55 protein-coding genes, 1 tRNA gene and 2 pseudogenes (1 of these 58 only partly in view) are annotated in these 55,833 nt (G+C 73.1%); 19 read left to right on the top strand and 39 right to left on the bottom strand.

Going from position 1 to position 55,833, the window contains the following annotated elements:
- Window positions 1–553: 553 nt before the first annotated feature.
- A pseudogene (locus CYJ76_RS08555) lies at window positions 554–679 on the top strand (VOC family protein); the annotation flags it as partial.
- Between the two features lie 81 nt (window positions 680–760).
- On the opposite strand, the gene CYJ76_RS08560 reads toward CYJ76_RS08555, so the two are convergent.
- Entirely contained in the window at window positions 761–2,242 is a 1,482-nt protein-coding gene (locus tag CYJ76_RS08560) for an aldehyde dehydrogenase family protein (protein WP_101849852.1), read from the bottom strand.
- Between the two features lie 174 nt (window positions 2,243–2,416).
- Here CYJ76_RS08560 and CYJ76_RS08565 point away from each other — a divergent pair, with 174 nt between their 5' ends.
- Window positions 2,417–3,604, top strand: a complete 1,188-nt coding sequence (locus CYJ76_RS08565) for a CaiB/BaiF CoA transferase family protein (RefSeq protein WP_101849853.1) — start codon at window positions 2,417–2,419, stop codon at window positions 3,602–3,604.
- A 3-nt stretch (window positions 3,605–3,607) separates the two neighbouring features.
- Here the strand turns inward: CYJ76_RS08565 and CYJ76_RS08570 are convergent, their stop codons facing one another.
- The gene (locus CYJ76_RS08570) at window positions 3,608–3,997 is read right to left on the bottom strand and encodes a type II toxin-antitoxin system VapC family toxin (protein ID WP_101849854.1); all 390 of its coding nucleotides are present in this window, start codon (window positions 3,995–3,997) and stop codon (window positions 3,608–3,610) included.
- A complete protein-coding gene (locus CYJ76_RS08575; protein WP_070703230.1) occupies window positions 3,985–4,251 on the bottom strand; it encodes a hypothetical protein in 267 nt (88 codons plus the stop codon). Before CYJ76_RS08575 ends, CYJ76_RS08570 begins: the two co-directional genes overlap by 13 nt.
- A 137-nt stretch (window positions 4,252–4,388) precedes the next feature.
- Between CYJ76_RS08575 and tdh the strand changes: the two genes are divergently transcribed.
- Window positions 4,389–5,435 carry an L-threonine 3-dehydrogenase gene (gene tdh, locus CYJ76_RS08580; RefSeq protein ID WP_070703231.1) on the top strand — a complete coding sequence of 349 codons (1,047 nt, stop codon included), beginning with the start codon at window positions 4,389–4,391 and terminating at the stop codon, window positions 5,433–5,435.
- A gap of 9 nt (window positions 5,436–5,444) precedes the next feature.
- Window positions 5,445–6,368: an exodeoxyribonuclease III gene (locus CYJ76_RS08585; RefSeq protein WP_070703238.1), complete on the top strand. Its 924-nt coding sequence runs from the start codon at window positions 5,445–5,447 to the stop codon at window positions 6,366–6,368.
- Window positions 6,369–6,468: 100 nt separating this feature from the next.
- On the opposite strand, the gene CYJ76_RS08590 is transcribed toward CYJ76_RS08585, so the two are convergent.
- Window positions 6,469–7,896, bottom strand: a complete 1,428-nt coding sequence (locus CYJ76_RS08590) for a glyceraldehyde-3-phosphate dehydrogenase (RefSeq protein WP_070703232.1) — start codon at window positions 7,894–7,896, stop codon at window positions 6,469–6,471.
- Between the two features lie 138 nt (window positions 7,897–8,034).
- On the opposite strand from CYJ76_RS08590, the gene CYJ76_RS08595 reads away from it, so the two are divergent.
- From CYJ76_RS08595 to CYJ76_RS08620, 6 genes are all read left to right on the top strand, one after another.
- A complete protein-coding gene (locus tag CYJ76_RS08595) occupies window positions 8,035–8,355 on the top strand; it encodes a putative quinol monooxygenase (protein WP_070703233.1) in 321 nt (106 codons plus the stop codon).
- 151 nt (window positions 8,356–8,506) lie between these two features.
- Entirely contained in the window at window positions 8,507–9,436 is a 930-nt protein-coding gene (gene argF, locus CYJ76_RS08600) for an ornithine carbamoyltransferase (RefSeq protein ID WP_070703234.1), read from the top strand.
- Window positions 9,437–9,496: 60 nt separating this feature from the next.
- Complete coding sequence (gene argG / locus CYJ76_RS08605) at window positions 9,497–10,930, top strand: argininosuccinate synthase (RefSeq protein ID WP_070703235.1); 1,434 nt, start codon at window positions 9,497–9,499, stop codon at window positions 10,928–10,930.
- A gap of 44 nt (window positions 10,931–10,974) precedes the next feature.
- The gene (locus tag CYJ76_RS08610) at window positions 10,975–11,316 is read left to right on the top strand and encodes a nucleotidyltransferase family protein (protein ID WP_070703236.1); all 342 of its coding nucleotides are present in this window, start codon (window positions 10,975–10,977) and stop codon (window positions 11,314–11,316) included.
- Between the two features lie 89 nt (window positions 11,317–11,405).
- Complete coding sequence (locus CYJ76_RS08615; protein WP_070703237.1) at window positions 11,406–12,602, top strand: glycine C-acetyltransferase; 1,197 nt, start codon at window positions 11,406–11,408, stop codon at window positions 12,600–12,602.
- Window positions 12,602–13,471 carry a protein phosphatase 2C domain-containing protein gene (locus tag CYJ76_RS08620; protein ID WP_101849855.1) on the top strand — a complete coding sequence of 290 codons (870 nt, stop codon included), beginning with the start codon at window positions 12,602–12,604 and terminating at the stop codon, window positions 13,469–13,471. Before CYJ76_RS08615 ends, CYJ76_RS08620 begins: the two co-directional genes overlap by 1 nt.
- Window positions 13,472–13,545: 74 nt before the next feature.
- Here CYJ76_RS08620 and CYJ76_RS08625 read toward each other — a convergent pair whose 3' ends face one another.
- Window positions 13,546–13,827, bottom strand: a complete 282-nt coding sequence (locus tag CYJ76_RS08625) for a DUF3618 domain-containing protein (protein WP_070703872.1) — start codon at window positions 13,825–13,827, stop codon at window positions 13,546–13,548.
- 66 nt (window positions 13,828–13,893) lie between these two features.
- On the opposite strand from CYJ76_RS08625, the gene CYJ76_RS08630 reads away from it, so the two are divergent.
- On the top strand, window positions 13,894–14,379 hold the full coding sequence (locus CYJ76_RS08630) for a peroxiredoxin (RefSeq protein ID WP_070703870.1): 486 nt from the start codon (window positions 13,894–13,896) through the stop codon (window positions 14,377–14,379).
- A 20-nt stretch (window positions 14,380–14,399) separates the two neighbouring features.
- Window positions 14,400–14,482 (top strand) — tRNA-Leu (locus tag CYJ76_RS08635).
- A gap of 7 nt (window positions 14,483–14,489) precedes the next feature.
- Here the strand turns inward: CYJ76_RS08635 and CYJ76_RS08640 are convergent.
- Window positions 14,490–15,590, bottom strand: coding sequence for an endonuclease/exonuclease/phosphatase family protein (locus tag CYJ76_RS08640; RefSeq protein WP_180802263.1), 1,101 nt, complete (start codon window positions 15,588–15,590; stop codon window positions 14,490–14,492).
- Between the two features lie 247 nt (window positions 15,591–15,837).
- Between CYJ76_RS08640 and CYJ76_RS08645 the strand changes: the two genes are divergently transcribed.
- Complete coding sequence (locus CYJ76_RS08645; protein WP_070703866.1) at window positions 15,838–17,346, top strand: alanine/glycine:cation symporter family protein; 1,509 nt, start codon at window positions 15,838–15,840, stop codon at window positions 17,344–17,346.
- A gap of 72 nt (window positions 17,347–17,418) precedes the next feature.
- Here the strand turns inward: CYJ76_RS08645 and CYJ76_RS08650 are convergent, their stop codons facing one another.
- Window positions 17,419–18,585, bottom strand: a complete 1,167-nt coding sequence (locus CYJ76_RS08650; protein ID WP_070704715.1) for an aminotransferase class I/II-fold pyridoxal phosphate-dependent enzyme — start codon at window positions 18,583–18,585, stop codon at window positions 17,419–17,421.
- Window positions 18,586–18,754: 169 nt separating this feature from the next.
- Here CYJ76_RS08650 and CYJ76_RS08655 point away from each other — a divergent pair, with 169 nt between their 5' ends.
- Entirely contained in the window at window positions 18,755–20,044 is a 1,290-nt protein-coding gene (locus tag CYJ76_RS08655) for a DUF3238 domain-containing protein (RefSeq protein WP_070704718.1), read from the top strand.
- Window positions 20,044–20,460 (top strand): hypothetical protein, encoded by a 417-nt coding sequence (locus CYJ76_RS08660; RefSeq protein ID WP_101849857.1) that lies wholly within the window; start codon window positions 20,044–20,046, stop codon window positions 20,458–20,460. Before CYJ76_RS08655 ends, CYJ76_RS08660 begins: the two co-directional genes overlap by 1 nt.
- Before the next feature lie 55 nt (window positions 20,461–20,515).
- Here CYJ76_RS08660 and CYJ76_RS12885 read toward each other — a convergent pair whose 3' ends face one another.
- Both CYJ76_RS12885 and CYJ76_RS13170 read right to left on the bottom strand, forming a co-directional pair.
- Window positions 20,516–20,779 (bottom strand): non-canonical purine NTP pyrophosphatase, encoded by a 264-nt coding sequence (locus CYJ76_RS12885; protein WP_237769743.1) that lies wholly within the window; start codon window positions 20,777–20,779, stop codon window positions 20,516–20,518.
- Between the two features lie 76 nt (window positions 20,780–20,855).
- Window positions 20,856–21,287 (bottom strand): annotated as a pseudogene (locus tag CYJ76_RS13170) (aminotransferase class I/II-fold pyridoxal phosphate-dependent enzyme); the annotation flags it as partial.
- 62 nt (window positions 21,288–21,349) lie between these two features.
- On the opposite strand from CYJ76_RS13170, the gene CYJ76_RS08670 reads away from it, so the two are divergent.
- Window positions 21,350–21,769 (top strand): hypothetical protein, encoded by a 420-nt coding sequence (locus CYJ76_RS08670; RefSeq protein WP_101849858.1) that lies wholly within the window; start codon window positions 21,350–21,352, stop codon window positions 21,767–21,769.
- A gap of 90 nt (window positions 21,770–21,859) precedes the next feature.
- Here the strand turns inward: CYJ76_RS08670 and CYJ76_RS08675 are convergent, their stop codons facing one another.
- The 7 genes from CYJ76_RS08675 to CYJ76_RS08705 form a co-directional block, all read right to left on the bottom strand.
- Window positions 21,860–22,537, bottom strand: a complete 678-nt coding sequence (locus tag CYJ76_RS08675) for a non-canonical purine NTP pyrophosphatase (protein ID WP_070704728.1) — start codon at window positions 22,535–22,537, stop codon at window positions 21,860–21,862.
- Window positions 22,537–23,379, bottom strand: a complete 843-nt coding sequence (gene rph, locus CYJ76_RS08680) for a ribonuclease PH (protein WP_070704730.1) — start codon at window positions 23,377–23,379, stop codon at window positions 22,537–22,539. Before rph ends, CYJ76_RS08675 begins: the two co-directional genes overlap by 1 nt.
- Window positions 23,380–23,450: 71 nt before the next feature.
- On the bottom strand, window positions 23,451–24,476 hold the full coding sequence (locus CYJ76_RS08685; protein ID WP_237769744.1) for a YeiH family protein: 1,026 nt from the start codon (window positions 24,474–24,476) through the stop codon (window positions 23,451–23,453).
- 58 nt (window positions 24,477–24,534) lie between these two features.
- Entirely contained in the window at window positions 24,535–25,332 is a 798-nt protein-coding gene (locus tag CYJ76_RS08690) for an MBL fold metallo-hydrolase (RefSeq protein WP_070704736.1), read from the bottom strand.
- A complete protein-coding gene (murI, locus tag CYJ76_RS08695) occupies window positions 25,329–26,192 on the bottom strand; it encodes a glutamate racemase (RefSeq protein WP_101849881.1) in 864 nt (287 codons plus the stop codon). The genes CYJ76_RS08690 and murI overlap by 4 nt, the downstream gene beginning before the upstream one ends.
- Before the next feature lie 155 nt (window positions 26,193–26,347).
- Window positions 26,348–27,127: a fumarylacetoacetate hydrolase family protein gene (locus CYJ76_RS08700; RefSeq protein WP_101849859.1), complete on the bottom strand. Its 780-nt coding sequence runs from the start codon at window positions 27,125–27,127 to the stop codon at window positions 26,348–26,350.
- Between the two features lie 50 nt (window positions 27,128–27,177).
- Window positions 27,178–27,846 (bottom strand): slipin family protein, encoded by a 669-nt coding sequence (locus CYJ76_RS08705; protein ID WP_101849860.1) that lies wholly within the window; start codon window positions 27,844–27,846, stop codon window positions 27,178–27,180.
- Between the two features lie 472 nt (window positions 27,847–28,318).
- Between CYJ76_RS08705 and CYJ76_RS08710 the strand changes: the two genes are divergently transcribed.
- Complete coding sequence (locus tag CYJ76_RS08710; protein ID WP_101849861.1) at window positions 28,319–28,645, top strand: hypothetical protein; 327 nt, start codon at window positions 28,319–28,321, stop codon at window positions 28,643–28,645.
- On the opposite strand, the gene CYJ76_RS08715 is transcribed toward CYJ76_RS08710, so the two are convergent.
- Both CYJ76_RS08715 and CYJ76_RS12500 read right to left on the bottom strand, forming a co-directional pair.
- Window positions 28,635–28,940, bottom strand: coding sequence for a hypothetical protein (locus CYJ76_RS08715; RefSeq protein ID WP_101849862.1), 306 nt, complete (start codon window positions 28,938–28,940; stop codon window positions 28,635–28,637). The genes CYJ76_RS08710 and CYJ76_RS08715 overlap by 11 nt on opposite strands.
- Window positions 28,941–29,003: 63 nt before the next feature.
- A complete protein-coding gene (locus CYJ76_RS12500) occupies window positions 29,004–29,141 on the bottom strand; it encodes a hypothetical protein (protein WP_180802264.1) in 138 nt (45 codons plus the stop codon).
- 444 nt (window positions 29,142–29,585) lie between these two features.
- Here CYJ76_RS12500 and CYJ76_RS08720 point away from each other — a divergent pair, with 444 nt between their 5' ends.
- Entirely contained in the window at window positions 29,586–30,503 is a 918-nt protein-coding gene (locus CYJ76_RS08720) for a 3-methyladenine DNA glycosylase (protein ID WP_238138205.1), read from the top strand.
- Between the two features lie 15 nt (window positions 30,504–30,518).
- Here CYJ76_RS08720 and CYJ76_RS08725 read toward each other — a convergent pair whose 3' ends face one another.
- The 15 genes from CYJ76_RS08725 to CYJ76_RS08795 all read right to left on the bottom strand — a co-directional run bounded on the left by CYJ76_RS08725 (window position 30,519) and on the right by CYJ76_RS08795 (window position 47,974).
- Window positions 30,519–31,640, bottom strand: a complete 1,122-nt coding sequence (locus CYJ76_RS08725; RefSeq protein WP_070704745.1) for a branched-chain amino acid aminotransferase — start codon at window positions 31,638–31,640, stop codon at window positions 30,519–30,521.
- A 106-nt stretch (window positions 31,641–31,746) separates the two neighbouring features.
- Window positions 31,747–32,751, bottom strand: coding sequence for a ketol-acid reductoisomerase (locus tag CYJ76_RS08730; RefSeq protein ID WP_101849863.1), 1,005 nt, complete (start codon window positions 32,749–32,751; stop codon window positions 31,747–31,749).
- Window positions 32,748–33,791 (bottom strand): 2-hydroxyacid dehydrogenase, encoded by a 1,044-nt coding sequence (locus CYJ76_RS08735; protein ID WP_144043063.1) that lies wholly within the window; start codon window positions 33,789–33,791, stop codon window positions 32,748–32,750. The genes CYJ76_RS08730 and CYJ76_RS08735 overlap by 4 nt, the downstream gene beginning before the upstream one ends.
- A 48-nt stretch (window positions 33,792–33,839) precedes the next feature.
- Window positions 33,840–34,334 (bottom strand): SixA phosphatase family protein, encoded by a 495-nt coding sequence (locus CYJ76_RS08740; protein ID WP_070704754.1) that lies wholly within the window; start codon window positions 34,332–34,334, stop codon window positions 33,840–33,842.
- On the bottom strand, window positions 34,331–35,416 hold the full coding sequence (locus tag CYJ76_RS08745) for a class F sortase (RefSeq protein WP_101849866.1): 1,086 nt from the start codon (window positions 35,414–35,416) through the stop codon (window positions 34,331–34,333). The genes CYJ76_RS08740 and CYJ76_RS08745 overlap by 4 nt, the downstream gene beginning before the upstream one ends.
- A 241-nt stretch (window positions 35,417–35,657) precedes the next feature.
- The gene (gatB, locus tag CYJ76_RS08750) at window positions 35,658–37,220 is read right to left on the bottom strand and encodes an Asp-tRNA(Asn)/Glu-tRNA(Gln) amidotransferase subunit GatB (protein WP_070704977.1); all 1,563 of its coding nucleotides are present in this window, start codon (window positions 37,218–37,220) and stop codon (window positions 35,658–35,660) included.
- A gap of 2 nt (window positions 37,221–37,222) precedes the next feature.
- Window positions 37,223–38,905 carry an Asp-tRNA(Asn)/Glu-tRNA(Gln) amidotransferase subunit GatA gene (gene gatA, locus CYJ76_RS08755; RefSeq protein ID WP_101849867.1) on the bottom strand — a complete coding sequence of 561 codons (1,683 nt, stop codon included), beginning with the start codon at window positions 38,903–38,905 and terminating at the stop codon, window positions 37,223–37,225.
- Between the two features lie 8 nt (window positions 38,906–38,913).
- Window positions 38,914–39,210, bottom strand: coding sequence for an Asp-tRNA(Asn)/Glu-tRNA(Gln) amidotransferase subunit GatC (gatC, locus tag CYJ76_RS08760; protein ID WP_101849868.1), 297 nt, complete (start codon window positions 39,208–39,210; stop codon window positions 38,914–38,916).
- An 89-nt stretch (window positions 39,211–39,299) separates the two neighbouring features.
- Window positions 39,300–39,686, bottom strand: a complete 387-nt coding sequence (locus CYJ76_RS08765) for a DUF488 domain-containing protein (RefSeq protein ID WP_070704971.1) — start codon at window positions 39,684–39,686, stop codon at window positions 39,300–39,302.
- Window positions 39,683–40,060: a glutaredoxin domain-containing protein gene (locus tag CYJ76_RS08770; protein WP_070704968.1), complete on the bottom strand. Its 378-nt coding sequence runs from the start codon at window positions 40,058–40,060 to the stop codon at window positions 39,683–39,685. The genes CYJ76_RS08765 and CYJ76_RS08770 overlap by 4 nt, the downstream gene beginning before the upstream one ends.
- A 1-nt stretch (window position 40,061) precedes the next feature.
- On the bottom strand, window positions 40,062–42,377 hold the full coding sequence (gene ligA, locus CYJ76_RS08775; protein WP_202820474.1) for an NAD-dependent DNA ligase LigA: 2,316 nt from the start codon (window positions 42,375–42,377) through the stop codon (window positions 40,062–40,064).
- A gap of 80 nt (window positions 42,378–42,457) precedes the next feature.
- The gene (locus tag CYJ76_RS08780; RefSeq protein WP_414467285.1) at window positions 42,458–43,840 is read right to left on the bottom strand and encodes an NAD-dependent succinate-semialdehyde dehydrogenase; all 1,383 of its coding nucleotides are present in this window, start codon (window positions 43,838–43,840) and stop codon (window positions 42,458–42,460) included.
- Window positions 43,841–43,971: 131 nt separating this feature from the next.
- A complete protein-coding gene (gene mnmA, locus CYJ76_RS08785) occupies window positions 43,972–45,144 on the bottom strand; it encodes a tRNA 2-thiouridine(34) synthase MnmA (protein ID WP_070704980.1) in 1,173 nt (390 codons plus the stop codon).
- A gap of 76 nt (window positions 45,145–45,220) precedes the next feature.
- Window positions 45,221–46,597 carry an HNH endonuclease signature motif containing protein gene (locus CYJ76_RS08790; protein WP_238138206.1) on the bottom strand — a complete coding sequence of 459 codons (1,377 nt, stop codon included), beginning with the start codon at window positions 46,595–46,597 and terminating at the stop codon, window positions 45,221–45,223.
- Between the two features lie 180 nt (window positions 46,598–46,777).
- Window positions 46,778–47,974, bottom strand: a complete 1,197-nt coding sequence (locus tag CYJ76_RS08795) for a cysteine desulfurase family protein (RefSeq protein ID WP_141494524.1) — start codon at window positions 47,972–47,974, stop codon at window positions 46,778–46,780.
- Between the two features lie 109 nt (window positions 47,975–48,083).
- Between CYJ76_RS08795 and CYJ76_RS08800 the strand changes: the two genes are divergently transcribed.
- Window positions 48,084–49,691 carry a catalase gene (locus CYJ76_RS08800; RefSeq protein ID WP_101849873.1) on the top strand — a complete coding sequence of 536 codons (1,608 nt, stop codon included), beginning with the start codon at window positions 48,084–48,086 and terminating at the stop codon, window positions 49,689–49,691.
- A gap of 75 nt (window positions 49,692–49,766) precedes the next feature.
- Here the strand turns inward: CYJ76_RS08800 and hisIE are convergent, their stop codons facing one another.
- The 6 genes in view from hisIE to hisD are tightly spaced (each overlapping or abutting the next) and all read right to left on the bottom strand, a layout consistent with a single transcriptional unit that may run on beyond the window.
- The gene (gene hisIE / locus CYJ76_RS08805) at window positions 49,767–50,381 is read right to left on the bottom strand and encodes a bifunctional phosphoribosyl-AMP cyclohydrolase/phosphoribosyl-ATP diphosphatase HisIE (protein WP_070703894.1); all 615 of its coding nucleotides are present in this window, start codon (window positions 50,379–50,381) and stop codon (window positions 49,767–49,769) included.
- Window positions 50,378–52,003: an imidazole glycerol phosphate synthase subunit HisF gene (hisF, locus tag CYJ76_RS13290; RefSeq protein ID WP_462345204.1), complete on the bottom strand. Its 1,626-nt coding sequence runs from the start codon at window positions 52,001–52,003 to the stop codon at window positions 50,378–50,380. The genes hisIE and hisF overlap by 4 nt, the downstream gene beginning before the upstream one ends.
- Window positions 52,000–52,683, bottom strand: coding sequence for an imidazole glycerol phosphate synthase subunit HisH (hisH, locus tag CYJ76_RS08815; RefSeq protein ID WP_238138207.1), 684 nt, complete (start codon window positions 52,681–52,683; stop codon window positions 52,000–52,002). Before hisH ends, hisF begins: the two co-directional genes overlap by 4 nt.
- Window positions 52,680–53,759, bottom strand: a complete 1,080-nt coding sequence (hisB, locus tag CYJ76_RS08820; protein WP_101849874.1) for a bifunctional histidinol-phosphatase/imidazoleglycerol-phosphate dehydratase HisB — start codon at window positions 53,757–53,759, stop codon at window positions 52,680–52,682. Before hisB ends, hisH begins: the two co-directional genes overlap by 4 nt.
- Window positions 53,756–55,054, bottom strand: a complete 1,299-nt coding sequence (locus tag CYJ76_RS08825; protein ID WP_101849875.1) for an aminotransferase class I/II-fold pyridoxal phosphate-dependent enzyme — start codon at window positions 55,052–55,054, stop codon at window positions 53,756–53,758. The genes hisB and CYJ76_RS08825 overlap by 4 nt, the downstream gene beginning before the upstream one ends.
- Window positions 55,051–55,833: the 3' portion of a histidinol dehydrogenase gene (hisD, locus tag CYJ76_RS08830; RefSeq protein ID WP_101849876.1), read on the bottom strand. 537 nt of this gene lie beyond the right edge of the window; only the last 783 of its 1,320 coding nucleotides appear in the window; its start codon lies off the right edge, out of view; its stop codon occupies window positions 55,051–55,053. Before hisD ends, CYJ76_RS08825 begins: the two co-directional genes overlap by 4 nt.

Here is a 55,833-nt window from a genome sequence, read left to right on the forward strand (position 1 = left end):
CTTCTGGTCGGGTCGGTGTAGGAACCCCCATCATCAGGGGACCTCGACCCCTACCTCGACCCGGTCACACCACCACTGCTACACCCTCAGATCGGAAGAGCCACTTGTCATCAGAGGGACAGGCCGTTCAGCCGGAGCCGTGACCGAGGGCGGTGCCTCCGCGTGACGTGGCTCGACCATTGGCGCACATGCGGCATGGGCGCCGACAGGGGCCGCCGCCCATGCCGCTACTACAGCCAGCGCAGCAAACAACTTTGTTCTCATGAGTGATCATCCTTCTCATTCCGTTGTGTGCAGAGGGGGACCCCTCCCTCACGAGTCTAGCCACGAGCAAGCCCTGACGCGTAACGATCTGATAACGACGAGGATTGTGATGGGTCACCCTAGGGGTGGCCCGCACCGGAGACTTCTTTGCGACCGGCGCTAAAAGAGTCCTCACGAATCACGTTCTCTCATCTTGGTCTTGGCAGCATCGTCCTGACGGCGCCCCATGAACAGGCGATGATCGTCAGGTCACGTTGGACCACGACCAAGATCCGACGTGAAGCGGGGATGGTTCGACGCCCTGGCCGCCGACGGGAGCGACATCGACCCACTGCAGCAACGCCCCTGGGGCGACCACGACGGTCAGGTCACCGACCGGTACGGGGTGCGCTGGCTCATCGGGTTCCAGGGCTGACGACCGCTCCGCCCACGCCCGGTGCATGGTGAGGCCCCACGGAGTGCGACTCCGCGAGGCCTCACCATGCATCCACAGGGCTCAGCCCAGCTTCACGTTGACCTGCTTGATCTGGGTGAAGCCCTCGAGCATGCCCTCCAGGGAGGCCTCACGGCCCACACCGGACTCCTTCATGCCGCCGTAGGACTGGCCGGGGATCTGCCCGCCGCCCTGGTTGACTTGCACCCAGCCGGAGTCGATGCGGTGCGCGGTGGTGAGCGCGTCGTCGAGGTTCTTGCTGAACACGTACGCGGCCAGACCGTAGTGCGAGTCGTTGGCCATGGCCACCACCTCGTCCACGTCCTTCCACGTGATGACGCTGAGCAGCGGGCCGAAGACCTCCTCGCGGGCCACGCGCCAGGACGGGTCCACCTGGCTGATGATGATGGGCGCGTGGAAGAAGCCCGGCTCGCCGACCTGCAGGTCCTCCCGGCCGTCGTACTCCACCTTGACGCCGTCCTCGGCCAGGGCCTCGTCGATGAAGCCCTGCACGCGGTCGTACTGCTTGGCGTTGATGATGCAGCCGATGTCGGACGCCTCGTCGCGCGGGTCGCCCACCGTCATCGCGCGGGTGCGCTCCACCATCTTGGCGAGGAACTCCTCGGCGATGTCCTCGTGCAGGAACACCCGCGAACCCGTGGTGCAGGACTGGCTCTGGCGCGCGAAGCGGGTGGCCAGCATCACCTGGTCCACGACCTCGTCGGTGCAGGAGTCCGGGAACACGATGCACGGCGACTTGCCGCCCAGCTCCAGCGAGAGGTGCGCCATGCGGTTGGCCGCCTTGCCGCCCACCATCTTGCCCACCAGCGAGGAGCCGGTGAACGAGACCTTGTCGACGCCCGGGTGGGTGACCAGGGCCTCGCCGATCTCCGCGCCGTAGCCGGTGACCACGTTGAGCACACCCGCGGGCAGGAACTCGGCGCACACCTCGGCCATCTTGAGGATGGTCAGCGGGGCGTCCTCGGCCGCCTTGAGCACGATGGTGTTGCCCGCCGCCAGAGCGGCCGGGGTCTTGAACGCGGCGATGAGCAGCGGCGAGTTCCACGGCAGGATGCCGGCCACCACACCCAGCGGCACGCGCTGGGTGTACTGGAGGGAGCCGTCGCCGCCGGGCAGCGTGACGCCCTTGACCTCCCCGGCCACACCGGCGAAGTAGCGGAAGAGCGCCACCAGCGTGGCGGCCTCCGGGCGGGCCTGGGTGCGGATGGCGTTACCAGTGTCCAGGGCGGTCAGCTGGGCCAGATCCTCACTGGCGGCCTCGAGCGCGTCGGCGCACTTCAGCAGGGCCTTCTGGCGCTCGGCGGAGGGCAGGGCCGCCCACGCGGGGAAGGCCGCACGGGCCGCCTCGACCGCGCGGTCGGCATCGGCCTGCTGGGCACGCGGCGTGGTGGCGATGGTGACAGTGCGGTCGATGGGGGTGATGACGTCCACCGTGGCGCCGTCCACGGCATCGACCCACTCGCCGCCGATGAACATCTTGTACGGGGTGACCTCGAGGGTGGAGAGGTCCTGCAGCTCGGCCATGGGAGCTCCTTCCGCGGGCTCGGCCCGCCGGTCGCCGGGGTGTGACGTGCGTCGCAGGGAAGTGTGGCAGAGGCACCCACGGCGCCTGTCGCGGGGCCGGGCGGCCGGCGTGGGAGCGCGCCACGTAGCGTGACCCGCGACACAGACCGTCCCCCAGCACCCAGGAGGCACTCCGTGACCGGCTCACTGCAGGGCATCACCGTCATCGACCTGACCCGGGCCCTGGCCGGCCCGCACGCCGCGCAGATGCTCGGCGACCAGGGTGCGCGGGTCATCAAGGTGGAGACCCCCGGCACCGGCGACGACACGCGCTCGTGGGGCCCGCCGTTCGTGGGCGGCGAGGAGCACATCAGCACGTACTACCTCTCGTGCAACCGCAACAAGCAGTCCGTGGCGCTGAACCTCAAGGACGAGGCCGACAAGGCCGTGCTGGAGGGCATGGTGCGCAAGGCCGACGTGCTCATGGAGAACTTCCGCACCGGGGTGATGGACCGCCTGGGCTTCTCGATGGAGCGGCTACTGGAGCTCAACCCACGGCTGGTGGTGCTGAGCATCAGCGGGTTCGGCCACGACGGCCCCGAGGGCGGGCGGCCGGGCTACGACCAGATCGCGCAGGGCGAGGCCGGGCTCATGAGCCTCACCGGGTCCGGGCCGGACGACCCGCAGCGCGTCGGTACCCCCATCGGCGACCTGCTGGCCGGCATCCACGGCGCCTACGGCGTGATGACGGCACTGTTCGAGCGGGAGCGGACCGGCCGCGGGCAGGTGGTGCGCACCTCGCTGCTGGCCAGCATCGTGGGGGTGCACGCCTTCCAGGGCACGCGCTGGACCGTCGGTCGCGAGGTGCCCGCGGCGCAGGGCAACCACCACCCGAGCATCACCCCGTACGGCCTGTTCCGCTGCAAGGACGGTGCGGTGCAGATCAGCTGCGGCAACGAGAACCTGTGGCAGAAGCTGTGCGCCGAGTTCGGGCTCGACCCGGCCGCCGAGGGCATGGCCACCAACGCCGAGCGCAACGCGCACCGCCCGGCCGTCATCGAGGCGGTGGAGGCAGCGTTCGCCGAGCACACCGGCGAGGAGCTGCTGACCCGCCTGGGCGCGGCGGGCGTGCCCAGCGGCAAGGTGCGCACGCTGGACGAGGTGTACGCCTGGGAGCAGACCCGCTCGCAGGGCCTGGTGGCCACCGTGGACCACCCGGTGCTGGGCGAGGTGGAGCTGCCCGGCCCGCCGCTGCGCTTCTTCGACGTCACCGGCGAGGGCGAGGCGCGTCGCGAGGTGGAGACCACGTGGACCACGCACACCGCACCCCCGGCCCTGGACGCCGACGCCGAGGCCGTGCGCGCCTGGGCCCTGGAGTGCTGAGCGTCAGGCAGGCAGGACCCGCACACCGCGCTCCACGGCCACCTGGGCGAGCCGTCGGTCGAAGGTGACCAGTGGCTCGCCCTGCCGTTCGGCGCACTGGAGCACCACACAGTCCGGCATCCGCAGGCCCGACTCGGCGCGCAGCCGCGCGAGCGCCATCGGGTCGCCCGCCGCAGGCGCCATCTCGACCCCCAGCTCGTCGAGGACGGCCGCCGCGCGGGCCGCGGTGCCGGCCCGAGCGTGGGCCACGAACGCCTCGGCGAGGGTCAGCTCCGGCATCCGCAGCGGCTCACCAGCCGCCTCGGCCAGGACGTCCACGGCGTCGGCGTGGTGGGCGCCCTCCGCATTGAGGGCAGCGATGACCACGTTGGCGTCGAGGATCACTCCGGCCACTCCGCATCGCGCTGGGTCCTGAGCCGGCTGCTGTCCCCCACCCCGGCCAGGTGACCGCCGGCGACCTCCAGCAGGCGTCGCCGCCGCTCGGCCTCCACCCCCTCGTCCACCGCGAGGCGGCGCCCGCCCTCCACCGCCAGACGCGCCACGAGCTGCCCGCGGGACAGGTCCGGCCAGCGGCGGGCGGCGTGGTCGAGGGCCTGACCGAGCTCGTCGGACTCGGTGACGAGGTGGCGCGGACGTGTGGTGGGCATGCCCTCAGGGTATCCCCAGGGACGTCGGTGTAACACCCAGCATCCACAGGTTCCCCGGCTGAGCAGGCGGGGCTCCGGGGCAGGCCGGTCGGCGTGATGGGATGGGGAGCACACCCCCTCGATCCCAAGGAGTCGCCATGCGTGCACTGGCCAAGACCGAGCCCGGACCCGGGCTGCAGCTCATCGACGCCCCGGAGCCCACCACCGGCCCCGGTCAGGTGAAGATCCGGGTGGAGCGCGCCGGCCTGTGCGGCACGGACCTGCACCTGGAGGGCTGGGACGAGTGGGCCGAGGGCGCCATGAACCTGCCCCAGGTGATCGGTCACGAGTTCTACGGCGAGATCGTGGAGTTGGGCGACGGCGTGGAGGCCCGCGGCGACCTGAAGGTCGGCGACAAGGTCTCCGGCGAGGGCCACATCGTCTGCGGCGTGTGCCGCAACTGCCGGGCCGGCGCGCGCCACCTGTGCCGCAACACCATCGGCGTGGGGGTGAACCGCGACGGCGCGTTCGCCGACTACGTGGTGATCCCCGCCGACAACGCGTGGGTGCAGCCCGAGTGGGTGGACGCCGACCTGGGTGCCCTGTTCGACCCGCTGGGCAACGCCGTGCACACCGCCCTGAAGTTCCCGCTGGCCGCCGAGGACGTGCTCGTGACCGGCTCCGGCCCCATCGGCGTGATGGCGGTGGCCGTGGCCCAGGCCGTGGGCGCCCGCTACGTGGTGGCCACCGACATCAGCGACGAGCGCCTGGAGCTGGCCAAGGCGGCCGGTGCCGACCGCGTGGTGAACGTGTCGCACGAGCGCATCGCCGACGCGATGAAGCCGCTGGGCATGAAGGAGGGCTTCGACGTCTGTCTGGAGATGTCCGGCTTCGGCTCGGCCGTGCAGGAGGCCATCGACACGATGAACCACGGCGGCCGCATCGCGATGCTGGGCCTGCCGGGTACCGGCTACGAGGTGGACTGGGGCAAGGTCATCACCCACATGCTCACCCTGCAGGGCATCTACGGCCGCGAGATGTTCGAGACCTGGTACAAGATGACCCAGCTGCTGCAGGACAACGAGCAGCTGGTGACCGCCGTGCGCAGCGTGGTGACCCACAAGTTCGCCGCCGAGGACTGGCAGGAGGCCTTCGCCACCGCCCGCTCGGGCAAGTGCGGCAAGGTCCTGCTGGACTGGAGCTGAGCCGTGGCGCTGCGCATCGCGAGCTTCAACGTCAACGGCATCCGGGCCTGCCAGAAGCGCGGCTTCGAGGGGTGGCTGGAACGCCGCGACCCCGACGTGGTGGCGCTGCAGGAGGTGCGCTGCCCGGTCGCCCAGCTGCCGTTGGAGGTGTTCGGCGACCGGTACCTGACCTACGACGCCGGCACCGCCGCCGGCCGCAACGGCGTGGCCCTGCTGACGCGGGTGCGTCCGGCCGCCGTGCGCACCTTCGGCGAGCCCGTGCTGCAGCGCGCCCCGGGTGAGGACCACGTGGACCTCGTGCCGGCCGATGCCGGGCCCACCCTGCCGCGGGAGCTCAAGGAGTTCGCCGGCGAGGGCCGGTACGTGGAAGTGGACCTGGCCGACGCGCCGCTGACGGTGGCCTCGCTCTACCTGCCCAAGGGCGGCCTGCCGGCGGACCTGCAGGAGAAGATGGCCGGCCGCATGCGCGAGGAGCCCGACGGCGGTGCCAAGTACGAGCGCAAGATGCGCTTCCTGGCCGGGTTCGCCAAGCAGCTGGACCGCTCCCGGAGGGCCGCGAAGGCCGCCGGGCGCGAGTTCCTGGTGATGGGCGACTTCAACGTGGCCCACGAGAAGCTCGACGTGAGGAACTGGCGGGGCAACAAGAACTCCGAGGGCTTCCTGCCCGAGGAGCGCGAGTGGTTCGGCTCGATCCTCTCGCCGCGCACCCTCGTGGACGTGGTGCGCTCGAAGCACCCGGACACCGAGGGCCCGTACGCGTGGTGGTCGTGGATGGGGCAGGCCTTCGAGCGCGACACCGGGTGGCGCATCGACTACCACCTGGCCTCCCCCGCCCTGGCCCGTGCCGCCGTGACCGCGGGTGTGGACAAGGAGCCCAGCCGCGCGGAGCGGCTCAGCGACCACGCGCCGGTGGTCGTGGACTACGAGCTCTGAGGGGCACCCACCGGGCGCGCGACCGCAGGGGCACCCCACCGGGCACGACGAAGGGGGCCGGCCACCACCAGGTGACTGGCCCCCTCTCGCGTGCGCTGCGTCAGGCCTTGGGGAAGGCGGGCAGCTCGACGCCGGTCATGCGCTCGACCATGCGCACCACCTGGCAGGAGTAGCCGTACTCGTTGTCGTACCAGACGTAGACCACGACGCGCTCGTCGCCGCCGGCGATGGTGGCGCGGCCGTCCACGGTGCCGGCGTGGGTGTCGCCCACGAGGTCGGTGGAGACGACCTCGGGGTGGTCCACGTAGCCGATGGCGTCGGCCAGCGGGCCGGAGGCGGCGGCGTCCTGCAGGACCTTGTTGAGGGTCTCGCGGTCCACGGCCTTGCCGAGGGTCAGGTTGAGCACGGCCATGGACACGTCCGGGGTGGGGACGCGGATGGCGTTGCCGGACAGCTTGCCCTTGAGCTCCGGCAGGGCCTTGGCCACGGCCTTGGCGGCACCGGTCTCGGTGAGCACCATGTTCATGGCGGCGGCGCGGCCACGGCGGTCGGCCTTGTGGTAGTTGTCCATGAGGTTCTGGTCGTTGGTGTAGCTGTGGATGGTCTCCACGTGGCCACCGACGATGCCGTACTCGTCGGCCAGGACCTTGAGCACCGGGGTGATGGCGTTGGTGGTGCAGGAGGCGGCGGACACGATCTCGGCGTCGCCGATCATCTCGTCGTTCACGCCGGTCACGACGTTCACCATGTCGCCCTTGCCCGGGGCGGTCAGCACGACGCGCTTGACGCCCTTGGACTGCAGGTGCTGCGAGAGGCCCTCGGCGTCGCGCCACACACCGGTGTTGTCGATGACGACGGCGTCGGTGATGCCGTGGGCGGTGTAGTCCACCTCGGCCGGGGAGTTGGAGTAGATGACCTTGACGGCGGTGCCGTTGAGGTGCAGCGTCTCGGCAGCCTCGTCGACCTCGACGGTGCCGTCGAAGGGGCCGTGCACGGAGTCGACGCGGAAGTTGTCGGCGCGCTTGACCAGGTCGTTCGCGGCCTTGCCCTTGCGCACGACGACGGCGCGCAGCTGCAGGCCGGTGCCGTGGTCCTGGCCCACGAGGATGCGGGCCAGCAGGCGGCCGATGCGGCCGAAGCCGTAGAGCACGACGTCCTGGGTCTTCTTCTCGCCACCGGCCTGGCCGGCGACCTCGGACAGCTGCTCACGCAGGAAGCCCTCGAGGTCGGAGGAGCCGGAGTCCTTGTACGCCTTCTGCAGGGCCACGACGTCGAGCACGGAGGCGCCGGCCTCGATGCCCTCGACGGCCTGGAGCAGGGCGAGGGTCTCGGTGACGTCGGCACCCTCACCGGCCTCGGCGTGGGCGCCGAGGATGCCGGTGGCGCTCTGACGGGCCAGGGAACGGCCGTTCACGCGGGCGTCCACACCGTTCGTGCGGGCCAGGCGCCCGGCGACGGGGACCAGGTCCTCCGCCGCGCCCTCCTGGGCGGCCCACTTCTGCTGGTGCTCGGATGCGCTGTTGGTCACGTCGTGTCCCGTCCTTCGTGGTGCGAGTGTGGTCAACCGGCCGCGCCCGTGTGGTGGCGGCCACCGGCGATCCTACCGACCCCCGTACCGGCTCCCCCGGCCCGACACAGCCCGCAGTGCGGGGCCAGAATGGGGCGCATGATCCTCATCAACGTGAAGTTCCCCGTCAAGCCCGAGCACGCCGACGACTGGCCGGAGATCAGCCGCCCGTTCACCGAGGCCACGCGTGCCGAGCCGGGCAACAAGTGGTTCGAGTGGTCGCGCAGCGTGGAGGACCCGAACACCTACGTGCTCATCGAGGCGTTCACCGACGAGGGCGCCGAGCCGCACGTGAACTCCGAGCACTTCAAGCAGATGCAGGCCGAGTTCCCGCAGTACCTCGCCGCGACCCCGCAGATCGTCAGCGAGCAGGTGGAGTCCGAGGGCTGGGGCCCCATGGGCGAGATCCAGGTGGACTGAGCGCCACCCCCATCGCCAAGGAGCGGCACGCCGGCACTCGGTGTGCCGCTCCTTGCGCACGAGCCCCGCCGCCCGGTGGACGCGAGCGCGTGACCGAGGACGCGCACCCGGATTGTGAATGTTCATGCCATGCCATGTAAGGTCATGCGTCATGACCCGCCACTTCCTCCGCGACGACGACCTCACCCCGGCCGAGCAGGCCGAGGTGCTGGCCCTCGCCGCGACCCTGAAGGCAGACCCCTTCGGACCCAAGCCGCTCGCGGGCCCGGTGACCGTCGCGACCATCTACGACCGACCCACCCTCCGTACGCAGCTGTCCTTCGCAGCCGGCGTCGCGGAGCTGGGCGGCCACGAGTTCGCCATCGACGCCGGACTGGCCGCCGCCGGAACCCGCGAGTCCATCGCGGACGTGGCCCGCGTCATCGGACGTCAGGCCGGCGCGATGGTGTGGCGCACGCCAATGCAGGCCGACGTGGAGGAGATGGCCCGGTACGCCGGCGTGCCGGTGGTCAACGCCCTGACCGACGACTTCCACCCCTGCCAGCTGCTGGCCGACCTGCAGACCATCGCCGAGCACCAGGACGGGTTGCACGGGCAGACGGTGGCCTTCCTCGGCGACGCGGCCTGCAACATGGGCAACTCGTGGGTGCTCGCCGGCGCCACCGCCGGGCTCCACGTGCGCCTCTCCGGCCCCGAGGGCTACCTGCCGGACCCCGACGTGGTGGCCCGTGGGCAGGAGATCGCCGCCACCACCGGCGGCTCGGTCACCCTCGTGGACGACCCCGTCGAGGCCGTGACCGGTGCCGACGTGGTGGTCACCGACACCTGGGTGAGCATGGGCAAGGAGGACGAGAAGGCCGAGCGCGTGGCAACCTTCGGCCCGTGGGCGCTCACCCCCGAGCTGCTCGCCCACGCGGCCGACCACGCCATCGTCATGCACTGCCTGCCCGCCTACCGTGGGGTGGAGATCGCCGCCGAGGTGATCGACGGCCCACAGAGCGCGGTCTGGGACGAGGCCGAGAACCGCCGCCACGCCCAGAAGGCGATCCTGACCTGGCTGTGGGAGCACCGCGCCGACTGACCCGGCGCCGCTCCCCCACCACCCGAGACCCCCTGACCGCAGAACCCCGAGGAGACCCCCATGAGCAAGGTCCTGACCTCCCTCCCCTCCGGCCAGCGCGTCGGCATCGCCTTCTCCGGCGGCCTGGACACGTCCGTGGCCGTGGCCTGGATGCGCGAGAAGGGCGCCGTGCCCTGCACGTACACCGCCGACCTGGGCCAGTACGACGAGGACGACATCGCCGGCGTGCCCGCCCGCGCCATGGAGTACGGCGCCGAGCTGGCCCGCCACGTGGACTGCCGCCGCGCCCTCGTGGAGGAGGGCTTCGCCGCCATCGCCTGCGGTGCCTTCCACATCCGCTCCGGCGGCCGCACCTACTTCAACACCACCCCCATCGGCCGTGCGGTGACCGGCACCCTGCTGGTGCGCGCCATGCAGGAGGACGGGGTGGACATCTGGGGCGACGGCTCCACCTTCAAGGGCAACGACATCGAGCGGTTCTACCGCTACGGCCTCATGACCAACCCCAACCTGCTCATCTACAAGCCGTGGCTCGACGCCGACTTCGTGGGCGAGCTGGGCGGCCGCACCGAGATGAGCCAGTGGCTCACCGAGCGGGGCCTGCCCTACCGCGACAGCCAGGAGAAGGCGTACTCGACCGACGCCAACATCTGGGGCGCCACCCACGAGGCCAAGACGCTGGAGCACCTGGACGTCAGCCTGGAGACGGTGGAGCCGATCATGGGCGTGAAGTTCTGGGACCCCGAGGTGGCCATCGAGACCGAGGACGTCACGGTGCGCTTCGAGGGCGGGCGCCCCGTGGCCATCAACGGCGAGCGGCTGGACCCGGTGGAGCTGGTGCTGCTGGCCAACAAGATCGGCGGGCGCCACGGCCTGGGCATGAGCGACCAGATCGAGAACCGCATCATCGAGGCGAAGTCGCGCGGCATCTACGAGGCGCCGGGCATGGCGTTGCTGCACCTGACCTACGAGCGGCTGCTCAACGCGGTGCACAACGAGGACACCATCGCGCAGTACCACGCCGACGGCCGCCGCCTGGGCCGCCTCATGTACGAGGGCCGCTGGCTCGACCCGCAGGCGCTCATGATGCGCGAGGCGCTGCAGCGCTGGGTGGCCTCGCTGGTGACCGGCGAGGTGACCGTGCGCCTGCGGCGTGGTGAGGACTACACGATCCTTGCGACCGAGGGCGAGAACTTCTCGTACCACCCGGACAAGCTCTCCATGGAGCGCACGGAGAACGCCGCGTTCGGGCCCACCGACCGCATCGGGCAGCTGACCATGCGCAACCTGGACATCGCCGACTCGCGCTCGATGCTGGAGATGTACGCCAAGCAGCCGCACGACGAGGGCCACGTGGTGGTGCAGGAGGGCAACCTGCTGGGCACCCTGGAGCCCGGCGGCGCGCAGCAGATCGCCAGCAACCCGCAGTGGAAGGACCTGGACGCCCAGGACGACGCCCTGGACGCCGCGGCGATGGAGTACGGCGCGGACTGAGCGACGACCCCGTCAGGAGGGGTGAGGGAGCGGCCACCGAGGGGGTGGCCGCTCCCGCGCGGTGGGGGGAGGCCACGGCATCGAGCGACATCGACCTGCTCGTGGAGCTCGTTCCGGGTGGCGGGAACGAACTGATGCGACTCGCCGCCATCGGGGAGGAACTGAGCATGGCTCTGGGGCGGCGGGTCGACGTGGTGGCGTCCAGCCTGCTGCGTGACGAGGTCTCCGGCACCGCCCTCGACGACGCCGTGGACCCCGTGAGCCGTTCGACCGACCAGCGGGGCGTCGTGGCCATGCGCGACGACGTGCACGCCCTCGATGCGGCGACGTCCCTGCCGACCCGCTACCGCAAGAGCCACGTCGGCCGCGTGTTCGACATCGCCTGAGCTCCCACTCCTCGCGGCGCGGAGGCCGTCCCCGCGCGCCCGGCAGGACTGGGTCACGCGGCACCCCCGCCCCCTGAGACACTGCCGGCATGTACGCGTTCAAGGACCAGCTGACCTCCGAGCTCACCGAGATCAAGGACGCCGGCCTGTGGAAGGACGAGCGCGAGCTCACCTCCCCGCAGTCCGCCCACGTCACCACCAAGAAGGCCGAAGCGCTGAACTTCTGCGCCAACAACTACCTCGGGCTGGCCGACCACCCGGAGGTCGAGGCCGCCGCCAAGTCCGCCCTCGACGAGTGGGGCTTCGGCATGGCCTCGGTGCGCTTCATCTGCGGCACCCAGACCCTGCACACCGAGCTGGAGCAGAGGATCGCCGCCTTCGTGGGCTGCGAGGACGCGATCCTGTACGCCTCCTGCTTCGACGCCAACGGCGGCTTCTTCGAGGTGCTCTTCGGCAAGGAGGACGCCATCGTGTCCGACGCGCTGAACCACGCGAGCATCATCGACGGCGTGCGCCTGAGCAAGGCCATGCGCTACCGCTACGCCAACCGCGACATGGACGACCTGCGCACCCAGCTGCAGGCCGCGAAGGACGCCGGCGCGCGCCGCACCGTCATCGTCACCGACGGCGTGTTCTCCATGGACGGCTACTACGCCCCGCTGGAGGAGATCTGCGACCTGGCCGAGGAGTTCGGCGCCATGGTGGTGGTGGACGACTCCCACGCCACCGGCTTCACCGGCGAGAAGGGCCGCGGCACCGCGGAGAAGTTCGATGTCATCGACCGCGTGGACGTGGTGACCGGCACCTTCGGCAAGGCCCTGGGTGGCGCCTCCGGTGGTTTCGTGGCCGGCCCCAAGGAGGTGGTGGCCCTGCTCAAGCAGCGCTCCCGCCCGTACCTGTTCAGCAACGCCGTGGCGCCCAGCACCGCCGCCGGCTCGCTCAAGGCCCTGGAGCTGGTGGAGTCCTCCGACGAGCTGCGCGCCCAGCTGGAGCGCAACGCGAAGCTCTTCCGCGAGCTCATGACCGAGGCCGGCTTCGAGTTGCTCGAGGGCAGCCACCCGATCATCCCGGTGATGTTCCCCGGCGAGGACGGCGCCCGCCAGGCCGGCCAGGTGGCCGAGGCGATGCTGGAGCGCGGCGTGTACGTCATCCCGTTCAGCTACCCGGTGGTGCCCAAGGGCGAGGCGCGCATCCGCGTGCAGCTCTCGGCGGCCCACTCCGAGGAGGACGTGCGCGCCTGCGTGCAGGCCTTCGTCGACTCCCGCGAGGCCGTCGCGGGCGCCTGATGGGCATCGACCGCCGCATGCTGGGTCCTGTCTCCCCCGAGGTGGGGCCCAGCCACGGGGCGCCCCTGGAGCCCGGCGGGCGGGTCCGCTGGGCGGCGCACACCGCCATCGACTGCCAGGACGCCGCCGCGTGGCGCGCGCTGCCCGCCGCGGGCGGGCGCGCGGCCGTGGGTGTGGTGGCCGACGGCGCCGGGGTGGGCCCCGAGCTGCGCCCCGGCTGCGAGCACCCCGTGGACTGGTTCAGCACCCGCCTGGTCGATGCCGTGCTCGCACGCCTGTCGCCGGCGGACGCCCTGGGCCCCGTGGTGGGTGAGCCGCCCGCCCTGGCCGATGCGGTGGCCGGCGCCCTGGAGTGCGTGCGCGGCGCCCACCCCGACTGCGACGCCGACACCGGACCGTGGGCGACCCTCGCCGTGGCCCGCGCCGTGGGCGACCGGCTGGAGTACTTCGTGCTGTGCGACTCCTCGCTGGTGGTGCGCTTCACCGACGGTCAGGTGCTGCAGGTCATCGACGGGCGGCTCGACGCGCTGGTGGGCGGCTGGGCCGGCACCGGGCCCTCCCCCGCATCGGTCATGAACACCCCCGGCGGGTGGTGGAGCGCCCGCGCCGACGTGCGCGCCGCCGACGAGGGACTCACCGGGTCGTTCGCGCTGGAGGAGGTGGAGGCCGCCTGGCTCGCCACCGACGGGGCGACGCGGCCGATCGAGATGTTCCGCACCCTGGACGCACCCGCCTGGGCCGAGGCCGTGGCGCGCGACCCGTGGGCGCTGGCGCACGGCATCCGGGCGCACGAGACCGAGCACGCCGAGCGGCTGCGGGCCGGCGGACACAAGGTGCACGACGACATCGCGATCCTGCGCGTGGTCTGAGCGGACGCGTCGGCCCCGGGAACGGCCGAGCCCCCACGACCGACCGGTCGTGAGGGCTCTCGGTGTGGCGCGCGTCAGCCCTTGTGGAACAGGCGGCGCAGCAGGCCGAGGGTGAAGACGGTGGCACCGGCGCCGCCGAGGCCCATGGCCACGCGGTCACCGCGGAGCTGGCCGCCCTCGTCGTACATGGTCTGGTTGAACTTGATCTGCGCGTCCTCCTGGGCGCGGCGTGCCACCTCCTTGGGGTGCACGCGGTACACGAGCTCGTCGACGTCGCCCGCAAGGCGAAGGCGGGAGGCGTCGATGTCGCGCGTGATCTGCTCGACGGAACGGGTGTCCTTGGGCTGCTTGGCCACGAGATTGCCTTTCCTTGGGAAACTCCCTGAAACTCTAACCCAGAAGCGACCCGAAGGAGACCCGTCATGACCCGCCTCGAGCCCGGCGACGCCGCCCCCGACTTCACCCTGGCCAGCACCGAGGGAGGCACCGTCTCGCTGTCTGACCTGCGCGGACGCAAGGTGGTGCTGTTCGTCTACCCCGCGGCCTCCACGCCGGGCTGCACCACGGAGGCCTGTGACTTCCGTGACAACGCCGCCGCCCTGGCCGATGCCGGGTACGCCGTCTACGGCCTGAGCAAGGACACGGTGGAGAAGAACACGAAGTTCGCGGAGAAGTACGAGCTGGGCTACCCGCTGCTCTGCGACCCGGAGCTGGAGACGCTGAAGGCCTACGGCGCGTACGGCGAGAAGAAGAACTACGGCAAGGTGGTGCAGGGCGTCATCCGCAGCACGTTCGTCATCGACGAGCAGGGGCGCATCGAGCACGCGCGGTACAACGTGCGGGCCAAGGGGCACGTGGCGTCGCTGGGCAAGAACGAGCTGGGGCTGCCGCTCACCAGCGCCGTCTGACGGGGCACAATGGCCGCCGCGCGCGAGTGGTGGAACTGGCAGACACGCACGGTTTAGGTCCGTGTGCTCCGGCGTGCGGGTTCGAGTCCCGCCTCGCGCACCAGGGCCCGTCACGCAGGTGGCAGGTGCACCGTGGTCGCGTAGGCCAGGTGGTCCGAGACGCCCAGTTCCAGCACCTCGCAGGAGTCGACGGTCGCCGTGTGGCTCACGATGACGTGGTCGATGGCGCTGCGCCCCCAGGCGGGCCACCCGACCGGCCACGTGCCCTGCGGCGTACCGCACCGCCGGGCCGTGTCGGCGAGGCCCTCCATCCCCGCGAGCCCACCGTGGCGGACCGTGGCGTTGAGGTCGCCCACCAGAAGCACCGGCCCCTCCTCTGCTGCCGTCTCGGCCTCGGTCACCAGCCCGTCCAGGTCGCGGCGCCACTCGTCCATCCAGCCGGGCACGGGCGCCGCCGGGTGGACCGCCAGCAGCAGCGGGTGCGCGGGGTCGGTGGGCTCCAGGCGCACGCTCCCCTGCATCGAGGGGGTGACGGAGCGCGGGGTGTACTCCGGCAGCCCCTCGCGCAGCAGCACCGACGTGGCCTCGATGCCGGAGTCCTCCGGCGCCCAGCGGCCTGAGGCGTCACTGGTGTGCAGGGTGCCGCGCCAGCCGGCGGCGCGCATGGCCCGCTGCGCCCGGGCGTGGGAGGTCTCCGGCAGCACCACCACGTCGGGGTGGAAGCGGGTCTCCAGGGCCGTGAGGTCCGCGGCGGTGAACGCGCCGAGGCTGTTGAAGGTCACCACCGTGAGAGTGGTGCCGTCAGCCGATGCACTGCCCGTGTCCGGCGCGGGCGCGGCCCACGGCGGACCGGCCGGCGCGAGGACCAGACCCAACGCGGCAGCGAGGCCGGGCACGGACGCCGCGAGCCACCACCACCAGGCCCGGTGCCGGCGGCGCCACGCCCACACCCCCACGGCCAGGAGCACCAGGCCCGCCAGCCCCAGGGCCACCCCGGCAGGGACCGGGAAGGACAGCGCGTGCGCCACCAGAGTGCGGGTGCTCAACCACCGGGAGAAGCCCACGGACGGCCACCACACGAGGACCGCGGCGGCCACGAGGGCCAGCCCCACGAGCGCGGCCAGGACGGCAGCTGCTCCCCGGCGCCAGCCCCGGCGGCGGTGTCCCGGCACGGCCTCCCCCGCATCGGGCTCCTGCACCGTCGACTCCACCCCGTCGCCCCTCTCCCTCGGTCTACCGCGATCGTACGCACACGCCCGGGCGTCCCCGGGGCCCCGGTGCAGGACCTCCCGCAACCGGCCGGGCTCCCGGAGTCCGTCCGGCCGGATCGCGAGGGGCCGCAGAACCTCCCGTGCCACAGCCGCATCCGCCGCCGGAACCGGCATCACCCCGGCCGAACCCCCGGACATCGGCGCCCCTCGTGGCTAGGGTCGTTCGGTACCTGACGAAAGGCACACCATGGAGTCCTTCCTCACCACGGCCAACGAGTGGCTGTGGTCCCAGTACATGATCTTCCTGATCCTCGCGCTCGGCGCGGGGTTCAGTCTGCTGCTGCTCTTCCCGCAGCTCCGACGCCTCCCGGACATGATCACCGCCCTCAAGGAGGGTGGTGACTCCAAGCGCGGCCTCTCCCCGTTCCAGTCGTTCGCCATCGCCCTGGGTGGGCGCGTGGGCGTCGGCAACATCGTGGGTGTGGCCACGGCCATCCACTTCGGTGGCCCCGGCGCCGTGTTCTGGATGTGGGTGACCGCCTTCCTGGGCGCCACCGTCGCCATCGCCGAGAGCTCCCTGGCGCAGGTCTGGAAGCGCGAGGTCAACGGCGAGTACCGCGGTGGCCCGGCCTACTACATCGAGCAGGGGCTGGGCTGGAAGTGGCTGGCCGTGCTGTACGCCATCGGCACGATCTTCGCCACCACCATCACCGGCCCGTCCATCCAGTCGTTCAGCATCTCGGACTCCAACCTGGCCGCCTTCCACGTGCCGATGTGGGTCAGCGGCGCCGTGGTGGCCGCGCTGTTCTGCCTGGTGACCTTCGGCGGCATGCACCGCCTGGGCCGCGTCACCGAGATGGTGGTGCCGTTCATGGCGGGCGCCTACATCCTCGTGGGCCTGGCGATGATGGTGCTGCGCGCCGGCGACGTGCCCGACATGTTCGGCCTCATCTTCCGCAGTGCCTTCGGCGGTGAGGCGATGTTCGGCGGCATGCTCGGCGCGGTCATCATGTGGGGCGTCAAGCGCGCCATCTACTCCTCCGAGGTGGGGACCGGCTCGGCCGCGCAGGCCTCGGCCGCCGCGGAGGTCTCGCACCCGGTCAAGCAGGGTCTGGCACAGGGCTTCTCGGCGTACGTGGACACGCTGTTCGTGTGCACCATCACGGCCCTGATGATCCTGCTCACCAAGAGCTACAACGTGGCCGACCCGGACGGCAAGATGATCGTGGAGTACATGCCCGGCGAGAACCCGGGCGCCAACTACACGCAGGCCGCCATCGACTCGGTGTTCCCCGGGTTCGGGCCGGCGTTCGTGGCCGTGGCCATGTTCTTCTTCGCGTTCACCACGCTGCTGTCCTTCGGGTTCTACGCCGAGACCAACGTGGCCTACCTGCTCAAGGAGCACCGCTGGCAGCCGGTGGCCATCGCGGTGGCGCGCGCGCTGCTGGCCGTCTCCATCGTGCTGGGTTCGCTGCGCAGCTCGGAGACCGCGTGGGCGTGGGCCGACCTGGGCCTGGGCTTCTACACGTGGGTCAACCTCATCGCCCTGGTGATGCTCAGCCCGGTGGTGCTCAAGGTGTTCCGCGACTACGACCGTCAGCGCAAGGAGGGCGTGGACCCGGTGTTCAACCCGCGCGACATCGGCATCGACAACGCCCCGGTGTGGGACGACGTGCTGGCACGCCACGGCCGCGGCCCGGGTGCCACCGCCGGCGCCGATGCCGGGAGCGCGGGCGCGACGCCCGACCGCGCCTGACGAGCGGTCCTCCTCACGCCGACGCCCCGGAAGCCACCACGGCTCCCGGGGCGTCGGCGTGAGCGGCTGGTGTCAGCCCTGGCGCTCGGACCAGGCCTTCAGGCGCGCCACGCCCTCGGCGATGACGTCCTCGGTCTTGCAGAACCCGAACCGCACGTAGCTCGGCGCGTGCTCGGGATCACTGCAGAACGCCTGCACCGGAACACCCACCACCCCGGCTTCCTCCGGGATCGCGCGGCACCACGCCAACGCGTCCGTGACACCCAACGGGGCCGCGTCGGCGATGACGAAGTACCCCGCCGGCGGCACCTCGCAGGCAAACCCCGCATCGCGCAGGCCGGCCACGAGCCTGTCCCGCCGACACTCGTGGAGCGCAGCCAGGTCGCTGAACACCGCGTCCGGCAGCGCCAGCCCGCGTGCGACCGCCGGTTGGAAGGGCGTCCCCACGCCAAAGGTGGTGAACTGCTTGACCTTCGCCACCGCATCCACCAACGCCTGCGGGCCGTGCACCCACCCCACCTTCCACCCCGTCACCGCGAACGTCTTGCCCGCCGAGCTGACCGTCAGCGTCCGGTCGGCACACTCGGGCACCATCGCCGGGCCCAGGTGGGAGCCCCCATCGTAGACCAGGTGCTCGTACACCTCATCGGACAGGATCACCGCGTTGTACCGCTGCGCCAAGCGCCCGATGGCGGCGAGCTCCTCGCGCGTGAACTGCTTGCCGGTCGGGTTGTGCGGCGTGTTCACCACCACGATCGCGGTCTTGTCGCTGAACGCCGCCTCCAGCGCCTCGAGGTCCAGCTCCAGGCCGGGCATGGCCAACGGCACCGGACGCACCACTCCCCCGGCCAGCGCCACGGCCGCCGCGTACGAGTCGTACGCCGGCTCGATGACCACGACCTCCTCCCCCGGCTCCACCAGCGCCAGCACCGATGCGGTGAGCGCCTCGGTGGCGCCGACCGTCACCAGCACCTGCGCCGGGTCCACCGTCAGCCCGTGGAAACGCTGCTGGTGCGCCGCGACCGCCTCACGCAGCTCTGGCACACCCAGGAACGGCGGGTACTGGTTGCGGCCCTCCAGCATCGCCTCGTGCGCCCACTCGATCAGCTCCGGAGGCGTGCCGGAATCCGGGGCACCCTGGCCAAGGTTCACCGCGTCAGCCGCGACGGCCCGCTGGGTCATCTCAGCGAAGATCGACGTACCGAAAGGCTGCATCCGCTGCACGAGGGGCGAGGTCATGCACCCCACCCTCGCACGGAAGGGCGGCTGGATCAGCGGCCGGTGGCGAGGCGGCAAGCCGCCCGCACCGAGTACCCCCATATCCCCCCCCGGGTGGAGACCCTGCGGAGACCGAGAACCATAAGTTTCTTCCATCCGCGCCGACAGTGCGCCAATCAGAGAGACGATCATGCGTCCCAGCACCGCCCTGAGGCTCCTCACCACCGCAACACTTCTCACTGGCTCGATCGCGGGGCTCGGCCTCCCGGCCACGGCGAATGAGGAGGGCCTGAGCGCGACCTACTCCGGCGATGAAGTACGCATCACGGTAGACGGTCGTCCGGTCACTGTGCTCTCCACAGACGACTCCGACCCTCTCGTGCGCACGATGGTGCTTCAAGACGCAGCCGGCAACCAGTACCAGGCCACCGAATACCTCACGGAGGCCCTTGCGCCGGTCGCCTTGGACAGCACGGCGGACAGCGCCCAGAGCGTGGACGAGGCCAAGACCTCCGGCTACTACAGCGAGACCGAGGGAACGGTCACGGACAGCCGGTCCGACGAGGTCACGTACAGCGGCAGCACAACCGTCCGACCAGCACTCGCGCCCGTCGCAACCCTCGTGGAGGGGACCGATCGCACTGTTCTCGCCGTCGCGTCCACCGATGCCGAGGGCACCACGGTCCTGAAGAATGGTGAGCCGCTCGGCGCCATCTCCGAGGATGGGTCCATCGTGGACGAGGAGCCCAGCCTGCTGGCCGCAGACAGTTACGAGTTCGCAGCCGAGGCCCCCAATGGAGAGACACAGTCGGTCACCATCAACGATGCTGGAACGACGGCTGCCCTCAACGGCGCCATGTACACGTCCTACAAGACCTACATCCCGGGTGCACGAGCTGCGGTTCCCTCCGGTCTTGCCTGCAACCCACGCTGGACGTGGGGCAAGATCTGGTTCAAGGGAGACAATCGGTCATGGGTCTCGGGGTACAACCAGACCACACGATCACGCACAGCGGCCCTCGTGATCGCTGACTGGCGCAACGGCAAGCGGGAGGTGACCCTCACGCGTCACGTGAGTCCCACCGTGCGCTATGCCGACGGAACCAGTACCCGGCCCGTGGCCTCGGCGACCGCCAGCCCCGCCGGAATGTACCTGCGCGACGTCTCGATCAACAGCAGCTCGGCCCAGTTCACCCTCAAGCACAAGATCGGTAATCCCTTGTGCTTCTCGGCGGGCCCGATTACCTATCAGCTGCGAGGGACGGTCTACCGCAACGGGAGCGCCAACTACTACGGGCACTCAATTGATGTGCCCCGGCACGAGGTGCACGCGATGAGTGACCGCCGAGGGACGTGGCGCAAGGTGCAGAACAGGTACTCAGAAAGCTTCATGTGCCTGAGCGCGCCCCAGTTGGCTTTCCCCTTGACGAGATGCCCTGGGCAGCGTGCTTGGACCGCATATTTCACCAAGAGCATCTGATGCGCGGCACCCCGCACTTCAAGCACCCGCGTGACCTAGGCCTCGACATCCGTAGCGCGCTGTTGGCGTCGTGCCTGATGGTCGCCGCGACAGACACGGACAAGTCCCGCTGGATCGGGGCGGTCCACCTGCTGTGGGTGTCCCTCATCACCGCGGGAGTGGTTCTCTGTTGGCGGGCCCTTGTCCGCCACGACGGCTGGGGCGGTGGCGTCGCGGCGGCTTTCCTGGCCATCCCGGTGTTGCTCACCATGGTCTTGATCGGGGCGCTACAGCTGTGGCCGCTGCCGCCTGACTCGCTCGGCGCCTTCCTGTGGTACCTCCCAGGGGCCACTGCGGTGCTCTGCCCGCTGCTCGCGATCGGTCGCAGCCCTCGGTGGGACCACCCCGACGGAGAGCCGCTCCCCGACGCCACCTGAGGAACGTTGGGGCCCCGTGACGCGATCACGCCACGGGGCACCAACGCCTCACCACTCAGGCCATCTCAGCCAGAAGGCGGGCCAGCTCCCGGGTGGCGCGGCCGCGGTGGCTGATGGCGTTCTTCACCTCGGCGGGCAGCTCGGCGCTGCTGACGGCCCCGTCGTCACCGGCGCTGAAGGGGGGCGACGTCACTGGGCTCCGACTCTGCGCACCGGTCGGGTTGTGCGGGGTGTTGACCACCACCATCGCGGTGCGGTCGGAGAACGCCGCCCCCAGCGTCTCGAGGTCCAGCTCCAGACCCGGCAGCGCCAGCGGCACCGGCCACACCACTCGCCACGGCCGCGGCGTAGGAGTCGTACGCCGGCTCAATGACCACGACCTCCTCACCGGGCTCGACGAGGGCCAGGATCGATGCCGTGAGTGCCTCGGTGGCGCCGACGGTCACCAGCACCTGCGCCGGGTCGACAGCGAGCCCGTGGAAGCGCCCCTGGTGCGCGGCGACCGCCTCGCGCAGCGCCGGCACGTCCCAGAACGGCGGGTACTGGTTACGGCCCTCCAGCATCGCCTCGTGCGCCCACTCGACCAGCTCCCGCGGCGTGCCGGAATCCGGGGCACCCTGGCCAAGGTTCACCGCGTCAGCCGCGACGGCCCGCTGGGTCATCTCAGCGAAGATCGACGTACCGAAAGGCTGCATCCGCTGCACGAGGGGCGAGGTCATGCACCCCACCCTCGCACGGAAGGGCGCAGTGCCGAGCCGTGAAGCATGGCGCGACAGGCGACTACTCCCCTCCGGATGGAATCCCCCCCCCAGGTGGACACCCCTCATGTGCCGGCGGCCCTAGCCTCTCGTCACCGGCGCCGACGGTGCGCCCGACCACGAGGACGGCCATGCACCCGATCACCCGGAGTCACCCCCACGACCGGGACCTCGGGCTCGACATCCGCAGCACGCTGTTGGCGCTGGGTCTGCTGGTCGCACTCGTCGAGACAGTCTGGTACGAGTGGATCGGGGCGCTGCACGTGCTGTGGGTGTCGCTCATCACCTTTGGGGTGGTCCGCTGCTGGCGGGCCCTTGTCCGCCACGACGGCTGGGGCGGTGGCGTCGCGGCGGCCTTCCTGGCCATCCCGGTGTTGCTCGTCATCGTGGTGCTGGTCCTGCTCCATCTGTGGCCCATCCCGGCGAACGGGTTCGGCCTCTTCGCGACCTACCTCCCCGGGGCCACGGCCGTGCTGTGTCCCCTGCTCACCATCGGGCGCCGGGCCCAGTGGACCCACCCCGACGGAGACCCCCTCCCCGACGCCCCCTGAGGATCGGCCCGCTCATCCACGTGGCCCCGGGGCCCGTCCGGCGACGGGTCGCGGGGCCACAGGCGCTCACCCGGGCGGGTTCACCCGTGCTCAGCCCCGCTCGGACAACCGCTGCGCCAGGGTCCGGGTGGCCTTGCCGCGGTGGCTCACGCGGTTCTTCACCTCTGCGGGCAGCTCGGCGCTGCTCACCGGACCCCGCACGGGCGTGAACCCGGCCTCCGCGAGCTCGCCGCTGCGCACCGCGAAGATCGGGTCGTAGCCGAACCCGTTCTCCCCCTGTGGCTCACGCAGGACGCTGCCGTGCATCTCCCCACGCTCGGTGATCTCCGTGCCGTCGGGGTCGACGTAGCTCATGACGCAGGCGAAGTGCGCCCCGCGGGCGTCGTCGGGCACGTCGGCCAGCTGGGCCAGCAGCAGCGCGTTGTTGTCGGCGTCCTTGGCCACGCCCGGCCCTTGTCCCTGGGAGTCCACGAGCCCACCGGACCAGCGCGCGGAGAAGATGCCCGGCGCTCCCCCCATCACGTCCACGCACAGGCCGGAGTCGTCGGCGATGGCGGACAGCCCGGTCAGCTCGCAGGCCGCACGGGCCTTGAGCAGCGAGTTGGCCTCGAAGGTGGCGCCGTTCTCCACCACGTCCGGGGCGTCGGGGGCCACGTCGGCCAGGGTGACGACCTCCACCTCGTGCGGCAAGGACTCGGCCAGGATGCGCTGCAGCTCGGGCACCTTGCCCCGGTTGCGCGTGGCCAGCACGATGCGGCGGGTGGCCATCAGGCGCCCTGCCCGTCCACCGGCACCTGCTCGCCGGAGGCCACCACGAGGCGCTCCCCCGCCTCGAGACCGAGCGCGGCCTGCTGCGCGGCGGCCAGGGTGGCGCACCCGCCCTCGGCCAGGTCGAGCAGCGCGTTGAGCATGGCGCGGTCGAAGGTCTGCCCCTCGGCGGTGCCCTGCACCTCCACCAGGTCACCGGCGCCGGTCATCACCACGTTCATGTCCGCCCCGGCGGTCGAGTCCTCCGGGTAGTCCAGGTCGAGCACCGGGCGCCCGTCCACGATGCCCACGCTGATGGCCTGCACCGCATCGCGCAGCACCACAGCGTCGGGGGCGATGTCGCCGGACGCCTTGCCGGCGGCCACCGCATCGGCCAGCGCCACCCACGCGCCGGTGATGGCGGCGGTGCGGGTGCCGCCGTCGGCCTGCAGCACGTCGCAGTCGATGACGATGGTGTTCTCTCCCAGGGCGGAGGTGTCCACCGCGGCCCGCAGCGCCCGGCCGAGCAGGCGCGAGATCTCCTGCGTGCGGCCCTTCACCTTGCCCTTGACCGACTCGCGGTCGCTGCGGGTGTGGGTGGCCGCCGGCAGCATGGCGTACTCGCCGGTCACCCAGCCGGTGCCCTGACCCTTCAGCCAGCGCGGGACATCCGGCTGGAAGGAGGCGGCGCACAGCACGCGGGTGCGGCCGAACTCCACGAGCACCGAGCCGGCGGCATGGTCGAGCCAGCCACGGGTGATGCGGACCTCGCGCAGATGGTCGGGCGCGCGGCCGTCGTGGCGGGGGGTGGGGGCGGCGTCGGCGGGGGCGTTCACGGTGCGCGATGCGGGGGCGTCGGTCATGCACCTGAGCCTACGGGCCGCTCAGGCGACGCCGACGCTCCCCGCACCGGGTGCGGCCGGGTGGCCGAGCATCAGGCGACGAGCGCCCCGCCCAGCCCGACCGCCGCCACGACGGCGGTGGTGATGCCGGCCAGCGCGAACGGCGCACCGCCGACCGTCCTCAGCCGCTCCCAGCGCACCCCGGTGCCCAGCGCCCACATCGCGGCCGCGAGCAGCAGGGTCTGCAGGACCTTGACCACCTCGAGCAGCTGCTCGGGCAGCGGCACCCAGGTGCGCACGAGCACCATCGCCAGGAAGGCCACCACGAACGCCGGGACGATCGGCGGCAGCGTCACGTCGTTGGAGCCGCCAGCCGTGCCACCCGCCGCGCCCTCGCCCGCGCGCAGCTGGCGGCGGCGCAGGGTCGCGAAGCCCACCATCACCGGGGCCAGCAGCACCACGCGCGCCAGCTTGGCCACCACGGCCACCGCCAGCGCGGCCCCGCCCACGATGCCGCCGACGGCCACCACCTGCGCCACCTCGTGCACCGACAGCCCGGCCCACAGGCCGATGGTGCGGTCGTCCAGGCCCAGGAGCCCGCCCAGCAACGGCACCGCGGGGATCATGAGCGTGCCGAAGAGCACCACGAGCGCCAGGGCGACCGCCACGTCCTCGTCCTCGGCGTCCACCACGCCGTCGGCCGCGGCCACCGCCGCCGCACCACAGATGGAGAAGCCCGCCCCCACGAGCAGCGCCAGCCCGGGGCGGACGCCCAGCAGGCGCCCGGCCAGCACCGCCGTCGCCAGGCCGACCGCCACCACGAGCACGACGGCGAGGACGACCTTCCACCCCAGGTCGGCGATGGTCGCCAGCGAGACCTGGAGCCCCAGCAGCACGATGCCGGTGCGCAGCAACGTCTTGCTGCCCGCCCCCAGCCCCGGGCCCCAGCCGGCCGGGAGGCTGGCCAGGTTACCCACGAGGATGCCGAGCAGGATGGCCACCAGGAGCGGGCTCACGGCGGGCACGGCCGCGCCCACCAACCGGGCCGCCCCCATCGACACCAGGCCCGCCACCAGGCAGGCCACCAGTCCGGGCACCAGGGTTGACGAACGGCTCACGGTCGCTCCTCTCGCGATTCCTCGATCCAGTGGGGCCGGCGGGGTGCGCCGGGCCAGCTCAGGCGGGGGTCACCGAGCAGTCGCGCGGGACGAGCTCGAGCACCAGGCCGGGGTGGGCGGCCTGCAGCGGGCCGTCCCACACCTCGCGCGCCTCCGCCACGGAGACCTCCGGGTCGTTCCACGGCGGCACGTGGGTGAGCACCAGGGCGCCCACTCCCCCGGCACGCTGCGCCGCCACGGCCGCGCGACGCCCGGACAGGTGGATGCCCTGGGCGGTGTCGCGCCCCTCCACGAAGGCGCAGTCCGAGAGCACGAGGTCCGCGCCGGCCAGCAGGCCATCCAGGGCAGGGGTGTCATCGGTGTCGCCGGTGTACGCCACGGTGCAGCCGCCCGCCTCCACCCGCAGGCCGTACGCGTCGCCCGGGTGGTTCACCCGGGTCCACGTGAGGGTGAACGGCCCCACCTGCGTGGTGTGGCCGTCGCCCACCGGGTGGTAGGCGAAGGAGCGGGTGAGGCTCTCCCCCGACGGGGAGCCGTAGACGCAGTCCATCTGCTGACGCAGCGCCGCCGGGCCGTGGACGGGGATGCGCTCGGTGTGCGGGGCGCGCGGGTCATAGTGGTGCAGCACGAACAGGCCGCACAGGTCCACCACGTGGTCCGGGTGCAGGTGGCTGATGCAGTACGCGTCCACGGCCGTGGGGTCGGTGTACCGCTGCAGGGCACCCAGCGCGCCGGAGCCCAGGTCGAGCACGAGCCGCCAGGTGCGGCCCTCGTGCTCGTGCTCCACCAGGTAGGAGGACGCGGCCGACTCGGGCCCCGCGAAGGACCCCGAGCACCCCACCACGGTGAGCCTCATGCGGTGGCCCCTCCCCCGGCATCGAGGGTGGGGACGGCACCCGTGGGGGGCACCTCCGTGGGCACGGGCAGGCGGTGGGTGTTGCCGGCGGAGACCTCGGGGCCCAGGAAGGTGCGGGCCAGCTCCCCGAACTGGGCCGGGTCGCCGGTGGTGAGGAAGGTGTGCGTGGGTGCCGAGTGCTCGGGGGCCAGCTCGTCGCGGTCGGCCAGGGTGCGCAGCAGCTCGGCGGCGGTCTCCTCGGCGGACGACACGAGCGAGACCTCGGGCCCCATCTCGTAGGCGAGCACGCCGCGCAGCAGCGGGTAGTGGGTGCACCCCATGATGAGGGTGTCCACGCCCGCCTCCTTGAGCGGCGTGAGGTACTCGGTGGCCGCCGCGAACACCTCCGGGCCGGTGACCGTGCCGGCCTCCACGAACTCCACGAAGCGGGGGCACGGCTGGGAGTGCAGCTGCACGCTGGGCACGGCGGCGAACGCGTCGCGGTAGGCGCCCGAGGTGTGGGTGGCGAGGGTGCTGATGACGCCCACCCGGCCCGAGCGGGTGATGCCGGCGGCGCGGCGGGCGGCTGGGCGGATCACCTCGATGACGGGGACGTCGTAACGCTCCCGGGCGTCGTGCAGCACCGCGGCCGAGGCCGAGTTGCAGGCGATGACCAGGGCCTTGACACCGCGCTCCACGAGGGCGTCCAGGGAGTCCAGGGCCAGGCCGCGCACCTCCGCGATGGGGCGAGGACCGTACGGTGCGTGGAGGGTGTCACCCAGGTAGATCGTCGACTCGCGGGGCAGGTGGTCCAGCACCGCACGGGCGACCGTGAGGCCGCCGAGGCCGGAGTCGAAGATGCCGATGGGTGCCGTGGACATGCGCCACAGGGTACGTCCGTGGTCGGAGGCCCCCACCCCCTCCCCCGGTGGAGAGGCCGCCTCGCGCCGTCGGGAGGTGGCCGAGGACACAGGGGTGGGGCAACCGGCAGTTCCCCGGTAGCCCCACCCCGGCATCGAGGGTGGAGGGGTGCCGCTCACTCCTCGGCGGAGACGAAGGGGTTGGACAGCCGCCCGATGCCCTGGATGGAGACCTCCACGCGCTGGCCGGCGGTCACCGGGCCCACGCCGGCGGGCGTGCCGGTGAGGATGACGTCGCCGGGCAGGAGGGTGAACGCCTTGGAGACGTGGGAGACGATGGCCGGCACGTCGAACACCATGTCGGCGGTGCGGCCGTCCTGCACCACCTCGCCGTCGAGGCGGGTGCGGACCACGAGGTCCTCGGTGTCCAGCTCGGTCTCGATCCACGGGCCGAGCGGGCAGAAGGTGTCCATGCCCTTGGCGCGGGCCCACTGGCCGTCGGACTTCTGCAGGTCGCGGGCAGTCACGTCGTTGGCGCAGGTGTAGCCCAGGATCACCGAGCGCACCTCGTCCGGCGAGACGTCCTTGCACATGCGGCCGATGACCACGGCCAGCTCGCCCTCGTAGGAGACCTCCTGGGTGAGCGCCGGGATGACCACCGGGTCGCCGGGGCCCACGACGGCGGTGTTGGGCACGAGGAAGAGGCCCGGCTCGGCATCGACCTCGTTGCCCAGCTCGGCGGCGTGGTCGGCATAGTTGCGACGGACCCCCACCACCTTGGAGCGGGGAATCACCGGGGCCAGGAGGCGCACGTCCTCGGTGGTGAAGGTGCGGCCCGTGAGCTCGATGGAGGTGTAGAGGGGGTCGCCGGTGATCTCGGCGATCTTGGTGCCCTCGCCGTCCATGAGGCCGTAGCGGGGCTCGTCGGAGTCGTCGGTGAACCGGCAGATGCGCATGGGGCGAGTCTACGAGCGCGGGCGGGGTGGCGCTCCATGCCGCGGTCTGCTCAGCTGTGGGAGTCCGCGGACCCACCCAGGTGCAGCACGACCTGACCGGTCGGCCCAGCCTCCTGCACCAGCCGCATCCGCTCCAGCGCGGGGTGGTCCTCCAGCAGACGCGCGGCGTTCGCCAGGGAGCGCAGGGTGGCGGTCTCGGCGCGGGCACGCTCGAGCTTCACCCGCCCCTCGGCGGCAGCGGTGGCCAGGGCGATGGCGGTGCTCCGCAGCTCCGGGGGAAGGACCACGTCCTTCAGCACGACCTCCAGCACCTCCAGGCCCACGGTGCGCGCAGTCTGGGCGATGTGGTCCCGCATCGCCTCCAACGGCAGCTCGCGCCGCTGCACGAGCTGCTCCACGCCCATCGCCGCGACACTCTCGCGGAGTTGCACCTGGGCGGACAGGTAGAGCACGTCCTCGGGGTCCTGGGCGTTCTCGAGGTAGGCACGGGGATCGACGACCCGCACCCGCAGGCTGAGCGACGCCTTCACCGTGAGCCCGTCGGCGGTCGGGACCTCCTGGGTGGCGAGGGCCAGAACCCGCTCACGGAGGTCCACGACTTCTGCGACGCTCCTCCACGGGCGCCGGTGGCGCCCGGCCGTCTGGACCTCCAGGAAGGCGCCGTGGCGATAGACCACGGCGGCGTGACGGGGCGGGACGGTGCGTGTGAACAGGCTCATCGTGGTGCTCTCCGGAGTCGGTCAGGTCAGGGCGCTGGGGCCGGGCTGGGTCGGGTGGGTGACGCCGCTGGTGCACCGACGGGTGGCCCCGGCGCGGAGAGGGAAGGGGCGACCGACGACCGAGCGGGCGGGGAGCCCGGCACCCTCCGAGGACGGTGGTCCGGACTCCGCAGGGCCTCGCCCGGCGTCCTGTCGGCCACCCCCTCCCGGGGGACTCGAACCCCAGCACCAGGAGGTGCCTTGCCAGTGATGTCCACAGCATCCGTCCCCTTGGGTGACACGCAGGACCTCGTGCGGCACACCGCCTCGGCTGCTCCCCAAGGGGCTCGCAGAGTGTGGCACACGCGCACGCACGAGGTCGATGGCTTTCCCCATCGCAGGGCCCGAGGCCACCGCTCCCTCCCCGGGAGAGGCCTCAGCCCGCAGGGGGCGCACCGAGAACGCCTGCCGCGCACAACCTCCGCGGCGGCGGGTGGCCTCCCCGCCGACCCACTGCCCGACCCCACTGCCTGGAAGGACCTGCCTGCTCGTCATCTCCCTGCTCATCGGGGTCATCTGCACCGTCGCGTGCTACCGCGCTGGGCGGCAGATGGCTCGCGTGGGGGCGGGGCTGGCCGACGAGGACGACCGTGACCTCGGCATGCCCATCATCACGATGTGGCTGTGCTTCGGCTTCCTCTACCTCTGGCACGACTTCGAGGATCCTGTGCAGTGGGGTCTGTTCGTCGTGGTCAGCTCCACCACCGTCGGGTGGATCTGGACCCGCGCGGTGGCCCGGGGCGCCGGCCTCATCCCGTGAGGTCCAGGCCGCCTCCCGCCGCCATCGCCGCGGCCACGATGCGGATCTTCTCCGCCTGCAGCCCGGGCTCCAACGGGTGCAGGACGTCGTCCCAGTAGGCGAGGTTCACACCGCGCGCCCGCATCATGCCGGCCGGACGGGCCAGGGCGTGCATGTGGAAGTGGGCCGACCCGTCGTTCCACCAACCGAAGTGCGTGCGGGCCACACCCGGCACCTGCTTGACGGCCTGCGACAGGCGCTGCATCAGCGGGCCGAGCGTGGCCAGCAGGTCCAGCGGGGCGTCCTCCAGCAGCACGTGCCGGCGCGGCGCGAAGCCACCCAGGAAGGGCAGGCCCGTGGGGTGGCCGCCGGAGCGGAGCTACCAGTGCTCGTCCTGCCAGATGGTGCTCGGGTCGTCGGCGCAGTGCCAGCACTCGGTGGGGTCGGTCTCGCCCCTGCGCGGCAGCTCGGGCACGAGCATCTTCTCCAGCGGGCGGAGGGTCACCGCATCGAACATGGCGATGTCCCCGCGGTGAGACTGGAGGCGTCGTGGACGCGCCCGGGCTCGAGGCGGTCGTGGACGGGGGACGAGGCGGGGGCGCGGTGGGTCATGGCCTCATCCGGCACCGGGCGATTGCCGGTGGCGGAGAGGCGTGAGGTGGGTGGGATGACGGAGTGACGTGCCGGAGGGTGGGTCGCGCGGATCGAGCGGCGCTCCGTGCCGGCCGGGCTCCCGCCGCACGGGAAACCCCTCGCCGCACGGGAAGGGTGCTGGTGGCACGGGATGGTGCGCGTGCGGGGAGCACTCTTCCCGTACGCGGGGAGGTTTCGCGTGCGCGGCCGGGGGTGCACTCGGGGAGCCCAGCCGTTGTCCCGTGCGCGGAGAGGCCTCGCGTGCGACGAAGGCAGACGCGGCCCAGCCCGGCCCGACCCTGCCCCGGCGGACCTAGACTGCGCCGCGATGTGCCCCTCCCCCACCTCCCGTGCCGTGACGCACCCCGCGCCGACCGTCCTGCCCCGCTCCGCGTGGGAGCCGCTGCAGGCCGCGCACGAGGCGCGTGTCGACGCCATCGCGGGGCCGCACCTGGCCCGCCGCGCCCGCGGGGAGAAGCACCCGGTGGAGGACTTCCTGTGGGTCTACTACCGCTGGCGCCCGGCCGAGGTGCGGCGGTGGCACCCCGGCGTCGGCGTGGCCCTGCTCGATGCCGGTGAGCGCGCCGGGTGGAAGGAACACCGGGTCCTCGACACCCCCGAGGGCGACGCCGTCACCGTGGACGCCGCCGCGTTCATGGCCCGCCGCGGCGACACGGTGCGCCGCTGGCACGCCGTCCTCGAGGCCACGGCGAACCGCCCGGCACGGTTCGGCTGCTTCGGCCTGCACGAGTGGGCCATGGTGCACGGCCTGGAGGCCGACGACCGCCGCCACGGGGGCGTGCCCCTGCGCCTGGGCCGCGAGGGCACCGACGCCGTCACCGAGAGCCACACCATCGCGTGCAGCCACTTCGACGCGTTCCGGTTCTTCACCGACTCCGCCCGCGGGCTCAACACCCTCTCCCCCGGCCCGCGCGACCGCACCGCCTTCGAGCAGCCCGGGTGCCTGCACGCCACGATGGACCTCTACAAGGTGGCCGCCACCCTGGGCCCGCTGGTGCCCGGCGACCTGCTGGTGGACTGCCTGGAACTGGCCCGCGACGTGCGCGAACTGGACATGCGCGCCTCTCCCTACGACCTGCGCGCCTGGGGCTACGAGCCCGTGTGCATCGAGACCCCCGACGGCAAGGCGCAGTACGTGGCCGCCCAGCGCGGCTTCAGCGAGCGGGGCAACGTACTGCGGCGGCGACTCCTGGGAGTCACCGCCGCAGCACTGCAGGCCCGCTGAGCCCAGCCCGTCGTCTCAGACGAGGCGGTGCATCCAGCCCTTGGTGTCCTCGGCGCGGCCGTACTGGATGTCGGTGAGCGTGCGGCGCAGCGTCATGGTCACCGGGTAGGACTCGTCCAGGTCCTCCGAGCGGCCCTCGCCGCCGACGGTCCAGGTGTCCTCCTCGGTGCGGAAGGAGCCCACCGGCGTGATGACCGCCGCGGTACCGCAGGCGAACACCTCGGTGATGGTGCCGTCGGCGATGCCGGTGGTCACCTCGTCGAGGCTGATGGGGCGCTCGGTCACCTCGTGGCCGGCGTCGCGGCCCAGTTCCACCAGGGACATGCGCGTCACGCCCTCGAGGATGGTGCCGCTGGTGGGCGGGGTGACGATCGAACCGTCCGAGAACACGAAGAACAGGTTCATGCCGCCCAGCTCCTCGACCCACTTCTCCTCGCGGTCGTCGAGGAAGAGCACCTGGGCGCAGCCGTGCTCGCCGGCCTCCACCTGGGCGGCCAGGGAGGCGGCATAGTTGCCGCCGCACTTGGCGAAGCCCGTGCCGCCGAAGCCGGCGCGGTGGTAGTTGCGGGAGACCCAGATGTCCACCGGCTTCACACCGCTCGGGAAGTACGGCCCGGACGGGGAGGCGATGACGTAGAACTGGCTGGCCTGCGACGGGCGGACGCCGAGGAAGGCCTCGGTGCCGATCTGGAAGGGGCGCAGGTACAGGGAGGTCTCGGAGCCCTCGGCGGCCTCCGGCACCCACGCCTGGTCGATCTGCGCAAGCTGACGGATGGCCTCCAGGAAGATCTCCTCGGGCACCTCGGGCATGGCCAGGCGGCGGGCGCTGCGCTGCAGACGGGCGGCGTTCTTCTCCGGGCGGAAGGTCCAGATGCTGCCGTCGGCGTGGCGGTAGGCCTTCATGCCCTCGAAGATCTCCTGCGCGTAGTGCAGCACGCAGGCGGCCGGGTCCAGGGCGATGGGGGCGTACTGCACCACGCGGCCGTTGTGCCAGCCGTCGGCGGTGGTGTGGTCCACCACGGCCATGTGGTCGGTGAAGTGCACGCCGAAGCCGGGGTCCTCCAGCACCTTCAGGCGGTCGGCCTCGGGGGCGGGGGACTCGGTCGGGGCGACGACGAACTCGGGGCGGTCTGCCATGGGGGCTCCTCGGGACTTGGGCGGTGTCGGGCTCTGCTCGGTGGGTGTGCGCACCCGCCGGACTCCGGGATGGGTGTGACGCGGACCACGCGATGTGGGGACGAGGCTACCGGGCGCCCCCGAAGGCCTCGCCGAGGCGTGCGTGCCGGGCGGCCGCGGTGGCGTCGTCGTCCACGGGGGCGGTGCGGCGGGAGCGCGAGCGGGGCGCCGGACCGGTGAGGCGGGCCACCTCTTCACGGTGCTCGTCGGCGGCACTCGGGCGTGCACCCTCGTGGCCGAGCGCCTCCCAGGTGGACTGGAGGCGGTGCAGCACCGCGAGGTCGGCCACCACCGGGTCGAAGCCCTGCGCAACGAGCGCGTCTCGGCCGGCGGCCAGCACGGCCTCCAGCAGCGGGGTCACCCGGGTGTCGGCGAAGTCCGCGGCGGCGGCCCAGTCCAGGGCGTCCACCCCGATGGCGGCCGCACGGGTGGCCCCCACCACGTCGGCGTAGGCCACGGCCAGGCGCTGCGCGGCGTCCCCGCGGGCATCGGGGGCGGCCGGGGCGGCGGTGGGGTTGAGCGTGAGCGTCAGCTCGTGGCCGGACCCGGTGCCACGGGCCACCACGGCCACCACCGCCGGGCCACCGCGGCCGTCCACGTACGCCTGCCGGGTGGCCACCGGCTCCCCCAGCACCTCCACGAGGAGGATCACGCCGCGGTGCCGGATGCCCGACCCACGCAGCGCACGCCCCGCCGCGGCCGAGGTGAGCACCAGCACCTGCTCGTCGGTGAGCACGGCGGCCACGGCCTCCAGGTGGGCGGTGCCGATGACCACCAGCTCACCGTCCTGCACGGCATCGGCCACCGGCAGGGTGAAGAAGCCCTCGGCCTGCGCGGCGTCGTGCTCGGGGGTGCCGGGCTCGGCGCCCACGCGCACGTCCACGCCGGAGTCGCGCAGGTTCTGGGCGTGCAGCTCGGCCGTGGCGTCGAAGCCGATGACGGCCACCTCGCGGTCGGCCACGACGGAGCGGTCGGCGTCCCAGGGCCCCCACCACGCGGTGCTGCCGGGGCGCGTGGCGTCGGCGTGCGCGGCGTCGTGCGCGGGGGTGCCGGGCTGCTGCGGGGCGCTCACGCCTGCTCCTGCGGGGTGCGCACCACGTTCTGCAGGGCCTCGCCGTCGGCCAGACGCTGCAGCTGCGCCCCGACGAGGGACAGCTGACGGTCCTCCATGCCGGCCGTGGCACTGGCCAGGTGCGGGGTCACGAACACCCCCGGCGTGCTGAACAGCGGGTGGCCCTCGGGCAGCGGCTCGGGGGCGGTGACGTCCACGGCGGCCCGGATGTGCCCGGAACCGGCCGCCGCCACCAGCGCGTCGGTGTCCACCACCGGGCCACGGGCCACGTTCACCAGCAGCGCGCCGGGCTTCATGAGCTCCATCTCGCGGGCACCCATCAGCCCCTTGGTCCGCTCCGTCAGCGGCGTGATGAGCACGACCACGTCGAACTGCGGCAGCAGGGCGTGCAGGTCGTCGATGGCGTGCACCGCCCGGACGTGCTCGTCACCCGGGCGGGCGGAGGTGGCCACGGCCTCGACGTGCGCCCCGAAGGCCGCCACACGCCGCGCGATGGCCTTGCCGATGGCGCCGTAGCCCACCACCAGCACGCGCGCCTCGTGCAGCGAGGTCTGCCGGGCGCGCCACTCCGGGCCCGTGCGCACCTCCCAGCGGCCCTCCACCTGCGCGTCGCGCAGCGTCTCCAGGGAGCGCAGGCCCACGAGGGTCAGCGCCAGGGCGTGGTCGGCGGTGCTCTCCTCGTGCACGCCCCGCGCGTTGCAGATGCCCACGGTGGCCGGCAGGCGCTTGTCGAGGTGGTCGAACCCGGCGCTCAGCGCCCATGCCCAGCTCAGGTGCGGCTGCGTGGCGTACTCGGCCACGGCACCGGGCGTCATGGAGAACTGCGGCGGCACGGCGGCCACCAGCGGACGCTCCGGGTCGTCCTGCCGGCGCGTGGTGCCCTCCCAGTGCTCCAGGTGCACGGTGCGGGCGGCGCCGGTCACCCTCCCCTCCGGCCCCCCGAGGGACTGCACCCACGCGGCGGTGGGCACGGAGACGGTCACCTCCCGGGCGTCGTCGGGCAGCAGGTTCGGGTCGGTGGCAGCGCTCGTGGTGGACACGGCGCCCACGGTAACCGTTGGGTGGTCCGCGGACAGCGCGTGGCCGTCTCAGCCGAGGCGCGCCGCGCAGCCCTCGTGCAGGTCCGCCCAGGCCAGGTCGTCCGGCAGGGCCAGCACGCCCACCTCGCCGGTCGCCCAACCCTCGGGCCACACGCCGGTCAGGTGCCCCACGAGGGTGGGGACGCCCGGCGCGTGCCCCACGAGCACCACCTGCCGGGCCTCGTCCGGCAGGTCGCCCAGGGCCGCGAGGAGCTCGACCAGCCCGGCCTCGTAGACCTGTGGGGTGGGCCAGACCGCCTCGGCGGCCACCGCGGGGAGCTCGCCGGCCATCTCCTGCCAGGTCTGAGTGGTGCGTACCGCGCTGGAGTGCAGCACGTGGTCGACCGCACCCCATCGGGCCGCGAGCTGACGACCGGCACGGCGGGCCTCCGCGCGGCCGTGGTCGGTGAGCTCCCGCGCGGCGTCGTCCCCGCCGGGTGCCGCGGGGTGCGCCTGGCCGTGGCGCAACACGGCCAGCTCGCGCGGGGCGGGGGTGCCCGTCACGCCGGGGAGGCCAGGACGAACACGTTGACCGCGGAGTGCCCGTCGGTGCGCGGGGTGTCCGGGTCGCAGGTCACCAGGGCGAGCTTGGGCGTGCTCGAGGGGCCCCAGATGCGCGAGTCGCGCGAGAGGGCCACCTTGTCGATGTGCTCGACCAGGTCGATCTTCCACTCGCGGACCCGGCCGTCGGCGTCCTTGGTGGTGAAGGTCTGGCCCGGCTTCACCTCGGGCAGGTGGTAGAAGACGTCCGGCGGGCCGAAGGTGACGTGGCCGGCGATGACGCTCACACCGTCCTCACCGGGCTTCACCGTCTTGCCGTACCAGCCGGTGACGCCGGGTGGGGGATTGAGCGTGCCCTTGGAGGTCAGGCCCACCTCGGAGACCTGCTGGTCGAAGCCGATGCTGGGGATGGTCAGCTGCACCGGGGCGGCCACCGGGTCCCCGGGCTTGGCGTGGTCGTCCTCCGGCGTGGTCGGCGACGGCTCGGGGGTCGAGCTCGGCTTCGGGCTGCTCGGGCGCGGTGCCGGGGTCGAGGGCGCGGAGGCGGAGGGCTCCGAGGTGCTGGAAGGCTCCCGGGACGGCTCGGTCGCCGTCGCGCTGCGCGTCGGGCTCGGCTCCGCGTCGGTCGTCGAGGACTCCTGGCTGGGCTCGGAGGTCGGCTCCGCGTCGGTCGTCGAGGACTCCTGGCCGGGCTGGGAGGTCGGCTCCGGGGCGGCGCTGCTGGAAGGGGCGGTCGGTTCGGCCGGGTGCGGCTCACCGGAGGCGATGCCCTCGGACGTGCTGGCGGCGTCCGTGGGCTCACTGGCCGAGGCGGCGCCCGAACTGCCCGAGGAGGAGCTGCTGGTGGAGGCCGCATCGGAGGAGGTGCTCTCCCCACCGGCGGAGTCGGAGGTGGACTCCGCCGGGCTCGGCGAGGCGTCCGCCGGGGACTCCCCCGGAGTGGAGGGCGCCGCGATGACCGGCGAGTGCTCCTCCACCGGCGGCTCGCTGTGGTCGAACGCGCCGGAGAACGCCATGGCCAGGACCACGCCCCCCGCCCCGAGCAGGCCGACTCCGGCCACCGTCTGCGCCGTCTTCTTCTCCATGAGGTGCTCCCCGCTCCGGGTGTGGTGCTGTCGTGGGTGTCTGGTCGTGACCGGCCGCCCCACCGGGTGGGGCACGGGTCCCCCCGCGAGGCCGTCGGTCGACTATGACCCGACCACGGCCCGGACGGCAAACGACCCCGGGCGGACCGCACCACGTGGTGCGGTCCGCCCGGGGTCGTCGTGCGGGGCGTGGGCCGGGGGGCCGCCGAACGGTCGGACCTGCCGGGTCCCGCCGGCCGTCTCAGCCGGCCACGGTGGCCAGGATCAGCTCACGCACGCGCGCGGCATCGGCCTGGCCCTTCATCGCCTTCATGACCTGCCCGATGAGGGCGCCGGCCGCCTGCTCCTTGCCGCCGCGGATCTTCTCCACGATGTCCGGGTTGGCCGCGACCACGTCGTCCACGGCCGCCTGCAGCGCGCCGTCGTCGGACACCATCGCCAGCCCGCGGGCGTCGGCCACCTCGGTGGGGCTGCCCTCGCCGGCGAGCACGCCGTCGAGCACCTGGCGCGCCATCGAGTCGTTGAGGCGGCCCTCGGCGACCATGCCGTCGAGCTCGGCCACGGCGGCCGGGGTCAGGCCGGCGCCGGTGCCGTACTCCTCCACGGTCTGCCCGGCGTCGTTGGCCCGGCGGGCCACCTCACCGGTCCACCACTTGCGGGCGCCGGCCGGGGTGGCGCCGGCGGCGATGGTGGCCTCGATGAGGTCCACCGCACCGGCGTTGAGCACGTCACGCATCTCCAGGTCGGAGAAGCCCCACTCGCCCTGCAGGCGTGCACGACGCTTGGCCGGCATCTCCGGCAGCGAGCCGCGCAGGCGCTCCACCTCGTCGCGGGCCGGGGCCACGGGCACCAGGTCCGGCTCCGGGAAGTAGCGGTAGTCGTCCGCATCGGACTTGGGGCGGCCCGAGGTGGTGATGCCGGTGTCCTCGTGCCAGTGGCGGGTCTCCTGGAGGATCGACTCGCCGGCCTTCAGCACGGCGGCGTGGCGGGTGACCTCGTAGCGGACGGCACGCTCGATGCTGCGCAGGGAGTTGACGTTCTTGGTCTCCGTGCGGGTGCCCAGCGGCACCTGGGCCTGCTCGTCGTTCACCCGGCCGAGCACGTGCTCGGAGCCGGCCTTGGCGCGCAGGGACACGTTCGCGTCGCAGCGGACGTTGCCCTGCTCCATGCGCACGTGGCTGACGTCCAGGGCCTTGAGCAGGTCGCGCAGGGTGGAGACGTACGCGCGGGCCACCTCGCCGACGCGGTCACCCGCACCGAGGATCGGGCGGGTGACGATCTCGATGAGCGGGATGCCGGCGCGGTTGAAGTCCACCAGCGAGTGCGTGGCGCCCTGGATGCGGCCGGTGGCACCACCCACGTGCGTGGACTTGCCGGTGTCCTCCTCCATGTGGGCGCGCTCGATCTCCACGCGGAAGACCTCGCCGTCGTCCAGCGTGACGTCCAGGTACCCGTCGTGGGCGATCGGCTCGTCGTACTGCGAGGTCTGGAAGTTCTTGGGCATGTCCGGGTAGAAGTAGTTCTTCCGGGCGAAGCGCGAGGTCTCGGCGATCTCGCAGTTGAGCGCCAGGCCGATGCGGATGGCCGACTCGACCGCCTTGGCGTTCACCACCGGCAGCGCGCCGGGCAGGCCCAGGCACACCGGGCACACCTGCGTGTTGGGCTCCGCGCCGAACTCCGTGGGGCACGGGCAGAACATCTTGGTGTTGGTGTTGAGCTCGACGTGCACCTCGAGCCCGATCACCGGGTCGAAGTCCGCCATCGCCTTCTCGAACGGGACGACCTTGTCCGTGGTGCTCGCCATGCTCAGGCCTCCTGCTGCGGGTCGGTGGTGGCGGGGGCGTCGGTGCGCGTGCCGGCGGCGTCGACACCGGCGGACACGCTGTGCGCGGCGCCGGGCACCGCATCGGGCACGGCGGGGACCAGACGGCGCACCGGCTCGCGGCCCTCGGCGGCGTCGGCGGTCTCGATGAGGGCCTCCACGGCGGCGGCCACGCGGTACATGCGCGCGTCCTCACCGGCGGGGGCGATGACCTGCAGGCCGGCGGGGAGCCCGTCCTCGGCGGCCAGGCCCATGGGCAGTCCCATGGCGCAGTTGCCGGCCAGGTTCACCGGGATGGTGGCGATGTCGTTGAGGTACATCGCCAACGGGTCGTCGACCTTGGCTCCGATGGGGAAGGCGGTGGTCGGCGCCGTCGGGGAGAGCAGCACGTCGCACTGCTCGAAGGCGGCGTCGAAGTCGCGCTGGATGAGGGTGCGCACGCGCTGGGCCTTGCCGTAGTAGGCGTCGTAGTAACCCGAGGAGAGGGCGTGGGTGCCCAGGATGATGCGGCGCTTCACCTCCTCGCCGAAGCCGGCGTCGCGGGAGGCGGCCATGACCTGCTCGGCGCTCGGGGCGTCCACGCCCTCGGGGCCGGTGCGCAGGCCGTAGCGCATGGCGTCGTAGCGAGCCAGGTTGGAGGAGGCCTCGCTGGGGAGGATGAGGTAGTAGGCGGCCATGCCGAGCGCGAACGACGGGCAGGACACCTCCACGACCTCGGCGCCGGCCTCGCGCAGCTGGGCCACCCGCTGCTCGAACAGGTCCTTGATGCCGGCCTGATAGCCGTCCACCTCGGTGAGCTCCTTGACCACACCGACGCGCAGGCCCTTGAGCGCCTCGGCGCCCTGGCCGGCGGCGCCCGCGGTGGCGGCCTCGAGGGCGGCCGGGGCGGGGGCGTCGATGCTCGTGGAGTCCTGCGGGTCGTGGCCGCCGATCACCTCGTGGAGGGCGGCGGAGTCGGCCACGGTGCGCGAGCACGGGCCGATCTGGTCCAGCGACGAGGCCAGGGCGATGACGCCGTGGCGCGAGACGCTGCCGTAGGTGGGCTTGGAGCCGACCGAGCCGGTGACGGCCGCGGGCTGGCGGATGGAGCCACCGGTGTCCGAGCCGATGGCCAGCGGGGCCAGGTAGCCCGCCACGGCCGCCGAGGAGCCACCGCCGGAGCCGCCGGGGATGCGGGTGACGTCCCACGGGTTGCGGGTGGGGCCGAAGGCCGAGTGCTCGGTGGAGGAGCCCATGGCGAACTCGTCCATGTTGGTCTTGCCCAGGATGGGCATACGGGCGTCCTTGAGGCGGCGCACGATCGTGGCGTCGTAGGGCGGCACGAAGTGCTCCAGCATGCGCGAGCCGGCCGTGGTGGCCAGGCCCTGCGTGCACGCGATGTCCTTGACGGCGATCGGCACGCCGGCCAGCGGGTGCAGCTCCTCGCCGGCGGCGCGGGCGGCGTCGACCTCGCGGGCCGTGGCCAGGGCGCCCTCGGCGTCGACCTGCAGGAAGGCGTGGAGCACGCCGTCGACCTGCTCGATGCGGTCCAGGTGGGCCTGGACGAGCTGCTCGGAGGTGAACTCCCCGGCGCGCAGGCCCTCGGCCATCTCCAGAGCGGTCTTCGTCACCAGCGGGTCGAGCGCGTCGACGGCGGTGGTGTCGCGGGGGGTGGGGGTGGTCGTCATCGGCTCGCTCACTCCTCGTCCAGGATGCGGGGCACGCCGAAGCGGCCCTCCTCGGCCAGCGGGGCGTTCGCAAGCGCCTGCTCCTGCGTCAGCCCGGGGCGCACCTCGTCGGCGCGCATCACGTTGGTCAGGGGGATGGGGTGGGACAGGGCGGGCACGTCGTCAGAGACGCCGTCGTTGATCTGCGCGACCCACTCGACGATCTGGTCGAGCTGGCCCGCGAGGCGGTCGAGCTCACCGTCCTCGAGGTGGATGCGCGCGAGGCTCGCGACGTGCGCGACGTCATCACGGGAGAGAGCGGACATGCGGCGCAGTCTACGAAAGGTGCCGGGGACTCCCCCGCGCGGGCGCGGCCGAGGACGGGGCCCGCGGACGAGCCGCAGGCGGGGTCGGGTCAGAGCCTCCGACGCAGGGCCCGCGCGAGCACCTGCGCGTGGTTGTTCTCGGTGTCGCGGGCACCGAACAGCAGGGTCACGACCTCGTGCCGGCGGGCCTCGCGGGCGAGCTCGGCCAGCGCGTCGGCAGCAGGCTCCTCCTGCAGCTCGGCGGTGTAGCGCTCGGCGAACTCCTCGAAGCGCGCGGCGCGCTCGTCCCCCTCGACGGCGTGGAACCACTTCCTGAGCCCGGTGGACGGAGCGACCTCCTTCGGCCACAGGTCGTGCGGGAGGGTCTCCTTGCGGGTGCCCCGCGGCCAGAGCCGGTCCACGAGCACGACGAGGCCCTCGGTGCCGCCCGGGTCCTCGACGTGGTCACGGACCCGGCGGGTGCGGACGTTCGTCACGCGCCGGCGCCCTCGGGGGCGGCTCCCCCGGCGCGTGCCGCTCCCCCGTCGGCGGCGCCCTCACCGGCGAGGCGGTCGCGGACGAAGGACGGGGCCGGGTTGGTGACCGGCTCGAGGTCGACCACCACGGTGGGCACCACCTCGTTGCCGCCGTTCACCGACCGGACGAAGGCCGAGGCCTCGTCGTCCTCCCAGACGTTCACCCACCAGGCGCGCTCGGCGAGGTCGCCGAGGCCGCGGCGCAGGCGGGCACAGAAGCCGCAGCCCGGGCGCCAGTAGACGACCACCTCGCGCTCGTCGGCGGGCAGGGCGGTCACCTCGGCGTGTGTCGTGGCGCGGCCCTCCGGGGCGCCGGTCGCTCCGAACAGGCCCACCTCAGGCCTCCTTCCGGTCGTGCTGGGCGCCCTGGGCGTCTGGTGCGGCGTCGCCGTGGCCCGCGGGCGCCTCCTCGGCATCGTCCTCGGGCGTCACGCCCTCGACCCGGCCAGTGGCCAGCAGCTCGGCGAACTGGTCCTCGTCCAGCATCGGCACGCCGAGCTCCTCGGCCTTGGCGGCCTTGGACCCCGCGTTGGCCCCGACGACGACGTAGTCGGTCTTCCGCGAGACCGACCCAGCGGCCTTGCCACCGCGCGTGAGGATGGCCTCCTTGGACTCGTCGCGGCTCCAGCCCTCGAGCGAGCCGGTGACCACGACGGTGAGGCCCTCCAGAGTGCGCGCCACGGACTCGTCGCGCTCGTCGGCCATGCGCACGCCGGCCGCGGCCCAGCGGTCCACGATGTCGCGGTGCCAGCCGTTGTCCTCGCCGGAGAACCACTCGGTGACCGCCTCGGCGATGGTGGGTCCCACGCCCTCGACCGCGGCGAGCTCCTCGGTGGACGCCGCACGGATGGCCTCCAGCGAGGCGAAGTGCGCCGCGAGCGCCCGGGCGGCCGTGGGTCCCACGTGGCGGATGGACAGGGCCACCAGCACGCGCCACAGCGGCTGTGCCTTGACCTGGTGCAGGTTGTCGAGCAGGCGCACGCCCACCGCGGAGAGCACGCGGCCGTCGCGGACCCCGCCGGGCGGCAGCACCCCCTCGGGGTCGCCCTCCTCGGCGGCGGCCGCCTCGGCCTTCTTCGCCGCCCGTGTGTACAGCTCGGTGCGCAGCAGGTCGTCGGCCGTGAGGTCGAAGACGCCGGACTCGTCGGTGAGGACCCCCGCATCGAGCAGAGCGCCGGCACCCTCCCAGCCGAGCGACTCGATGTCGAACGCCCCGCGCCCGGCCAGGCCGAACAGCCGTTCGCGCAGCTGGCTGGGGCAGGAGCGGGAGTTGGGGCACCGGATGTCCTTGTCGCCCTCCTTGGCCGGGGCCAGCGCGGTACCGCAGGAGGGGCAGTGGGTGGGCATGACGAACTCGCGCTCGGAACCGTCGCGCTTCTCGGCCACCGGACCGAGGATCTCCGGGATCACGTCGCCGGCCTTGCGCAGCACCACCGTGTCGCCGATGAGCACGCCCTTGCGCTTCACCTCGTGGGCGTTGTGCAGCGTGGCCATGGCCACCGTGGAGCCGGCGACCGTGACCGGCTCCATGACACCGAAGGGCGTGACGCGTCCGGTGCGGCCCACGTTCACCTGGATGTCCAGCAACGTGGTGGTGACCTCCTGCGGCGGGTACTTCCACGCGATGGCCCAGCGCGGCGCACGGGAGGTGGCTCCGAGCTGGCGCTGGACGGCCACCTCGTCGATCTTCACCACCACGCCGTCCAGCTCGTGCTCGGCGCTCTCCCGGTGCGTGCCCCAGTGCTCGATGTAGGCGCTCACCTCCTCGAGGGAGTCCACCACCCGGGCGTGGGAGGTGACGGGCAGCCCCCAGCCGGCGAGCACCTCGTAGGCCTGCGACTGGCGGGTGATGTCGAAGCCCTTCCGCGCCCCGATGCCGTGCACGATCATCCGCAGCGGGCGGCTGGCCGTCACGCGGGGGTCCTTCTGGCGCAGCGAGCCGGCGGCAGCGTTGCGTGGGTTGGCGAAGGCCGCCCTGCCGGCCTCCACCTGGCGGGCGTTGAGCTCGGCGAACTCCTCGATGGGCAGGAAGACCTCGCCGCGGACCTCCACCAGGGGCGGCACGTCGACGGTGGCGGTGCGGGCGTCGTCGGCGTCGTCCGGGCGCGTGAGCTGGTGCGGCACGCCCTCGATGGTGCGCACGTTGAGGGTGATGTCCTCACCGGTACGGCCGTCGCCGCGGGTGGCGGCGCGCACCAGGCGGCCGTCCTCGTAGGTGAGGTTCACCGCCAGGCCGTCGATCTTCAGCTCGCACAGGTAGTGCAGGTCGGTGGTGCCGGCGTCGGCGCGGGAGCGCTCGTACCAGGCGGCCAGCTCCTCGGACGAGAAGGCGTTGTCCAGGCTGAGCATGCGCTCGGCGTGGTCGACGGCGGCAAATCCCGTCTCGAAGACCGGGGCGCCGACCTCCTGGGTGGGGCTCTCCGGGGTGCGGAGCGAGGGGTGGGCCTCCTCGAGCTCCTCGAGCTCACGGAACAGGGCGTCGAAGTCCGCGTCCGGGATGGTCGGCTTGTCGAGGTAGTACGCGAAGCGGTGCTGGCGGACCTGCTCGGCGAGCTCCTCCCAGCGGTGGCGCACCGTCTCGTCCGGCTGGTCCGGGGAGTCGGTGGCGTGCGGGTCGGCCGGGGCGTCGGTCGTGCTCGAGGTGTCGCTCACGGCATCGATTCTGCCGCAGGACACCGACGACCTCCCCGTCGTGGTGGACGAGGAGGTCGTCGGGGCTCGGTGCCGGGGCGTCAGCGGGCGGCCACCCGCACCAGCTTGTGGTTGGCGAACTCCTCGACGCCGAAGGACGCGAGCTCGCGCCCGAAGCCGGAGTTCTTCACCCCTCCGAAGGGCAGCGCCGGCATGGTCGTGCCGTGCTCGTTCACGTAGGCCATGCCCACCTCGAGGCGGTCGGCCACCTCTGCGCCCCGCTCGGGGTCCCCGGTCCACACCGAGCCGGACAGACCGTAGGACGAGTCGTTCGCCTGCGCGACGGCCTCGTCGAGGTCGTCGTAGGGGAACACCATCGCGACCGGGCCGAAGAGCTCCTCGGACCAGGCACGCATCTGCGGGGTGATCCCCGACAGCACGGTCGGCTGGACGAACGCCCCGGGGCCCTCGATGCCGGCGCCCCCCGTGTGGACGGTGGCGCCCTTCTCCACGGCGTCGCGCACCTGCTCCAGCAGGTCCTCCTTGGCCTGGGCCGAGGACATGGGTCCGATGTGGGTGCCCTCCGTGCGTGGGTCGCCCACCACCTGCTTCTCGACCCCCGCCACGAGGGTCTCGACGCACCGGTCGAAGGATGCACGCGGCACGAACATGCGCTTGGGCGAGTTGCAGGCCTGGCCGCAGTTGGACATGCGGGCCTTCGCCATGGTGCGGGCCACCGACTCCACGTCGGCGTCGTCCAGGACGATCATCGGGTCCGAGCCACCGAGTTCCAGCACCGCCTTCTTGAGGTGCTTTCCGGCCTGCTCGGCGACGGCGGCACCGGCCCGCTCGCTGCCGGTGAGGGAGACACCACGGACCCGCGGGTCGGCGATCACCTCAGCAGCCTGCTCGTTGCTCATCCGCAGGTTGGCGTACACCCCCTCGGGTGCCCCGGCCTCGGTGAAGAGGTCCTCCATGAGCTGGGCGGACCCGGCACAGATCTGGGCGTGCTTCAGCAGGATCGTGTTGCCCAGCAGGATGTTCGGGGCGGCGAAACGCGCCACCTGGTAGTACGGGTAGTTCCACGGCATGATCCCCAGCAGCGCACCGAGGGGCTCGGTGCGCAGGACCGACCGCTGCGCCCCCTCGGCCTGCTCCAGCTCGCGATCGGCCAGCAGGCGCTCGGCGTTCTCGGCGTACCAGGCGTAGATGGAGGCAGCGAGCTCCACCTCGCCTGCAGCCTGCTTCAGGGGCTTGCCCATCTCCAGGGCGATGGCGTCGGCCAACTCGGTCGACCGCTCGCGGTACGCCGTGGCCACGCGGCCCAGGAGGACGGCCCGCTCAGCGACCGGCGTCGCGGCCCAGGTGGAGGCGGCGGCGTGCGCCCGGTCGATGGCGACCTGCACCTCCTCGTTGGTGTGCTCCTGGAAGGTGCGCACCACCTCGCCGGTGGCGGGGTTCTCAGTGCGGTAGGCGTGAGTCACGATGTACTCCTATCCCGGGCCGTGGGGCCCGTCGCGGAATCCGCCGGTGGGCGGTCTGGCTGCGTCAACGTCCACGGGCGGGGGGTCGTGTTCCCCGCGCGTCGGCGCGGGCCACCACGAGGACGCCGGGGTCAGGGAGCGGGTTGGGGCTCGCGGGTGCGATCGGTGGCCGCGATGGTCCCCGAGCCCACCACCCGCGTGCCGTCGTAGAGCACCACCGACTGCCCCGGCGCCACCCCGCGGACCTCCTCGTCAAGCACCACCGTGAGGAAGGACCCGGTCCCGACAGTCAGGGTGGCCGGGTACTCGGCCCCGTGCGCCCGGACCTGCGCGCCCAGGCGCAGCACCTCCCCCGGCTCCGGCGCCGCCCCGCACCAGCGCACGTGGTCGGCGCGGAGCACGTCCACCCCGAGCATCTCCCGGGGGCCGACCACCACCTGGTTGCTGGCCGGGTCGGTGCGCAGGACGTAGCGGGGCGCCCCGTCGGCGGCCGGGACGCGGAGCGCCAGGCCCTTGCGCTGCCCGACCGTGAACCCGTGCGCCCCGGCGTGCCGCCCCAGGACGGTGCCCTCCACGTCGACGACGTCGCCCGGCCGCTCCCCCAGCCGACGGTTCAGGTAGGCCCGGGTGTCGCCGTCGGCGATGAAGCAGATGTCGTGGCTGTCGGGCTTGCGCGCCACGGAGAACCCACGCTCGGCGGCCTCGGCACGCACCTGCTCCTTGGTGCTGTCGCCGAGCGGGAAGAACGAGCGGGAGAGCTGCTCGGCATCGAGCACCCCCAGGACGTAGCTCTGGTCCTTGGCCGGGTCGACCGCCCGGTGGAGCTCGCGGACCGTCCGAGCCTCCTCGATCGGGCGCACCCCGTCCCGGCCCTCCGCGGGCTGCACAGGGGCCTGCCCCGGTGCCCGCTCGACGATGCGCGCGTAGTGCCCCGTGGCCACGGCGTCGAAGCCGAGGGCCACCGCGCGGTCGAGCAGGGCCGCGAACTTGATGGACTCGTTGCACCGCAGACAGGGGTTGGGCGTCCGGCCCGCCTCGTACTCGGCGACGAAGTCCTCGATGACGTCGCGCCGGAAGCGTTCGGCCATGTCCCAGACGTAGAACGGGATGCCGAGCCGGTCGGCCACGCGCCGCGCGTCGCCCGCGTCCTCCAGGGTGCAGCAGCCACGGGCGCTCTCCCGCAGCGTCTGCGCCGACTGGTTGAGCGCCAGGTGGACCCCGACCACGTCATGGCCCGCCTCGAGCATGCGGGCTGCGGCCACCGCCGAGTCGACCCCACCGCTCATGGCCGCGACCACCCGCAGCCGCCGACCGGATGCCGGTAGGGCGGTGGGCTGGGCGGGAGTGGAGATCTGCGGGCTCGTCATGGGGCTGCCCAGTCTACGGAGGGTCGTCCCACTCCCAGGTGCCGTCGACCAGTCGGGCCGAGAGCCCGTCCCGGTGCACCACGTCGTGGTGGCGACCGCAGAGCAGGGCCATGTTCGACACCCCGGTCGCCCCTCCGTCGGCCCAGTGGACGACGTGATGGGCCTCGCACCACCCCGGCGGCCGCGTGCAGCCCGGGAAGGTGCACCCGCCGTCGCGCTTCGTCATGTGGGCCCGCTGAGGGCCCGTCGCCAGGCGGCGGACTCGCCCCACCTCCAGGGGCGCCCCGTTGGTGCCGAGCACCATCGGGATGACGGCGGCGTCGCACGCAGCCCGCCGCAGCTGCGTGGCGGTGAGCACGTCCCCGTGCGTGGTGGTGCCGAAGGTCGCCTCTCCCCCGTCGTGCAGGTCACCGATCCCCCGACCCCAGCCCTGACGGCGCGACCCTGCCTGGGCGAGCGCCTGCCGCAGCCCGTCGGCGGTCATCGTCACCACCAGGGTGGTGGATCCCGACAGCCCGCACCCGTTGGCGGACTGGGTCCGATCGGCCGCTTGGGCGCGGCGCACGAGCTCCATGAGTACATCGGCGCGCCGGTGCCCGGGCGTGCGCGTGTCCCGGACCGGTGTCCCGTCGGGCCCCTTGGCGGAGCGCGGGGCGGACAGCCCGTGGACGGCCGCACGCAAACGGGCGGCGTCGGGCTGGTTGAGGTCGAGCTGGAAGCGCACGAGCCCGGTGGGCAGCTCCCGCTCGGTGAGACTGCTGCACCGCCGGGCGCGCTCGTCGAGGTCGTCGAGGCGGTCCTCGCCGTAGCGGGCCATGATCTCGCGCGTCAGCCGGCGCAGCGTGCGGCGCGAGGCGTCCTTGGACGAGGCGACGGTCAGGTAGTGCCCCAGCACCTCCGACCGGTCGGCACCCGGCAGCAGCGGCATCACCTTCTCGGACTCCTTGAGCGCCACCGCCGCGTGGTCGACGGCCACACCTCCGCCCCACACCGCCTCGGTCAGCGACTCGGTCCCCGGTTCGAGTGAGGCCTCGGCCACACGGGCCAGGGTGTGCGCCCGCCCGGGCTCGGTCACCCCGCCCTGGCGGCGCATCCAGTCGGTGGTGGACGCCGCCCGCGAGTCCCGGACGACCCCGCGGCCGACCGCCTCGGCCGCCACGCCCGCCATGGCGGCCTGCGCGGCACGGGTCAGGTCCTCGAGCGCCTCGAGCACGGTGCCCAACTCGTCGGAGCCGAGCTGCCACATCCGGTGCCGCCAGGCGACGAGCTGCGGGGCGAGCACGCGGACGTCCTCGAGCAGGTCGAGGCTGCGCGGCCCCCCGTGCGTCCGCCGGACGGCCTCCCGCTCGGGCGCAGCCGGGGCCTGTGCCCTGCCGTGGTCGAGGTCCATGCGCCACCCCCTCGGTGCTCCCTGCGATGCCTCGTGTCGTTCCCCGTCGACGCACCCACCCTACTACAGGTGTTCGATTCCATGCAACACCTGTAGTACATCTGTGGATGGGCACCCACCGGTCTCCGCTCGGTCCCGCCGTGTCCCTCGGCCCCGGCACGCGGCCGCTGCCGCGCCCCCTCAGACCTGCCCGGCCACCCGGGCCCGCTCCACCACCCCCGGCAGCGCGGCCGCGGCGCGGTCCACCTCCTCGACCGTCGTCGACCACCCCCAGGAAAAGCGGATGCCGGAGGCGGCCTCGTCGGCGCCGCGCCCCATCGCGGCCAGGGTCGCGCTCGGCTGGCTCGTGCCCGCCGCGCAGGCCGACCCGCCCGAGGCGGCCACCCCCGCGTCGTCGAGGAGGAAGAGCAGGTCCTGGCTGCGACAGCCCGCGAAGGTCACGTGCGAGACGTGCGGCAGCCGCGGCGACCCCGCTCCCGTCACCCGGGCCGCGGCCACCGCCGCCAGCTGCGCCTCGAACCGCTCCTGCAACCCCCGCAGCCGGGCCTGCTCGGCCGCGCCGTCGGCCAGCGCCGCGCGCAGCGCCGCGGCCAGCCCCACCACCAGTGCCACCGGCACCGTACCCGACCGGATGCGCCGCTCCTGCCCACCGCCGTGGTTGACCGGCCGCAGCCCCACGCCCCGCCGCGCCACGAGCAGCCCCACACCCTGCGGACCACCCACCTTGTGCGCCGCCATCGAGAGCAGGTGCACGCCACTGGCCGCCACGTCCACCGGGGCGTGCCCCACCACCTGCACCGCGTCGACGTGCAGCACGCCCCCATGCGCCCGCACCACCTCGGCCAGGGCCGGCACGTCCTGCAGCACCCCGGTCTCGCTGTTGCCCCACACGATGCTGACGAGCGCCGGCCGGGTGCCCGCGTCCGGCCCCGCGCCGCCCCCGCTCCCCCACGCGTCGAGCACGCCGGCCAGCGCCGCGGGCGGCACCAGGCCCCCGGCGTCCACCTCCGCCCAGCCGAGCTCGGCCCCCTCGGCCTGCACGAGACGACCCACGGCCTCGGTGACCGCCGCGTGTTCCGTGCGCGTGGTCACCACCCCGGCACCCCGGGGCAGCGCCCGGTAGCCCCCGATGACCGCGAGGTTGTCGGCCTCCGTGCCCCCGGCGGTGAAGAGCAGCTCGGCCGGCTCGGCACCCAGCAGCTCGGCGACCTCCTCGCGGGCCTCCTCCACGAGGGCCCGCACGCGCCGCCCGAAGGCGTGCGTGGCCGAGGGGTTGCCCGGCAAGCCGGCCACGCGGGCCATCGCCTCGGTGACCTCCGGGCGCTGCGGCGAGCTCGCCGCGTGGTCCAGGTAAATGGCCTCGACGGGGTGCTGCACGGTGGTCCTCCTCGACGGGGTGACGCGCCCCGCGGTGGGTCCGGGACGACGGCGGGCGGGCAGTCCGCGCTCGAGTTGCCCGCAGACCGCACAGTGCCATGCTGGGGACATGGCCACCTACGAGACCTCCCCTGCCCCCGGAGACCCCGCCGACGCCCAGGACCCGCACCCCACCTCCGCGGACACCTCGGGTTCCCTCACCGAGACCGGCGCGCCCGCCCCCTCGGACCGCCAGTCCCTCCGCGCCGGCCAGGACGGGCCGATCCTGCTGCACGACGCCCACTTCGTGAACCAGATGGCCCACTTCGACCGCGAGCGCGTGCCCGAGCGCGTGGTGCACGCCAAGGGCTCCGGCGCGTTCGGCACCTTCGAGGTGACCCGGGACGTGAGCCGCTGGACCAAGGCCGCCCTCTTCCAGCCCGGCACGCGGACCGACATGCTGGCCCGGTTCTCGACCGTGGCCGGTGAGATGGGCTCCCCGGACACCTGGCGCGACCCCCGTGGTTTCGCGCTGAAGTTCTACACCACCCAGGGCAACTACGACCTGGTGGGCAACAACACCCCGATCTTCTTCATCCGCGACGCGATGAAGTTCCCCCACTTCATCCGCTCGCAGAAGCGCATGGGTGGCAACGGCCTGCGCGACAACAACATGCAGTGGGACTTCTGGACGATGAACCCGGAGTCCGCCCACCAGGTCACCTACCTCATGGGCGACCGCGGCATCCCGCGCAGCTACCGCCACATGAACGGCTACGGCTCCCACACCTACATGTGGGTCAACGAGGCCGGCGAGAAGTTCTGGGTGAAGTACCACTTCCACTCCCAGCAGGGCGTGGAGGGCCTCACCGGCGAGGAGGCCACGCAGATCGCCGGCGAGGACGCCGACTTCCACCGCCGCGACCTGTTCGAGGCCATCGAGGCCGGCGACTTCCCGAAGTGGACCCTCTCGGTGCAGGTGATCCCCTTCGAGGAGGGCTTCTCGTACCGGACCAACATCTTCGACGTCACCAAGACGGTCTCCCACGAGGACTACCCGCTCCACGAGGTCGGCGTCATGACGCTGGACCGCAATCCGGAGAACTTCTTCGCGCAGATCGAGCAGGCTGCCTTCGAGCCGTCGGCCACCGTGCCCGGCATCGGCCTGTCCCCGGACACGATGCTGCTGGGGCGCGTCTTCTCCTACGCCGACACCCACCGCCACCGCATCGGCCCGAACTACCACCAGTTGCCCGTGAACCGGCACCGCGTGGAGGGACACACCTACTCCTACGACGGCCCGATGGCGTACGACCACTCCGGGGACGCGGCCATGTACGCCGCCAACTCGATGGGCACGCCCTACTCGGACGGCACGGGCGCGGCCGAGGACTCCTACCCCGTCTCCGGCGAGCTGGTGCGCCGTGCCGAGACCGTGCGCAGCGAGGAGGACGACAACTTCACCCAGCCCGGGATCCTGGTGCGCGAGGTGATGGACGACGCACAGCGCGACCGCTTCGTGGAGACCGTCGCCGGCCACCTGCTGGGCGGCGTGAAGGGCGACGTGCTGGAGCGCGCGTTCGACTACTGGAAGGCCGTGGACGCCGAGACCGGCGCCCGCATCGAGGCCGCGGTGAAGGCCGGGCAGGCCGAGCGCAACCCGGGCGGCCAGCCGCAGGACGCCAAGGCCGATGCCGCCGAGGGCACGACCGACGCCGACGGGGCCCGCCGGGGCTGACCCGGCACACCGCACCCTGCGACGAGGGCGCCCACCGGCTGGTCGGCCGGTGGGCGCCCTCGTGCCGTCCGCGCCTCAGCCCCGCCGGGCCCGCAGCACGTCCTCCACCTGCGCCAGGGTCACGCCGCGGTCCTGCAGCAGCACGAGCAGGTGGTACAGCAGGTCGGCGGACTCCTGCGCCAGCTCCTGCGACCCCTGGGCCACGCCGGCCAGGGCCACCTCGACGCCCTCCTCGCCCACCTTCTGCGCGATGCGGCGCGTGCCCCCCTCGAACAGGGAGGTGGTGTACGAGCCCTCGGGCAGGTCCACGTGCCGCGCCGCCACCGTGCGGGCCAGCCGTCCCACCTCCGAGGCGGGAGGCTCGTCGCCGAAGCAGGAGGTGGCCCCGGTGTGGCAGGTGGGCCCGGTGGGGCGGGCCAGCACGAGCACGCTGTCGGCGTCGCAGTCCGTCCGCAGGTCCACCAGCTCCAGGGTGTTGCCGGAGGTGGCGCCCTTGACCCACGGCTCGGCACGGGAGCGCGACCAGAAGGTCACCCGGCCCGTGGTCTGCGTGGCCTCGACCGCGTCACGGTCCATCCAGCCGAGCATGAGCACCGCCAGGGTGTCGGCGTCCTGCACCACCGCGGGCACCAGGGCGCGCCCGCCGGTCTGCTCCGCCGAGAACTCCAGCACCTGCACGTCCACCGTCATCGCCGCACCTCCACGCCGGCCGCTGCCAGCCCGTCCTTGACCTGTCCGATCGTCAGCGTGCCCGAGTGGAACACACTGGCCGCCAGCACGGCGTCCACGTCGGCCCGCTGCACGGCCTCGACGAAGTGCTCCACCGCACCGGCTCCCCCGGAGGCCACGAACGGCACCGGGCACAGCTGGCGCACGGCGGCGAGCTGCTCCACGTCGTAGCCGGAACGCACCCCGTCCGAGCCCATGCAGTTGAGCACGACCTCACCGGCGCCGCGCTCGGTCACCTCCTGCACCCACTCGAGGGTGGAGCGCCCCGCGCTGCGCAGCGTGGAGGGGTCCCCGGTGTGGGAGCGGACACGCCAGGCGCCGTCCTCGTCGCGCAACGAGTCGACACCGACCACCACGCACTGCACCCCGAAGGCGTCCGCCAGCTCGTCCACGAGGCCGGGACGCTCCAGGGCGGGGGTGTTCACCGACACCTTGTCGGCGCCGGCGTGGAGCACCTCGCGGGCGTCGTCCACCGAGCGGATGCCACCGGCCACGCTGAAGGGCACGTCGAGGATGCGGGCCACGCGGGTGACCCACGAGCGGTCCACCGAACGGCCGGCCGGGCTGGCGGAGATGTCGTAGAAGACGATCTCGTCGGCGCCGGCGTCGCGGTACCGGCGGGCCAGCTCCTCGATGCCGCCGACGTCCCGGTGGTCGGCGAAACGCACGCCCTTGACCACCCGGCCGTCACGCACGTCGAGGCAGGGCACCACGCGGCGCGCCAGGCGCGTCGGGGCCGGCGCCGGGGACGCGTCCGCGGCGCCGGCCCCGACCGCGGCGGTCGCCACCGCAGGTGCCGGCGCCGGCTGCCCCGCGACCAGCGCGTCGGCGAGGTCGAGCGCACCCTCCAGCAGGGACCGCCCGAGCACCACGCCGGCGCACCCCCGCCCGCGGACGGCGGCGACGTCGGCCACCGAGCGCACTCCCCCGCTGGCCTGCACGGCCACGTCGGGCGCCAGGGCGGTGAGGTGGTCGTAGAGCGTCAGCCCGGGCCCGGTCATCGTCCCGTCGCGGCTGATGTCGGTGGCCAGCACGTGGCGCAGACCCTCGCTGCGGTACCGGGCCAGCAGGTCAGCCAGGTCCACCCCGGAGTCCCGGGTCCAGCCGCGGGTGGGCAGCTCCCAGCGCACTCCGCCCGCGCCGGGGGTCCCTGGAGCCTCCGACACGTCGTCCACGGGCCGGGCGTCCAGGGCGAGCGTGAGCCGCTCCGGCCCCCACCGCCTCAGCCACCGGGCCACCTCCTCGGGCGCGGTCACCGCCATCGAGCCGACGACGGCACGCGAGGCCCCGGAGGCGAGCACCATCTCCACGTCGGCCTCGCCGCGCACGCCCCCGCCGGTCTGCACCGACAGGCCGGTCTCCTCCACGATGCGGCGCACCAGCGGCGCCAGCGACCACCCGCCGGCGCGCGCACCGTCGAGGTCCACCAGGTGCAGCCAGCGCGCCCCGGCTGCGGCGTACGCGCGGGCCTGCTCCACCGGGTCGACCGCGTAGGAGGTCTGCCGCGCGTAGTCGCCCTGGTGCAGGCGCACCACCGCGCCGCCGCGGACGTCCAGGGCCGGGTAGCAGGTGAAGTCGTTCATCGGGGGTCCTCCTCGTCGATGCCGCAGAAGGCGGCCAGCAGCCACGACCCGAGGTCGCCGGACCGCTCGGGGTGGAACTGCATGCCGGTGACGGTGCCGCGCTGCACCACGGCCGCGAACTCGCGTCCGTGGCGGGTGAGCGCCACCGTGTCGGGGCCCACCGGGGCGGCCCACGAGTGCACGAAGTAGGCGCGCGGGTCCGCGGCCCCGCGGAGCACCCGGCGCACCGGGTCGTCGCCCGCGGCGGCCGGACCGGGCTCCAGCAGGTTCCAGCCCATGTGGGGCACCCGCACCGCACCCGGGCCCGGCTCGAGACGCTCCACGGTCCCGGGCAGCAGGCCCAGGCACTCCACCGGCGCGTCGCCCGCGCCCACGGCACGCCCGCCGGCCCCCTCGGTGGAGGCCTCGTGCAGCAACTGCATGCCCAAGCAGACGCCCAGCACCGGCTGCTCCAGCGAGCGCAGCACCTCCACCAGGCCCAGCTCCCGCAGCCGCGCCATCGCGGCCGCGGCGGCACCCACGCCCGGCAGCACCACGCGGTCGGCGCGGCGGATGCGCTCGGCGTCGCCCGTCATCGGCGCGTCGACGCCGAGCCGCTCCAGCGCGCACTGCACCGAGGTGATGTTGGCCCCGCCAGCGTCCACGAGCACCACGTCCGGCACGGTGCCCCGGCGGCTCACAGCGTCCCCTTGGTGGAGGGCAGACCCGTGCCGGTGCGCGCGATGGCCTGCCGCAGGGCCCGGGCCACGGCCTTGAAGCCCACCTCCACGCGGTGATGGTCGTTGCCCGCCTGCACCGAGAGGTTGAGGGTGAGACCGGCGCCGTCGCACAGCGAACGCCAGAAGTGCTCCACCATCTCGGTGGGGAGGTCGCCCACCATCTCCCGGGTGAAGGTGCAGTCGAAGACGAGGTAGGGGCGCCCGGAGAGGTCGACCGCGGCCGTGGCGAGCGACTCGTCCATGGGCAGGGTGAACCCGTACCGGCCGATGCCGGTCTTGGTGCCCAGCGCCTCGCGCAGCGCCTGCCCGATGGCGATGCCGGTGTCCTCCACGGTGTGGTGCTCGTCGATCTCCAGGTCGCCCCGGCAGTCCACCTGCAGGGCGAACCCGCCGTGCTTGCCGAGCTGGTCGAGCATGTGGTCGAAGAAGCCCAGACCGGTGCTCACCCGTGCGGGCGCCGGGTCGTCGAGGTCCACCGCCACCCGGATGCGGGTCTCGCTGGTGGCGCGCTCCACGGTGGCGCGGCGGGGGCGGTCGACGAGCTCGTGGGCGACGGCGGCCCAGGTCCACGTGCCGCCGAGCTCCTCCTCGGTGGCCAGCTGGTAGGCCGGCACGCCCAGGGCCCGCGCGAACTCCACGTCGGTCTCCCGGTCGCCCACCACGGCCGAGCGATCCCAGTCCACGGTCCGGTCCTTGAGCAGGTGGGTCACCAGCCCGGTGCCGGGCTTGCGGGTCGGGGCGTGGTCCTCGGGCAGGGAGCGGTCCACGAGCACCTCGGAGAAGTGCACCCCCTGGCTGGTGAGCACCTGCATCACCAGGCCGTGGGCGGCGTCGAAGTCCTCCTGCGGGAAGGCGTCGGTGCCCAGGCCGTCCTGGTTGCTCACCATGACCAGGCGGTAGCCGGCCTCCTGGAGGCGCAGCAGTGCGGGCACCACGCCGTCCACGAAGCGCACCTTGGCCAGGGAGTCCACCTGGTGGTCCTCGGGCTCGGCGATGATCGTGCCGTCACGGTCGACGAGCAGCAGCGGCGTGCTCACGGGGTCTCCTCGGGGGTGGTGCGGGTGGGGCGGCCGGTGGGGGGTCGGTGCGCGGGCGGGTGGGCTCCCAGTGCTCGGAGCACCCGGTCGTCCTGCTCGGGGGTGCCCAGCGTGACGCGCACGCCGTCGGCGAGGCCGGGGTGCGTGGCCAGCGCCCGGGCCACCACCCCCTGCTCCTCGAGGGCGTCGAGCACGGACCCGGGGTCGGTGCAGCGCAGGGTGACGAAGTTGGCCTCGGCCACCAGCACCGCCTCGATGCCGGAGCCCGGCCGGCCGGCCAGGTCGCGCAGCGCCGTGGTCACCCGGTCCCGCTCGGCGAGGGTGCGCCGCACGCGGTCGGCCGTGTCCTCCAGGGCCGCGGGCTCGGTGGCGGCCAGGGCGAGCTGCACCGCGGGCACGGCCAACGGGTAGGGCGCCTGCACGCGGCCCAGCAGCGCCACGAGCTCGGCACGCGCCAGCACGGCCCCGATGCGGGCACCGGCCAGGCCGTGTGCCTTGCTCAGGGTGCGCAGCACCACCACGTTCTCGTGGGTGGCCAGCAACGTGGCCGCCGAGGGGGCGTCGGTGAAGTCGGCATAGGCCTCGTCGACCACGAGCAGAGCGGGGGCCTCGTCGCGGCGCAGGCCCTCGGCGAGGCGCACCAGGTCCTCGACCGGCACGCCCTGCCCGGTCGGGTTGCCCGGTGAGGGCAGCAGCACCAGGTCGGCCTGCTGCTGCCGGGCGGTGCGCAGCACGGCGTCCACGTCCACCCGCCAGCGCTCACCGCCCCCGGGCCCCTCGGCGGGCTCCACCAGCTGCGGCACCGCGTGCACCGCGGCGCCGTGGAGGCGGGCGGTCACGGCGTACATGCCGAAGGTGGGCGGGGCCACCACCACGCCCCCGCGGGCGGCTCCCGCCGCTGGGCCGGAGGCGTCGCCGCGGGTCGCCCCGCCGGGTGCGCAGCAGGCACGGACCAGCAGGTCGATGCCCTCGTCGCTGCCCCGGGTCACGAGCAGCTCATCGGTGGCCACCCCCCACAGCCCGGCCAGGCGCCCCCGGAGCGCGGCCGGCTGCGGGTCGGGATAGCGGCGCACGCTCGCGCCGGCATCGGCCCGGTTGGGCGTGGCGGCCTCGTTGGCGTTGAGCCACGCGAGGTCCACCGGCGCCCCCTGTTCAACCGGCACCCCCTGCTCACCCGATGCGGCGGCAGCCGGCGCCACGGCACCCGCCGGTGCGCTGGTGCGGGCGCTGGAGTAGCCGGTGAAGTCCGCGAGGTCGTCCCGCACGTAGCCCAGCGGGAAGGGTCGGCGGCTCATGCGCGCGCCTCCCCGCCCTCGGGCTCGCCGACGCGCCGGGTCACGGCCCGGGCGTGCGCCTCGAGCCCCTCGGCCCGCGCCAGCGCAACCGCCGTCCCGCCCGTGGCGCTCAACGCCCGCGAGCTGGCCTCCTGCACCGTGATGGACAGCTGGAAGCTCGACAGGTTGACCCCACCGGTCCACCGCGCCGCCCCCGAGGTGGGCAGCACGTGGTTGGTGCCCGAGCAGTAGTCGCCCAGGGACTCCGGCGTGTGGTCGCCGAGGAACACCGAGCCCGCCGCGGTCACCCCCTCGAGCAGGTCCCGCGGCTCGCGCACGGCCAGGATGAGGTGCTCCGGGGCGTAGGCGTTGGAGACCTCCACCGCCTGCTCCAGGTCACGCACCAGCACCAGCCGGGAGGCTCCCAGCGCCTCGGTCACGATGCCGGCGCGCGGCAGCTCGGCGGCCTGCCGGGAGAGCTCCGCGGCCACCTGCTCCAGCAGGTCGCGGTCGTCGGCCACGCACACCACCTGGGAGTCCGGGCCGTGCTCGGCCTGGCTCAGCAGATCCGCGGCCACCCACACGGGGTTCGCCCCGGCATCGGCCACCACGAGCTGCTCGCTGGGGCCGGCCGGCAGGTCGATGCCGGGACCACCCTGCATGCCGGCCACCTGGCGCTTGGCCTCGGTGACGAAGGTGTTGCCCGGCCCGAAGACCTTGTCGCACGGGCCCACGGGGCCGGCACCGAAGGCCATGGCCCCCACGGCCTGGGCACCGCCCACCACGGCGATGCGGCGGAC

Source organism: Kytococcus schroeteri (assembly GCF_002847825.1).
In the GTDB taxonomy this organism is placed as follows: Bacteria; Actinomycetota; Actinomycetes; order Actinomycetales; family Dermatophilaceae; genus Kytococcus; species Kytococcus schroeteri.

Bases quoted from the DNA above. Each gene is read 5' to 3' on its own strand.
- CYJ76_RS08560 (WP_101849852.1), bottom strand. From the start codon at position 2,242: ATGGCCGAGCTGCAGGACCTCTCCACCCTCGAGGTCACCCCGTACAAG.
- CYJ76_RS08575 (WP_070703230.1), bottom strand. From the start codon at position 4,251: ATGCCCACCACACGTCCGCGCCACCTCGTCACCGAGTCCGACGAGCTC.
- tdh (WP_070703231.1), top strand. From the start codon at position 4,389: ATGCGTGCACTGGCCAAGACCGAGCCCGGACCCGGGCTGCAGCTCATC.
- CYJ76_RS08595 (WP_070703233.1), top strand. From the start codon at position 8,035: ATGATCCTCATCAACGTGAAGTTCCCCGTCAAGCCCGAGCACGCCGAC.
- argF (WP_070703234.1), top strand. From the start codon at position 8,507: ATGACCCGCCACTTCCTCCGCGACGACGACCTCACCCCGGCCGAGCAG.
- argG (WP_070703235.1), top strand. From the start codon at position 9,497: ATGAGCAAGGTCCTGACCTCCCTCCCCTCCGGCCAGCGCGTCGGCATC.
- CYJ76_RS08615 (WP_070703237.1), top strand. From the start codon at position 11,406: ATGTACGCGTTCAAGGACCAGCTGACCTCCGAGCTCACCGAGATCAAG.
- CYJ76_RS08620 (WP_101849855.1), top strand. From the start codon at position 12,602: ATGGGCATCGACCGCCGCATGCTGGGTCCTGTCTCCCCCGAGGTGGGG.
- CYJ76_RS08630 (WP_070703870.1), top strand. From the start codon at position 13,894: ATGACCCGCCTCGAGCCCGGCGACGCCGCCCCCGACTTCACCCTGGCC.
- CYJ76_RS08645 (WP_070703866.1), top strand. From the start codon at position 15,838: ATGGAGTCCTTCCTCACCACGGCCAACGAGTGGCTGTGGTCCCAGTAC.
- CYJ76_RS08650 (WP_070704715.1), bottom strand. From the start codon at position 18,585: ATGACCTCGCCCCTCGTGCAGCGGATGCAGCCTTTCGGTACGTCGATC.
- CYJ76_RS08655 (WP_070704718.1), top strand. From the start codon at position 18,755: ATGCGTCCCAGCACCGCCCTGAGGCTCCTCACCACCGCAACACTTCTC.
- CYJ76_RS08660 (WP_101849857.1), top strand. From the start codon at position 20,044: ATGCGCGGCACCCCGCACTTCAAGCACCCGCGTGACCTAGGCCTCGAC.
- CYJ76_RS08670 (WP_101849858.1), top strand. From the start codon at position 21,350: ATGCACCCGATCACCCGGAGTCACCCCCACGACCGGGACCTCGGGCTC.
- CYJ76_RS08675 (WP_070704728.1), bottom strand. From the start codon at position 22,537: ATGGCCACCCGCCGCATCGTGCTGGCCACGCGCAACCGGGGCAAGGTG.
- rph (WP_070704730.1), bottom strand. From the start codon at position 23,379: ATGACCGACGCCCCCGCATCGCGCACCGTGAACGCCCCCGCCGACGCC.
- CYJ76_RS08690 (WP_070704736.1), bottom strand. From the start codon at position 25,332: ATGAGGCTCACCGTGGTGGGGTGCTCGGGGTCCTTCGCGGGGCCCGAG.
- murI (WP_101849881.1), bottom strand. From the start codon at position 26,192: ATGTCCACGGCACCCATCGGCATCTTCGACTCCGGCCTCGGCGGCCTC.
- CYJ76_RS08700 (WP_101849859.1), bottom strand. From the start codon at position 27,127: ATGCGCATCTGCCGGTTCACCGACGACTCCGACGAGCCCCGCTACGGC.
- CYJ76_RS08705 (WP_101849860.1), bottom strand. From the start codon at position 27,846: ATGAGCCTGTTCACACGCACCGTCCCGCCCCGTCACGCCGCCGTGGTC.
- CYJ76_RS12500 (WP_180802264.1), bottom strand. From the start codon at position 29,141: ATGTTCGATGCGGTGACCCTCCGCCCGCTGGAGAAGATGCTCGTGCCC.
- CYJ76_RS08720 (WP_238138205.1), top strand. From the start codon at position 29,586: ATGTGCCCCTCCCCCACCTCCCGTGCCGTGACGCACCCCGCGCCGACC.
- CYJ76_RS08725 (WP_070704745.1), bottom strand. From the start codon at position 31,640: ATGGCAGACCGCCCCGAGTTCGTCGTCGCCCCGACCGAGTCCCCCGCC.
- CYJ76_RS08745 (WP_101849866.1), bottom strand. From the start codon at position 35,416: ATGGAGAAGAAGACGGCGCAGACGGTGGCCGGAGTCGGCCTGCTCGGG.
- gatB (WP_070704977.1), bottom strand. From the start codon at position 37,220: ATGGCGAGCACCACGGACAAGGTCGTCCCGTTCGAGAAGGCGATGGCG.
- gatA (WP_101849867.1), bottom strand. From the start codon at position 38,905: ATGACGACCACCCCCACCCCCCGCGACACCACCGCCGTCGACGCGCTC.
- gatC (WP_101849868.1), bottom strand. From the start codon at position 39,210: ATGTCCGCTCTCTCCCGTGATGACGTCGCGCACGTCGCGAGCCTCGCG.
- CYJ76_RS08790 (WP_238138206.1), bottom strand. From the start codon at position 46,597: ATGGACCTCGACCACGGCAGGGCACAGGCCCCGGCTGCGCCCGAGCGG.
- CYJ76_RS08800 (WP_101849873.1), top strand. From the start codon at position 48,084: ATGGCCACCTACGAGACCTCCCCTGCCCCCGGAGACCCCGCCGACGCC.
- hisIE (WP_070703894.1), bottom strand. From the start codon at position 50,381: ATGACGGTGGACGTGCAGGTGCTGGAGTTCTCGGCGGAGCAGACCGGC.
- hisF (WP_462345204.1), bottom strand. From the start codon at position 52,003: ATGAACGACTTCACCTGCTACCCGGCCCTGGACGTCCGCGGCGGCGCG.
- CYJ76_RS08825 (WP_101849875.1), bottom strand. From the start codon at position 55,054: ATGAGCCGCCGACCCTTCCCGCTGGGCTACGTGCGGGACGACCTCGCG.